The organism is Mesorhizobium qingshengii (assembly GCF_900103325.1).
Classification (GTDB): domain Bacteria; phylum Pseudomonadota; class Alphaproteobacteria; order Rhizobiales; family Rhizobiaceae; genus Mesorhizobium; species Mesorhizobium qingshengii.
Window position 1 is genome coordinate 336,046 of the sequence record NZ_FMXM01000002.1, and the last position, 57,671, is coordinate 393,716.

Below are 57,671 nucleotides of genomic sequence, written 5' to 3' on the forward strand. Positions count from 1 at the left end.
TGGTCGATCTCCTCGCTGGTCAAGGCGCCGATTTCGGCGTCGGCGAACGTGCCGAGGATCAGGTCCATCTCGCGCAGGCCGCGATGCCAGGAGCGAAACAGCAGCTTGCGGCGACGGGCGTCGAGCCCCTCGCTTGCCAACCCGGCACTTGATCTCGTCGTTCCGGTCATTGTGCCGCATCCTCACTTGTTGCGGCGCATATAGCGTGGATAGAAGGTGCTGTCAGCCTTGCGCTGTGGCCGTCGCGACATAAGCTGACATCATGCGTCCTTCCCAGCTCGACCCCTTGTTCGTCCCGATCACCTCGCTTGCCGGCGTGGGGTCGAAGGTTGGCGCGCTGATCGAGAAGGTCGTCGCCGCCGATCTCGGCGATCGCGCGGCGCGTGCCGGCGACCTTCTGTTCGTGCTGCCGCACACCGTCATCGACCGTCGCAACCGTCCGGGCATTGCCGGTTCGGCCGAAGGCGCGATCGTCACGCTCGACGTGCGCATCGACCGTCATCAGCCGCCGCCGCGCGGCAACAGGTCGGTGCCATACCGGGTTTATGCACATGACGACACCGGCGAGATCGCGCTGACCTTCTTCCATGCTCATGCCTCTTATCTTGAAAAGGCGATGCCCGTGGGCGAGCATGTCGTGATCTCCGGCCGCATGGAATGGTTCAACGGCCGCCCGACCATGGTCCATCCCGACCACATCGCGCTCGCCAGCGAGGCGGAAAACCTGCCGCTCGTCGAACCGGTCTATCCGCTCACCGCCGGGCTCTCTGGCAAGGTGCTGCGCCGGGCGATCGGCCAGGCGCTCGCACGCTTGCCCGTGTTGGCCGAATGGCAGGATGGCGCGTTCATGCGCCGACAGAGCTTTCCTGCCTTTGGCGACGCGCTCGCCCGCATCCACAATCCGGCGGACCCGATCGATGTGTCCGTGGACGGTGCCGCCTGGCGGCGCCTCGCCTATGACGAGTTGCTGGCAGGCCAGGTCTCGCTGGCGCTGGTGCGGGCTAAAGTCCGCCGCCTGTCCGGCCGCCCCTTGGTCGGCGACGGCAGTATCGTCGAGAAACTGCGCGCCGCACTCCCCTATTCGTTGACGGCCAGCCAGGAATTCGCGCTTGCCGAAATCAATGCCGACCTCGCCGCTCCCGAACGCATGCTGCGGCTTCTGCAAGGCGATGTCGGCTCCGGCAAGACGGTCGTCGCGTTGCTCGCCATGGCGCGCGCCGTCGAGGCCGGAGGCCAGGCAGCACTGATGGCACCGACCGAAATCCTGGCACGGCAGCATCTGGCAACGATCGCGCCTCTTGCCGCCAAGGTCGGGCTGCGGATCGCCATCCTGACCGGCCGTGAAAAAGGCCGCGAACGCACCGACACGCTGGCCGGTCTGGCGAGCGGCGAGATCGACATCGTCGTCGGCACCCACGCGCTGTTTCAGGAGACGGTGATCTTCCACGACCTGGTCCTCGCCGTCATCGACGAGCAGCATCGCTTCGGCGTTCATCAGCGGCTTGCCATCACCGCCAAGGGCGACGCGCCCGACATGCTGGTGATGACGGCCACACCCATCCCGCGCACGCTGGTGCTGACCGCCTTCGGCGACATGGATGTGTCGAAGCTGACGGAAAAGCCGGCCGGCCGCCAGCCTATCCGCACCGTCACGCTGCCGCTCGAACGGCTCGACGAACTGGTCGGCCGCATGGTTGAGGCCGTCGCCGGTGGCCAGAAGATCTACTGGATCTGCCCGTTGGTCGAAGAATCCGAAGAAATCAAGCTGATGTCGGCCGAGGACCGTTTCGCTTCGCTGAAACCGCTGTTTGGCGACCGCATCGGCCTTGTTCATGGCCGCATGAAGGGTGCCGAGAAGGATGAAGCAATGCGCGCCTTCAAAGAGGGCGAGACGCGCATCCTGATCGCCACCACGGTCATCGAGGTCGGCGTCGACGTGCCTGACGCCACTGTCATGGTCATCGAACATGCCGAGCGCTTTGGCCTTGCGCAATTGCACCAGCTGCGCGGCCGTGTCGGACGCGGCGTCAAGCCGTCTTCCTGTGTGCTGCTCTACAAGGACCCGCTTGGCGAGACGGCCAAGCGACGACTGTCGGTCATGCGCGAGACGGAAGATGGCTTCCTGATCGCCGAGGAAGATCTGAAGCTGCGCGGCGAAGGCGAGTTGCTGGGCACCCGCCAGTCCGGCACGCCGGGTTTCCAGGTGGCGCGCATCGAGGCGCATGCCGACCTTTTGGAGGCCGCCCGCGACGACGCAAGGCTGATCCTGTCCCGCGACCCGGAGCTGCAGTCCGATCGGGGCGCCGCGCTGCGACTGCTGCTTTACTTGTTCGGCCGCGACGAGGCCGTGCGGCTCTTGCGTGCCGGCTGAGCCAAGGCCCCAACCGACGGGTTGGCAAGCACGCCCTCGATCGGTTCGCCATTCACAACAACCACTTTCGACTTGACCTCGGGCGCAACCAGCCCGGCGGATACGATCAGCTTTGCGCCGTCCTCGATCGTCATGTCGAGCAGCACGATGTCCGACTTCGGCACGTACATGAGAAAGCCCGTCGTTGGATTGGGCGTGCAGGGCATGAACACGGCGATCAGCGGATCGCCTTCCTGATCGAGCTTCTCATTGATCTCGTTTTCTTTCTCGCTGGCGACGAAGACCAAGGACCAGACGCCCTTGCGCGGATATTCGACCAACCCGACCTGGCGGAACATGTCGCCCTTGTTGGACAGCACGGTCTCGAAGATCTGCTTCAGCGAACCATAAATGCCGCGCACCAGCGGCATGCGGCCAAGCAGGCGTTCGCCAAAATTGACGATGGCGCGGCCGACGATGTTGGCTGTCAGGAAGCCGATCAGGGTGATCAGGATCAGGGCGACGATCAATCCGAATCCCGGGACAGGAAACGGCAGATAGGAATCGGGGCTATAGCGTGCCGGAATGTACGGTTTTACCCAGGAATCGACCCAGCCTATGAAGGACCAGGCGATATAGGCGGTGATCGCCAGTGGCGCGCACACGACGAAGCCTGTGAGGAAATAGTTCCTCAGCCGGGTCATGCCGGAGGTTTTCGGAGCATCGGACATGGTTCACCGGGGCGTGCTATTGCGACGCAACATTAGTGAACCGGAAGGCGCTTTGGAACTGCGAAGTTTTTAAAGGCGCCTATTCCACCGTCACCGATTTCGCCAGATTGCGCGGCTGGTCGACGTCGGTGCCCATGAACACGGCGGTGAAATAGGCGAGCATCTGGATCGGCAGCGCGTAGATGATCGGCGAGATGATTTCGGGCACGTCCGGAAGCACAATCGTTTCCATCGTCTTCACGCTCGCAAGCGCCGCGCCCTTGCTGTCGGTGATCAGGATGATCTTGCCGCCACGCGCCGCCACTTCCTGCATGTTCGACACGGTCTTTTCGAAAATCCGGTCATGCGGCGCGATGACGATCACCGGCATGTTCTCGTCGATCAGCGCGATCGGGCCATGCTTCAACTCGCCCGCGGCATAGCCTTCGGCGTGGATATAGGAGATTTCCTTGAGCTTCAGCGCCCCTTCCATGGCCAGCGGGAAATTGGTGTCGCGGCCCAGATAGAGCACATCGCTGTAGCGCGACAATTCCCGTGCGATCCGTTCGATCTGCTCTTCAAGCTTGAGCACCTGGTTGGCATAGCGCGGCGCTTCTGAAAGCTCGCGCACCAGGGTTTTCTCCTGTTCCTTCGAAATTGTCCCGCGCGCCACGCCGGCACGCACGGCAAGCGAGGCCAGCACCGAGAGCTGGCAGGTAAACGCCTTGGTCGAAGCGACACCGATCTCCGGGCCGGCCAAAGTCGGCAGCACGACGTCGGATTCACGCGCCATGGTCGATTCGCGCACGTTGACGACCGCGCCGATCTTCATCCCCGCCTTGCGGCAATAGCGCAGCGAGGCCAGTGTGTCGGCGGTTTCGCCCGACTGCGAGATGAAGAAGGCAGCATCGTCCGCCGACAGCGGCATCTCGCGGTAGCGGAATTCCGAGGCGACATCGATATCGACCGGCAGCCGCGCATAGCGCTCGAACCAGTATTTGCCTATCAGGCCGGCGAGATACGCCGTGCCGCAGGCCGAAATCGCCAGCCGGTTGATCCTGGCAAAGTCGAACGGCAGGTCGAGCGGCTTGCAGACGCCACCGACGAAATCCAGATAGTTCGCCAGCGTGTGCGAGATCACCTCGGGCTGTTCATGGATTTCCTTCTCCATGAAATGGCGCCGATTGCCCTTGTCGACCATGAAGCTGGTCGAAAGCGACTGCTGGCGTTTGCGGTCGACCGTTTTGCCGTCGATGTCGAAAATGGTGACACCGTCGCGACGCACCACCGCCCAGTCGCCATCTTCCAGATAGGTGATCGAATTGGTGAACGGGGCGAGCGCGATGGCGTCGGAGCCCAAGAACATCTCGCCATCGCCATGGCCGACCGCCAGTGGCGGGCCATTGCGCGCGCCGACGATAAGATCCTCGTCGCCCTTGAACATGATGGCCAGCGCAAATGCGCCTTGCAGCCGTTTCAGCGCCTGGTGCGCGGCCTCGACCGGCTTCAGCCCCTTGGCCAGCTCGCGCGCTACCAGATGGGCGACGACTTCGGTGTCGGTCTGCGAGGAAAAACTGTAGCCGTCGCGGATCAGCTCGTCGCGCAGCTCGGCGAAATTCTCGATGATGCCGTTATGGACGATGGCGACGCCGTCGGAAAAATGCGGATGCGCATTGGTCTCGTTCGGCACGCCATGCGTCGCCCAGCGCGTATGGCCAATGCCGATCGTGCCGTTGAGTGGCTCGTCCTCCAACCTGCGTTCGAGATTGATCAGCTTGCCCTCGGCGCGGCGGCGGGCAAGCTGGCCATGGTCGATGGTGGCGACACCGGCAGAGTCATAGCCGCGATATTCGAGCCGCTTCAGCGCATCGACGATGCGCGGCGCAACCTGCGAATGGCCGACGATTCCAACGATACCGCACATGCAGACAGCCCCGATTCCTTGCAGAAACCCAGCGCTATTTAGGGATCGCCGGCCTGCCGCGAAAGTCACATTGCATTTCGTCCCGTATCAGCGGAACGGTCATCCTTGTCGATGCACCCTGACAGACCGCTCTTGCAATCCGGTTACTGTAATCGCTCCGTTTTTCCGGGCCGGTTTCACTTCTTCTTGGCGGCCGCGGCCGAAGCAAACCGTTCGCGCAATTCCTTGCCTTTGCCTGGGATCGTCTTCTGGCGGGCGCGGCCGAAGGCCAGCGCATCATCGGGTACGTCTTCGGTGATAACGCTGCCCGAGGCGATGTAGCCGCCCTTGCCGATCGTTATCGGCGCCACGAGCGCGGAATTCGAGCCTACGAAAGCCCCTTCGCCGATGTCGGTGAAGAATTTCGAATAGCCATCGTAGTTGCAGGTGATGGTGCCGGCGCCGATATTGGCGCCAGCGCCGACGCGGGCATCGCCGATATAGGTCAGGTGGTTGACCTTGGCGCCCTCCTCGATGGTCGCCTGCTTGACCTCGCAGAAATTGCCGACCTTGGCCTTTTGCTTGAGATCGGCACCGGGCCTCAGCCGCGCGAACGGTCCGACATCGCAGTTCGAGGCAATGGTGGCGCCTTCGATATGACTGAAGGCATGGATCTTGGCGCCCGTGGCGATTTTCACGCCTGGGCCGAACCAGACATTGGGCTCGACGATCGTGTCGGCGCCGATCTCCGTATCGTGCGAGAAGAACACGGTTTCCGGCGCTATCAGCGTCACCCCCGACAGCATCGCCTCTTGCCGCCGGCGTTGCTGCCAGATGCCTTCGGCTTGCGCCAGTTCGGCGCGGTTGTTGATGCCGAGCGCATTCTCGAAACTGGCTTCGGTGGCGACGACATCAAGGCCTTGCCCGCTGGCGATCCCGACGATGTCGGTGAGGTAATATTCCCCCTTGGCATTCTTGTTGCCGACCGCGTCGAGCAGCTTCAGCGCCCGGCCACCGGCCACCGCCATCAGCCCGCCATTGCAGAAGGTGATCTTCTTCTCTTCGTCGCTGCAGTCCTTCTCCTCGCGGATGGCGACCAGCTTGCCGCCCTTTTCGATCAGCCGGCCATAGCCGGTTGGATTGGGCGTGCGAAAGCCGATGACCGCCACAGCCGCGCCTTCGGCCAGTTTCAGCCGCGCCACGGTGAGCGCGCCCGGGTCGATCAGCGGCGTGTCGCCGAACATCACCAGGACATCGTCGTAACCCCTTGATATCGCTTCGCGAGCGGCAAGCACGGCGTGCGCGGTGCCGAGGCGTTTTTCCTGAACGAAGGTCTCGGCCTCAGGCGCGAATTTTGCCGCGGCCTTGCGCATTTCGTCCGCCCCGTGGCCGATCACCAGCACCTGGTCGCCGGCACCGGCGGTTTCGGCGGCCTTCACGACATGGGCGACCATCGGCAGACCCGCGATCTGGTGCAGGACCTTCGGCAACGCGCTTTTCATTCGCGTGCCTTCGCCGGCGGCAAGGATGACGGACAGGCAGGTTCTCTGGCTCATGGAAGGACAACCATATGAAAAGGGTTGGGAATCAAGACAGGATAGCAGTGGCGCCATGCTGCACCAATGCGGTTAAATTCCGGTGAGATGGTGGTAACGGAAGAGCAGCTGACTCTTAATCAGCGGGTCTGTCGTTCAATACCGGGTGCAAGCATGCGGCTTGTATCTAGCCAAGGCGCTACCCCAGCCGCCCCAGCACCGGGAAGTTCTCGAGCAGCCAGTAGGACACCGTCTGCACGCCGCCGGTGAGGAAAAACACGCCGGCGACGACCAGCAGTGCGCCGATCGCTTTTTCGACGCGACCGAGATGGACGCGGAATTTGCCGAGGAAGCGCATGAAGGCGCCGGAAAACAGCGCCGCGATCAGGAACGGGATGCCGAGGCCAAGCGAATAGGCGGCGAGCAGCAGCGCGCCCTCGCCCACGGTTTCACGGCCGCCGGCCAGCGTCAGGATCGGCCCCAGCACCGGCCCGATGCAGGGCGTCCAGCCGAAGGCGAAGGCCAGTCCCATGACATAGGCGGCAAGGGCATTTGCCGGCTTGCCTTGCGACTGGAAGCGCGCCTCGCGCGACAGCAGCGGAATGCGCAGGATGCCGAGGAAATTCAGGCCCATCAGGATGATGAGCACACCGGCCGCCATCGCCAGCGGCTCCTGCCAGACCCGCAGCCAATGGCCGATGGTCGAAGCGCCGGCGCCGAGCGCCACGAACACGGTCGAGAAGCCGAGCACGAAGGCGACCGATGAATAGAGCAGCGCGCCGCGCGTGCCTTCCCGAGCCGTCACGCCCGCATCGCCGCGAAAATCGTCGACAGAGACGCCAGCCATATAGCAGAGATAGGGCGGCACCAGCGGCAGCACGCACGGTGACAGGAACGAGATGGCCCCCGCCCCGACCGCGCTGACATAGCCAATGTCCAATGCCATTCCAAAACTCCGACTGTCCCGGCGCCGATATAGGCTCGACGCTGCTTCTCCACCAATCACCATTTTGTGGCAAGTCGTCGGCGCATGCTGAGGCCAGGGAAGAAAGGACCTGCGGCTGGCGTTGATACAGTGAGGCCGCGATTTCCCGCGCCTCTTTGGAACATCCAGGGAGATCCCCATGAAAACGATAACAGTCGGGTTAGCCGCGCTTTTGCTCAGCACCGCCGCATCCTTCGCCGCCGACGCGTGGAAGGAAGCCGAGGTCGGTGGCACCAAAATCTACACCGACGCCAACGGCATGACGCTCTATACCTATGACAAGGACGCGAAGGGCAAGTCCAACTGCTACGACAAATGCGCCACCAACTGGCCGCCGCTGAAGGCCGAGGCTGGCGCCAAGGGAGATGACGAGTGGAGCGTCGTCGACCGCACCGACGGCACCAAGATGTGGGCCTATGACGGCAAGCCGGTCTACACCTTCATCAAGGACAAGAAGGCCGGCGACATGAGCGGCGACGGCGTCGCCGATGTCTGGCACGTCGTCAAGGCCAACTAGACCCCTCAATGCGAATTCCCGCCCGCCGGCGGGATATGCTGGTCGCCAGGCATCCCATGCAGCCGGCGGCCAGCTCTTGTTTGTGGACCATGTCGCCCGGCCCCGGCACGGCATTCCGGCGGGTTTTTCCCCGACTCGCCGGAAAATGAACCGGGTCGTTTCGCGGACTGGGGACACCATCTCCACTGGCCAGAATTCTGTGATTTCCATCATACACTCTAAGAGTGTATTGCTACGGGCATCCCCGCAATTTGGAACGCTTCCCCTTGACCGGATGCAAAAGCGCGGCCATGTGAGCGACAAATAGAACGAGATTTCGTCGCGAGCAGCGGAATTCTTCTGCCGCATCACAGCTGATATGAGACCTCATGGACGTCGTCGTCGTCGAATCGCCGGCCAAGGCAAAGACAATCAACAAATACCTCGGCAAGAACTACAAGGTTCTGGCCTCGTTCGGCCATGTCCGCGATTTGCCGGCCAAGGATGGCTCGGTGCGTCCGCACGAGGATTTTGCCATGTCCTGGGCGGTCGACACCGCCTCGGGCAAGCGGCTTGCCGACATTGCCAAGGCGGTCAAGGATGCCGACGGCCTGATCCTCGCCACCGACCCGGATCGAGAAGGCGAAGCGATTTCCTGGCACGTGCTGGAAGTTCTGAAGCAGAAGCGCGCGCTCAAGGACAAGCCGGTGAGCCGCGTCGTTTTCAATGCCATCACCAAGTCGTCGGTGCTGGAAGCGATGGCCAATCCGCGCCAGATCGATGCGCCGCTGGTCGATGCCTATCTCGCTCGTCGGGCGCTTGACTATCTCGTCGGCTTTACGCTCTCCCCTGTGCTGTGGCGCAAATTGCCGGGCGCCCGCTCGGCCGGCCGTGTCCAGTCGGTTGCATTGCGTCTGGTCTGCGATCGCGAATCCGAAATCGAGCGCTTCATCCGCGAGGAATACTGGCAGATATCAGCTCTCCTCGGCACGCCGCGCAACGAGAATTTCGAAGCGCGGCTGACCGCTTTCGATCGCAAGAAGCTGCAGAAGCTCGACATTTCCAACAAGGCACACGCCGACGACATCAAGTCGATGCTCGAAGGCGCGACCTTCAAGGCGGTGTCGGTGGAGGCCAAGCCCACCAAGCGCAATCCCGGTCCGCCCTTCACCACCTCGACGCTGCAGCAGGCCGCCTCGTCAGGCCTCGGTTTTTCGGCCAGCCGCACCATGCAGGTGGCGCAGCGCCTTTATGAAGGCATGGAGATCGGCGGCGAAACCACCGGGCTGATCACCTATATGCGAACCGACGGCGTGCAGATGGCCCCCGAGGCGATCTCGGCCGCCCGCGACGCCATCGCCAAGGAGTTCGGCCCAAAATATCTGCCGGAGAAGCCACGCCAATATACCGCCAAGGCCAAGAACGCCCAGGAAGCGCACGAAGCGATCCGCCCGACGGATTTCATGCGCACCCCGGCATCGGTCAGGCAATATCTCGATTCCGACCAGATGCGGCTCTATGAGTTGATCTGGAAGCGCGCCATCGCCAGCCAGATGCAGCCAGCCGAGATCGAGCGCACCACCGCCGAGATCGAGGCGGTCAATGGCGCCCGCACGGCGGAACTCCGCGCCATCGGCTCCGTCGTTCGCTTCGACGGCTTCATCGCCGCCTACACCGACCAGAAGGACGACGATTCGGAAGACGAGGAGAACCGTCGGCTGCCGGAGATCCGCGCCGGCGAGCAGCTTGCGCGGCAGGCGATCAATGCCACCCAGCACACCACCGAGCCGCCGCCGCGTTATTCGGAAGCCTCGCTGATCAAGAAGCTGGAAGAGCTCGGCATCGGCCGACCTTCCACTTATACGGCGATCCTGAAGACGCTTGAGGACCGCGACTACGTCACCATCGACAAGCGCCGGCTGGTGCCCCAGGCCAAGGGCCGGTTGCTGTCGGCCTTTCTCGAAAGCTTCTTCAAGCGCTATGTCGAATACGACTTCACCGCGTCCCTCGAGGAAAAGCTCGACGAGATCTCGGACGGCAAGCTCGCCTGGAAGGATGTGCTGCGCGACTTCTGGAAGGATTTTTCCGGCGCCGTCGCCGACATCAAGGAACTGCGCGTCACCGACGTTCTCGACGCGCTGAACGAGGAACTGGCGCCGCTGGTGTTCCCCGCGCGGGAAGACGGCTCCAATCCCCGCATCTGCCCGAAATGCGGCACCGGCAATCTGTCGCTGAAGCTCGGCAAGTTCGGCGCCTTTGTCGGCTGCTCGAACTATCCCGAATGCTCCTTCACCCGTCAGCTCGGCGACGCCGCCAATCCCAATGGGGAGAATGGCGGCGGCGAGGACGGCACCAAGGTCATTGGCAAGGATCCGTACACATCAGAGGAAATCACGCTGCGCAGCGGCCGCTTCGGCCCCTATCTGCAGCGCGGCGACGGCAAGGAAGCCAAGCGCTCGAGCCTGCCCAAGGGCTGGACACCCGATTCGATCGATCATGAAAAGGCGCTTGCCCTGCTGTCGCTGCCGCGCGATGTCGGCCAGCATCCGGAAACGGCCAAGATGATCTCGGCCGGGCTCGGCCGTTACGGGCCGTTCGTGCTGCATGACGGCACCTATGCCAATCTCGACAGTATCGAGGATGTGTTCTCGATCGGCCTCAATCGCGCCGTGTCGGTGATCGCCGAGAAGCAGTTGAAGGGCAAGGGCGGCCGCAATGGCGGCACTGCTGCTGCGCTCAAGGAGCTTGGCGACCATCCCGACGGTGGCGGCAAGATCGTCGTGCGCGACGGCAAATACGGGCCTTACGTGAATTTCGGCAAGGTCAATGCCACACTGCCGAAAGGCAAGGACCCGCAATCGGTGACCATCGAGGACGCGCTGGCGCTGATTGCCGAGAAGGAAGCCAAGGGTGGTGGCGGCAAGAAGCCGTTCCGCAAGGCCGCGGCGGCGGCCAAGGCGCCTGCAACCAAGAAGGCGCCTGCAACCAAGAAGGCGCCTGCAACCAAGAAAGCGGCGGCCAAGAAGCCGGCCGCGAAGAAAAAAGGATAGGTCAGCGTGGCGCGCAGGATCACCGGTAGAAGCCACGGCGATCCGCGCACCGCCGACACGAGGGCCGGGGTCAAGGATGACTATCGGCCATCGCGTGACGAAATCCTGCGCTATATCGCCGAAAATCCCGACCGCGCCGGAAAACGCGACATCGCCAAGGCGTTCGCGTTGCGCGGCGACGACCGCATCTGGCTGAAGGACATTTTGCGCGACCTGCAGGACGAAGGCGTCCTGACCAAGGAGCGCAAGCGACTGGCCCGCGTCGGTGCCCTGCCCCATGTAGCGGTGCTCGACATTTTTGGCCGCGATGGCGACGGCATTTTGCTAGCGCATCCGGCGGAGGCCGTGGGCACGGGCGAGCCGCCGGTCGTCTCGATCCGCGTGTCGCGCAGCGGCAACAGTCCGGCGCCCGGCATTGGCGACCGCGTGCTGGCCAAGACCTTCCCGACCGATGAGCCGACCGGCCCCGCCTATACCGGGCGGGTGATGAAGATCTTCGAGAAGCGCACCGATGCCGTTCTGGGCATCTTTCGCGTGCTTCAGGACGGCACCCTGCGCATCGAGCCGGTGGAACGGCGCCAACCGGAATTGATTGTCGACAAGGAATTCCAGAACGGCGCCAAGAACGGCGACCTGGTCGAGGTCGAGCCCGCACGGGCCTCCCGCTATGGGCTGCCGAGAGCCAAGGTGCTCAACGTGTTGGGTTCGCTCACCAGCGAAAAGGCGGTTTCGATGATCGCCATCCACGCCCACGACATCCCGCATATCTTCCCGGCCGACGTCATCGCCGAATCCGAAGCGGTAAAGCCGGCAACGATGGACCACCGCGAGGACTGGCGCGAGCTGCCGTTGGTCACCATCGATCCGGCCGACGCCAAGGACCATGACGATGCCGTCTTCGCCATATCGGATCTCGATGAGAAGAACTCTGGCGGCGTGGTCATCACGGTCGCCATCGCCGACGTCGCCGCCTATGTCCGCTATGGCACGGCACTCGACCGCGAAGCGCTGAAGCGCGGCAATTCGGTCTATTTCCCGGATCGCGTCGTGCCGATGCTGCCCGAGCGCATTTCCAACGATCTCTGTTCGCTGCGCGAAGGTCAGGACCGGCCGGCGCTGGCGGTGCGCATGACCTTCTCCGCCGATGGCCACAAGATCAGGCACTCCTTCCACCGCATCATGATGAAGTCGGCGGCAAAGCTCGCCTATCCGCAGGCGCAGGCAGCGATCGACGGCATGCCGGACGACAAGACGGGACCGATCCTCGACACGGTGCTGAAGCCGCTGTGGGACGCCTATGCGATCCTCAAGCGCGGGCGCGACGGCCGCCAGCCGCTTGAACTCGACCTGCCGGAGCGCAAGATCATGCTCAAGCCGGACGGCACCGTCGATCGCGTCATCGTGCCGGAACGGCTCGATGCCCACAAACTGATCGAAGAATTCATGATCCAGGCCAACGTCGCCGCCGCCGAGACGCTGGAGGCGAGGAAACAGGAGCTGGTCTACCGCGTCCATGATGCACCTTCGCTGGCCAAGCAGGAATCGCTGCGCGAATTCCTGCAGACGCTGGGCCTGTCGCTGGCGCGCGGCGCCCAGATGCGGCCAAGCCAGTTCAACGGCATCCTGGAGCGCGTGCGCGGGGCCGACAATGAAGGACTGGTCAACGAAGTGGTGCTGCGCTCGCAGAGCCAGGCCGAATACTCGCCGAAGAACATTGGCCATTTCGGCCTCAATCTCAGGCGCTACGCACATTTCACATCGCCGATCCGCCGCTACGCCGACCTCATCGTGCATCGCGGACTTATTGCCGCACTCGGGCTCGGTCCGGGCGGGCTGACGCAGGACGAAGCGGCACGGCTCGAAGATGTCGCGGTGCTGATCTCCGGCACGGAACGCCGCGCAATGGCGGCCGAGCGGGATACGGTCGACCGGCTGATTGCCGCCTATCTCGCCGAGCGCGTGGACGACCGGTTCGACGCCCGCATCTCCGGCGTCACCAAATCGGGACTATTTGTCCAATTGCCGCAGTATGGCGCGGATGGTTTCATCCCGGTGTCAACTTTGAGCGGCGATTACTATATATATGACGAAACGGCCCGCTCCCTGTTCGGAGAACGCTCGGGGAAAGGCTATCAGCTCGCGGATCGCGTCGAGGTCCGACTGATCGAGGTGGCGCCGATGGCCGGCGCGATGCGCTTCGAGATGTTGACTGATCCGAAGCCTTTGCCCGGCTCCAAGCGGTCGTTTCACAAGGCCAAAGGCCGCGCCCGTGCGTCGCAATCGCGACCGGGCTCGCGCGGCAGGAGAAGATGATGGAACAACAGGTTTTTGGCGGCGAACATCACTCGGGCCGGGTTGCCCGCCCGCTGTGGACTGCAATGAAGCGCGGCCTGCTCGGCCGCTGCCCGCGTTGCGGCGAAGGCAAGCTGTTTCGCGCCTTCACCAAGACCGTCGACACATGCAGTGTCTGCGGCGAGGAGCTTCATCACCATCGCGCCGATGATCTGCCCGCCTATCTCGTCATCGTCATCGTCGGTCATATCGTCCTCGGCGCCTTCATGGGCGTGGAGGCGGCATCGACATTGTCCACATGGCAGCACATCGCCATCTGGGTGCCGTTGACCATCCTTTTGTCGGTCGCGCTTTTGCAACCCGTGAAAGGTGCCGTCATCGGATTGCAATGGGCCTTCTATATGCACGGCTTTGGCGGCGAGCAGGACGTGATCGAGCCCCATCCCGGGGTTTAGACCAATCTCGACTACGCGCGCTGGCGCAACATACCGACCATGAAAGGCCACTTTCGCTTGCCAGAAGTTTCCGCTAGGTCCTGCGCATGGACGGTATGACCAAGGCGGAAGTCGACAGGATCGAGCGGAGCATGATTGCTCATAGCGACCAGCCAATTCGCCCGCGCGACGCGGCTACCCTGATCCTTCTCGACCGCAAGGGTGATGAGGTGCTGGTCCTGATGGGCCGCCGCCACGCCGGCCATGCCTTCATGCCGGGCAAGTTCGTCTTTCCCGGCGGCCGTACCGACCCAGCCGACAGCCGCATCCCGATCGCCACCGCATTGCACCCGGAGCAGGAAGCAAAGCTCCTCGCCGGTCCCGGCCGCACCAGCATGGCGCGGGCTCGCGCCATCGCCTTGTCGGCGATCCGCGAGACCTATGAAGAAGCCGGGCTGCTGATCGGCCGGAAAGGCGCCTTCGCCACGGCCAGGGCCGATTGGCAAGGCTTTGCCGAACACGGCGTGCGGCCCTCTCTGGACATGCTGCGCTTCGTTGCGCGCGCCATCACGCCGCCCAACAGGGTGCGCCGTTTCGACACGCGGTTCTTCAGCGCCTGGCGCGACGATGTAGCGGTCGAACTGCCTGGTGGCGGTCCGACCAACGAACTCGAAGAGCTGGTCTGGCTGCCGCTTGCCAAGGCCAGGGAAGCTGACATCCCCGACATCACCCGGATGATCCTGGACGAGCTGGAAAAGCGGCTCGCCCTTGATCCGCTGCTGCGTCCGGGCGGCCCGGTGCCCTTTTACCGGCTTGTCCGCAACCGCTTCACCCGCGAACTTCTGTAGAGTGTTCAGCATCCCATGACGGTCGATACCCAACCACAGGGCGACGAGCGCGTACACTGGCTGCCGATGGTGGCGGCGATCTCGTCGATCAGCGTCGTCGGCATCGCCATCGGCCTCGGCATGCCACTGCTCAGCGTGATCCTGGAAACGCGTGGTCATTCGGCCTCGATGATCGGCCTCAACACGGCCGTCGCCGGCCTGGCATCGATCGCCGGTGCGCCGCTGGCCACACCGCTCGCCATGCGGTTCGGCGTCGCCTGGACCATGATTGCCATGATTGCCGCCGGCGCCCTGGCCTTTGTCGGCTTCCATTTCGCGCCGGATTTCTGGATGTGGTTCCCACTGCGCATCGTGCTGCATATCGCGCTGACGGTACTGTTCATCCTGTCGGAATTCTGGATCAGCACCTCGGCGCCGCCGCACCGGCGTGGCCTTGTCCTGGGCATCTACGCCACTGTCTTGTCGCTCGGCTTTGCCGCCGGACCGTGGCTGTTCGCCCATCTCGGCAGCTCCGGCTTCAGACCTTTCGGCGTCATCATCGGATTGGTGGCGTTGGCCGCGATACCCGTGCTCGCGGCGCGCAACGAGAGCCCGACGATCGTCTCCGACGGTGAGACGAGCAACTTCCTCCGCTACATCTGGCTGGTACCGACGGCGACCGCCGCGGTGCTGGTGTTTGGCGCGGTCGAAACCGGCGGCTTTGCGCTGTTCCCGGTCTATGGCAGCCGCATCGGCTACTCCGAAGCCGACGCGGCCCTTCTCTTGACCATGATCGGTCTAGGCAATGTGCTCTTGCAGATCCCCATCGGCATGATCAGCGACCGCGTCAGCGATCGCCGCTATCTGCTGCTGGCCTGCGCCACTGTCGGCCTTGCCGGCACGATCTTCATGCCCTTCTTCGCTCAGAACTGGCACTTGATGGCCGCACTTCTGTTCGTCTGGGGCGGCGTCGTCGCTGCCATGTACACGATCGGCCTTGCCCATCTCGGCTCGCAACTTTCCGGCCACGAACTGGCATCCGCCAACGCCGCCTTCGTGCTTTGCTATGGCGTCGGCATGGTGCTCGGCCCGCAGGCGATCGGCATCGGCATGGATGCGTTCGGTCCGTCCGGCTTCGGCTGGTCGCTTGGCCTGTTCTTCGCCGCCTATGTAGCCTTGGTCTGCGTCAGGCTGATCCGCAAGATCCTCCTGTAGCGCGACCGAGCCGCCGCATTCCACACTGGCGCGATGGCAGGCTGCTGACAGAACCATGTCAGCAGCCCCCGGCTATAAAGTTGCCTCAAAACACCTGAAGTTGAGGACACTCCCATGATCGACAGCGGCTTTGAAACCACTTCGTTGCGAATGACACTGCTCCTGCTTGTGAGCTTCCAGGCGCCCGCCGCCGATGTCGACCGCATCATGGATGCTGTTGTAGCGATAGCGCCGCTGGTCATGGGCAAATATGATCGCAATGCCTATCAGTCGGCGCACGGTATCGAGCGCTACAGGCCACTCGACGGTGCCGCCGCCGGCGCCGAAACCGAATTGCGGCGACGCCCTGGCACGGTGGAGGTTTCTTTCGAACTGCCCGATGACCAGGCACTGGCCGCCCGCGTGGTCGAGGCGATTTTCCAGGCGCACTCCTACCAGGAACCGGTGATCCGCCTCCAGCCGATCCTTGCCAGCCGTTCCAAGGGACTGGACGACCGCGCCAATCCGAATCGCTGGTGGAACACGACCGGAGACTGGAAGAAGGTTGCCGCGCCCGAGGCGGAAACCGCATGATTTGAAGCCGTTTGCCGGCCGCGGCGGGCCACATGGGCTCCGCCGGGCTTGACTTTCCGGGCGCGTTCTTTATGTGTCGCGCCAAGTTTCCCGCGTCCGGGTGTTTCCCCGTGCTCCAGCGGCCAAAACTCCACGAACATTAATGGACTGATATCATGGCCAAAGCCGCAAACATCAAGATCAAGCTTCTGTCGACCGCCGACACCGGTTTCTTCTACGTGACCAGCAAGAACAGCCGCACCAAGACGGACAAGCTGTCGTTCCGCAAGTACGACCCGGTCGCCAAGAAGCACGTCGAATTCAAGGAAACCAAGATCAAGTAATCTGGGTTTTCCTCTGCAATGCCGAAACGCCGCCGATTGGGCGGCGTTTTTGTTTGCGCCGTGGGCTGAAGTGTCCTCAACCCGGGCTGAGTTCCCTCAGCCGATGCGATCGCCGCTTTTCGGATCGAACAGGTGCAGCGACGCCGGATCGGCCGACAATCGCACGATGTCGCCGGGCTTCACGCCGGCACGGCCCATGGCGAAGACGCAAAGCAGCTGGCCGGCCAGCTTGACATAGAACTGCGTCGACAGGCCGAGCGGCTCCACCACCACCACCTCGCCTTGCGCACCGTCATGCGCCAGCCGGATATGCTCGGGCCTCAGGCCGACCGTTATCGCGTCGCCATCCTTCAGCGGCAGGCCGTCCGGCAGCCGCAGTGTCTGGCCGTCGGCCAGCACAGCGTCTGACTTCCCGCCGTTGCGAACCGTCGCCGGCAGGAAATTCATGCCCGGTGAGCCGATGAAGCCGGCGACGAACATGTTGGCCGGCCGGTCATAGAGATCGAGCGGCGCACCGACCTGCTGGATCATCCCGTCATGCATGACAACGATCCGGTCGGCCATGGTCATCGCCTCGATCTGATCGTGGGTGACATAGACCGATGTCGTCTTCAACTGCTGGTGCAGCGCCTTGATTTCGGCGCGCATGTGGACGCGCAGCTTGGCGTCGAGGTTCGACAAGGGCTCGTCGAACAGAAAGACCTTGGGATCGCGCACGATGGCGCGCCCCATGGCGACACGCTGGCGCTGGCCGCCGGACAATTGCCGCGGCAGGCGTTGCAGGAAACTGTCCAGCCCGAGCCGCTTGGCGGCGCCATCCACCCGGGCGTCGATCGTGGTTTTCTGCGCCTTCTTCAAGAGCAGGCTGAAACCCATGTTCTTCGACACATCCATATGCGGATAGAGCGCGTAGGACTGGAACACCATGGCGATGTCGCGGTCCTTCGGCGCGACGTCGTTGACTACTCGCTCGCCGATGCGGATCTCGCCACCGGAAGCCTCTTCCAGCCCCGCGATCATCCGCAGCAAGGTCGACTTGCCGCAGCCGGAAGGGCCGACCAGCACGACAAACTCGCCGTCGGCGATCTCGAGGTCGACCGCGTGCAGGACGCGGACGGCGCCATAGTCCTTGCGGACTTTTTCGAGCGTAACAGAGGCCATCGATCTATCCTTTGACGGCGCCGGCGGTCAGGCCGGTGACGAGATAGCGTTGCAGGAAAGCGAAGAAGATGCAGACCGGGATCAGCGCCAGGATGGACGCCGCCATCATCTGCCCCCAGTCGACGGCGAACTTGCCTATGAAGGTGAGCAGGCCGACGGCAAAGGTCTTCTGGTCGTCGCTGGAAATCAGCATCAGCGCGAACAAAAGCTCGCTCCACGCGGCGGTGAAGACAAACCCCAGCGTCGCACCCATGCCCGGCAGCGTCAGCGGCACGATCACCTTGCGCATCGCTTGTGCGCGCGTGCACCCGTCGATCATCGCCGCCTCTTCCAGGTCCTTCGGGATGCCGTCGAAGAAGGATTGCATCAGGAAGGTGGCGAAGGCGGTGTTGAAGGCGGTGTAGATGATGATCAGCCCGGTCAGGCTGTTGATCAGGCCGATCTGCCCCATCACGCGGTAGATCGGCGGAATGACCATCACCAGCGGAAAGGTCTGGGTCAAAAGCAGCATCAGCGCCAGCGCCGCCTTGCCGCGAAAGGTGAAACGCGACATGGCGTAGCCGGCCAGGGTCGCAATGACCGTTACCAGCGCCGCGGTCGATACCGAGACGATGACGCTGTTGAGGAAATAGCGCGGGAAATCGGTGGCCTCGAGAACCGTGACGAAGTTCTGCAACGTCATCTGCGACGGCCAGAAGGTGATGCCCTCGGAATAGAGGAGCCGCTCCGGCGTCACCGAGATCTTCAGCGTCCAGTAGATCGGGAACAGGGCGAAGATCACATAGGCGGCGATGGCGGCGTAGAGGCCGATGCCGCCGAAGAAGCGCTGCGAGGCTGAACGTCCTGCGATCATCAGACGTGCCTCACCAGCGTGCGACGGATGCCGATCAGCGCAATCGCATAGGCAATCAGCAGGACGAGCAGCAGCACGGCCACCGCCGAGGCGTAGCCCTTGTCCAGCGACTTGAAGGCGCTGACATAGATGTAGACCGGCACCGTGTTGGTCGAGCCGGCCGGCCCTCCCTCCGTCATGACGAAGATCAGGTCGGCGAAGGTGGCGATCCAGATGGTGCGCAGCATGACGGTGATGGCAATGGTCGGCGCCAGGAACGGCAGCGTGACCTTGGTGAAGCGCTGCCAAGGCGAAGCGCCGTCGATCGCCGCCGCCTCATGCAGCTCGGATGGAATGGATTTCAGCGCCGCCAAAAGCGTGATGGCGAAGAAAGGAATGCCGAACCAGACATTGGCGATGATCGGCCCCCACATGGCGGTTGAAGGATCGGACAGAATGTTGGTCGGCTCGGCCTTCAGCCCCAACGCGAAAAGCCAATGCGGCAGCGGCCCGATGATCGGATTGAACAGCCAGGCCCAGGTCAGGCCCGAAAGGAAGGAAGGCACCGCCCAGGGCAGGAACACCAGCGCCTGCACCACCTTGCGGCCCGGGAACGGCTTGTCGAGCAGCAGCGCCAGGCCGAGACCGAGCAAGAACTGGAAAAACAGGCTGGCCGCCGTCCACCACAAGGTGTTGACCAGCGCCTGCCCCAGCACCTGATCCGACAGCATCGCCTGATACTGTCCGAGCCCGACATATTCGGACTTGAAGGCCGAGAACTTGCGGAACGAATAACTGATGCCGATGACCAGTGGCACCAGAAGCACCACGATCAGCAGGATGATCGCCGGGCTGAGATAGAGCCATGGCTCGATAGCGGCGTGGGATAGCCGCTTGCGACGCGGCTTGCCGGCGGATCGTATGTCGGACACGGCATAAGTCATTGGCTGCGGATCGGCTCCAGGAAGCATCGGGATAGGCAACGAGCGTCCTTCTCCCCGTTCACGGGGAGAAGATGCCGGCAGGCAGATGAGGGGCGGCGTGAGCCTTGAAATGCTTGGCCTGCCCCTCATCCGGCCCTATCGGGCCGCCTTCTCCCCGTGAAACGGGGAGAAGGCAGAAGGCGTTATTTCTTGTTCTTCGCCAGCCAGTCCTGCTGTTCCTTGGTCAGGAACGCAGCCCACTGGTCGGCGACGTCCTTGGCCGTCTTCTGGCCAAGCAGCACTTCCTGGAAATTCTTGATCGCCACCTGGTCGACGAAATTGCCGAGGTTCTCCAGATGCGTCGGCGGGGTCACCATTTCATATTTGGAGGTGTCGCTCAGCTCGGTGAACCATCCCTTGAACTGCTCGGTCTTGAAATGGGCGTCCTGGTCGGCGCCCTTGTGGATCGGGACGACGCCGACTTCCTTGGCCCATTCCAGATTGTCCTTCGGCGACAGCAGCGTCGCCATGAGCTTCCAGGCGTCGTCCTTGTGCTGCGAGTTGGCAAACATCGCCCAGCCGGCATAGCCCAGCGTCGGATAGGACTTGCCGCTCGGCCCGACCGGCATCGGCGCCACGGCAAAGTCGTCGGCACTCATCTTGTCGGCTATGCCGAGCAGAGCGTCGGGATCCTGGTTGAGCATGGCGCAGGTGCCGGAATAGAAGCCGGTGACGGTCTCGTTGAAGCCCCAACTCACCGCATCCTTCGGCGCCAGTCCGTCCTTGTACATGTCGGCCAGCATCTGAAGGCCCTTGACCGAGCCTTCATCGTTGATGGTCGAGGTGCCGTCCTCGTTGAAGTAGCCGCCCTTGCCGGCGGCGATGTTCATGAACATGTGCATGCCGTTGAAGGCGCCCGGCCCACCGCGCAGGCAGTAGCCATATTTGCCCGGCAAGGCCGAGATCTTCTTGGAGTCGGCGATGAAATCGTCGAGCGTCGCAGGCGGGCCGTCGAGGCCGGCCTCCTTGAACAGCTTCTTGTTCCAGAACAGCGCGTTCACATAGTAGCCGTAGGGGATCATGTACTGCGTGTTGTTGACCGTCGAGCCGAACTGCTTGGCACGGTCGCCGAGCGTCTTGGCATCGTCCCATTTTGCCATGTAGGGCCCAAGATCCTCGAGCTGGGCATTGTTGGCATAGAGGCCCATCCAGCGTTCCGGCATCTCGACCACGTCGGGCGTATCACCGGCCTGCACCATGGTCAGGAATTTCTCGAAGGCCTGCCCCCAGGGCAGCGAGATCAGCTCGACCTTGACGCCAGGATTGGCCGCCTCGAACTCGGCGATCTGCTTTTTCAGGAATTCGGTGCGCGGCGGGCTGGTGATGACTTCGACCATCTTGAGGGTCGAATCGGCCCGTGCGCTCCCGGCGGAAATCGCCAGCCCCGCAACGGTGGCAAGCATGACGGTCAGTTTTTTCATGTTCAAGACTCCCATTTTGAACCCGCTTGTTATTTTCTGGCTTTTTCGAAGGCCTGGGCGACATCCGCCCAGAGGTCTTCGACACTCTCCAATCCGACATTGAAGCGGATGGTTCGGGGGCTGACGCCGAAGCGCGCCATCGAATTCAGTCCCGGCGTCTGCTCCAGCGACGCCTTGGCCGGCACGACCAGGCTTTCATGCCCGCCCCAGCTGACGCCGATGCGGAAATATTTCAGCGCGTCGACGAAGACGGGAATGTCGATGTCGTCCGTCACCTCGAAGGAGAACAGTCCGGCATAGCCGGCCAGCGTCGCCTTGCCCGGGTGGTTCGAATAGACGGGATGATTGACCCGCTCGACATTGGCATGCGCCTTCAGCCGCTCGGCGATGGTCAGGCCGCTCTTCATGTGGTGTGGCAGGCGCAGCGGCAGCGTGCGCAGACCACGCAAGAGCAGCCAGGCTTCGAACGGCGACAGCTTGCCGCCGAGATAGGAATAGGTCTGCTCGTTGATCTGCTTGATATGCGCGGCCGAACCCGCCACCACACCGGCGACGGTGTCGCTGTGGCCGCCGAGATATTTCGAGGCCGAGTGCAGCACCAGGTCGACGCCATGCATGATCGGCTTCTGGAACACCGGCGTCGCCCACGAATTGTCGATCGTGGTGACGATGCCCTGCTCCTTGGCCAGCCGGGTCAGATGCGGCAGGTCCTGCAGCTCGAACATCATCGAGGTCGGACTTTCCAGATAGAGCAGCTTGGCGCCGGGAAGTGCCGCCGCGACCGCATCCGGATCGGAACCGTCGACATAGTCGACCTTGATGTTGAGCCTCGGCAGGAGCCGCTCGAACAGCCGGTAGGCATCGCCGTAGCAGTTGCGCACCGCCACGATGCGCTCGCCCGCCCCGACAAAGGCGAGCACAGTGGCGCTGATCGCCGCCATGCCGCTGGAAAAGCCGCGCGCGGCTTCAGCGCCCTCGAGTGCCGCAACCCGCGCCTCGAACTCCATCACCGTCGGATTGTCGCCACGCGAGTAGATCGGCTGCCTGCGCTTGCCGGCAAAAGTATCGGCCATCTCGGCATAGTTGGCGAAGGTGAACAGCGAGGTCTGGTAGATCGGTGGCACCACGGCGCCGCCCGGAAACGGCTCGTCATGCGCCAATAGCGTCGCCGCCTCGGCGAGATAGTCGTGATCGAAACCCGATGGATGCTCGTTCATGTCTGGCTCGAAAGTTTGAGTTTGGCGGCACCGCGCTTGAGATCGTCCTCGACGGTGGCGATCAGCTTGAGCGCCTCGGCGCGGGCGCCTTGCGGGTCGCGCGCGGCGATGCATTCGTAGATGGTGCGATGATAGGGAAAGCTGGCATGGCCGAAGTCGCGCACCCCGAGCGGATGCTCCCAGAAGCGATGGAACAGCTCGTGCATGGCGGCGATGATCTGTTCGAACAGCGGATTGCCGGAGACCCGATAGATCGCCTGGTGGAATTCCCAGTCTTCTTCCGCCGACATACCGTCGCGCGTGCGGAACGCCTGCTCCATGATGTCGAGCTTGCGCTCGATCTCGGCAATGTCGGCCGGGCTCGCCCGCTCGGCGCACAGTGCCGCTGCCTCTGCTTCCAGGGCGCGGCGGATTTCAAGCGTCTGCATCAGGCTGGTGAAGTCGTTGCCGCCCGACAGCGTCAGCGGCATGTGCAGCATGTCTGGTGACACGGCCGCCTTGAGATAGGTGCCGCTGCCTTGCCGGCGCTCGACGAGACCGAGCCCTTCCCAGCGCGTCAGCGCCTCGCGCACCGTGTTGCGGCTGACCTTCAGCCGCTCGGCAAGGATACGCTCGGTCGGAAGCTTTTCACCGGGCCGCAAGGCCTCGGCGCCGACAAAGCCCACCAACGCCTTCAGCACGGCGTCATCACGCGCCGTCGTCTGAATGGGTGGCAGGCTGTTCTGGTCCACAAATCCTCCAAGTGGTCCAATGGTCCAACCAATTTCTGCATAGATGGAAACTCCTGTCAACCGGTTGTCAGGAGACCGTCCGCCTTCAGTCTATTTGAAGATTGCGAAGCAATGCGTTTCGGCGGTCGTGCCAACCGGCTTCGATCGTGTCGCTAATTCGCGGCCGGCGGCCCGAACCAAGTCGTCAGCGCGTCAGCCAGCCCCTGTTGGGTTCCAACCCCAACCCAGGCAACATATCCATCGGGCCGGATCAAAACGGCGTCGGGCGCGGCGACCGTTCCGAGGACCGGAAGCTCCCAGGCACCGGCATATCCCGCGTCGATCCGCCGGACCCGGTCCGCCCAAGGCGCAATGTCCAGCTTGCCCGGTTCACCGAGGTTGAGGAGCACCGGTCGGGCATTGTGCAGCAGGCCGAACAGCCGCAACGGGCCGTTTGTGGTGACCAGATCGAGGTCGGGCATTCGCCGCCCAAGGAGTGGGTGCCCCTCCCCGAGGTTGTAGTGGACCCCCAGGCCGGACATCTCCGCGGCGATTCGCTTGCGGGGCTCGTCCATGCCGAGCAACTCGGTAACGGTATCGCCCAAGGCCTTGGAGCGGTCATCCACACGACGAAGCGCAACCTGCGCCATCGTGTTGCGCAATGCGCGGGCGGCGACCGGATGGCGCTCGGCGTGGTAGCTGTCGAGCAGGCCTCCCGGTGCTGTCCGGCAGACCACCTGGGCCAGTTTCCATCCCAGGTTCACCGCGTCCTGCACGCCGATGTTGAGGCCCTGTCCACCCATGGGAGGATGGACGTGCGCGGCGTCGCCGGCCAGCAGGACGCGTCCGTCGCGGTAGGCGGCGGCCTGGCGCGTCATATCGGTAAACCGGGAGATCCATGTGGGATTGTGCACCCCGTAATCGGTGCCATAGACGGCTGTGAGCGCCTCGCTGAGATCGCGCAGGGTCGGTTCGCCGCCAGTGCTCAGTTGCCGTTCTGTCAGCACGACACGGACGGGTCCGCCCTCCTCCGTCTTGCCCATGGCATGGATGCCGTAGGCGTCGCTGCGAAAGCCCGATGCCGGCTCCTCCGACATCTCAACCTCCGCGATCATCCAGCTCATCGTCGGATCCCACCCGGCGAAATCGATGCCAGCTGCCTTGCGGATGACGCTGCGTCCTCCGTCGCAACCGACGAGATACTCCGCCGTCAAACGTTGGCCATTCGATAGCTCGACCTCGACGCCGTCATCGTCCTGCACGAAACCCGTGACCTCCTGTCCGCGATAGATCGGCACCCCCAGTTCGCCGACCCAGTCGGCCAATATGCGCTCGATGTGGTTCTGCCACAGCCCGAGCACATAGTTGTGCCGGGTGGGAAAGTCGCTGATGTCCAACCGAATCATGTGGAAGCCCACGGACTGCGACCGCCGTCCCTGCGAGAGAAACCGGTGGGCGATTCCGCGCTGATCCAGAATCTCGATCGTGCGTGCGTGCAGCCCACCCGCGCGCGAGCCGACGAGCTCTTGGTTCGGGCGCCGTTCGACAATGACAACGTCGACACCCGCCAATGCAAGTTCGCCCGCCAGCATCAACCCCGTCGGACCGCCCCCGGCGATTACCACCGCATGACGCACTCCGTTTGTCGGCAACATCACACGCATTCTCATCACTCCCGTTTCCTTGGCATGGGCCGCGGTTTTACGGGAGGAACCAGGCCTTGAAGCAAGTCCCTTGCGCGCCATATCTATGAAGTGGAGAGGGGAGCCTGCTCTAATGAGCGGCAGCGAAAAACCGCCTCTTGCGAAAGCAGCGGCGCGCCATTTGCGGCTGAAGCCGCGACAATCCGGTGAAACGCTATTTAGATTTTGCGCATGTGAAAAGCCCCGCGTCTTCCGGGGCTTGGCACGGAATCCTTACGTCTTGGTTTGGAGAAAAGGGGGCCGGTCGGCGTTTGGCAGCGGTACGAGGAGGCCACTATGTGCCAGCGCCGGCCGGCCGACCCCACGGACCCAGGAGATGCGGCGGACCTGAGCATCATGGGGTATTCTTGGGATCGAGCCGGCTGTCTACCCTCGTGCCGGCTTCGCCTTCTTCTATGGCCAGCACACTTGCGCAAGAGCTTATGAAAATCAACAGTTTCTTAACCAAGGCTCGCGAATCGCTTGGATTAAGGTAAATAGGTAACCCTGTCGGGTTGACTGGATAATCGGGGCTGGCCGTCACGCCGCCTTGGCGACGACGCGGTTGCGGCCACCGCTCTTGGCTTCGTAGAGCGCCAGGTCGGCGCGCTTCATCAGCGCCGCCACCGTATCCACCCCCTTCAGCACGGACGACACGCCGACGCTGACTGTAACTTCGATGGTCTTGCCATCCGAACCGATCGCAAAAGGCGCCTGGGCGATTTCGGCGCGTATGCGCTCGGCGACCTTCTCGGCCACCACGCCCTCAGTGTCCGGCATCACCACGACGAACTCCTCGCCGCCAAAACGGCAGGCAAGGTCGATGCCGCGGACATTCTTGCGCAGCCGTCGCGCGAATTCCCGCAGCACCTCGTCGCCACCATCATGGCCGTACGTGTCGTTGATCGCCTTGAAGCGGTCGAGGTCGGTGATCATGACCGACAGCGGCCGGCGTCGCGCCACGGCGCGGTCGAACAGCGTCTGCAGATGGCTGTCGAGGTAACGACGGTTGTGCAACCCGGTCAGGCCGTCGGTCACCGCCATTTCGATGGTCTGGGTGACGCTGGCGCGCAACTGGTCATTGTAGCGTTTGCGGCGCACCTGGGTGCGCAGCCGCGCCGTCAGTTCCTGCTGGTCGATCGGCCGCATCAGATAGTCGTTGATGCCGAGTTCGAGGCCACGGATGATGCGCTCCTCCTCGCCCTCCTCCGCCAGCAGGATGATCGGCATGAAGCGGGTCCGGTCGAGCGAGCGCAACTGCGAGCAAAGCCTGAGCGGGTCAAAATCGGCAAAGGCGGTCGAGATCATCACGCATTCATAGGGCGTCTCGGCGGCCTGGAAGAAGCCGGCATGCGGATCGCTGGCGATGTCGAGATCCGCGCGGTCGCGCAGCATCTTCTGGATGCGCTCGACGGATGATTTGCGCTCGTCGATCAAAAGCACTTTCGGCGTGGTGTCTTCCGACGCGAAATTGCGGCTCAGCAGCTCTTCGATGCCGATGTTGCGCGTGGTCGAGGCGCGCAGCCGCAACTCGTCGGTCAGCGACTTCAGCCGAACCAGGCTCTTGACGCGCGTCATCAGTTGCAGGTCATTGACCGGCTTGGTCAGGAAGTCGTCGGCGCCGGCCTCGAGCCCGCGCACGCGGTCAGAGACCTGGTCGAGCGCGGTGATCATCACCACCGGAATGTGCGACGTCGCCGGATCGCTCTTCAGCCGCCGGCAAACCTCGAACCCGTCCATGTCGGGCATCATCACGTCAAGCAGCACGACATCGACCTTGCCGTTCTCGCAGGTCTCGATCGCATCCGGCCCGTTGGTGGCGGTCAGCACTTCGAAATATTCGGCCAGCAGCCGGACTTCCAGCAGCCTCACATTGGCAGGGATATCGTCGACGACGAGGATCCGCGCAGTCATTTCACAAGGCTCCGGCTCGGCTGAAAGGGCACATCAGGCATCGCCCAGATAGGATTTTATGGTCTCGATGAAACGCGGCACCGAGATCGGCTTGGAAATATAAGCCTCGCAGCCACCCTGGCGGATACGTTCCTCGTCGCCCTTCATCGCGAAGGCTGTCACCGCGATGACCGGGATGACGTGCAGTTCGTCGTCCTCCTTCAGCCATTTGGTCACCTCCAGTCCCGACACTTCGGGCAGCTGAATATCCATCAGGATGAGATCCGGCCGGTGCTGACGTGCCAGATTGAGCGCTTCCAGACCGTTGCGGGTGCGCACGGTCTCGTAACCGCTTGCTTCGATGAGGTCCCGAAAGAGCTTCATGTTGAGCTCATTGTCCTCGACGATCATGACCTTCTTAGGCATCGATATCCCGTCCCGGCCGTCCTTCCGCTCGAAAGTGGCCGTCATGCGCTCTGTCTCGGAACGCACCAAACCCTGCTTCACTTTACGGCAATATGATTGACGAAACGGAAATCCGCGACTGAGAAACAGCGCGAATTCCACCTCGACCCCCCGCGCGTCCAAAGGGTGCGCCACGCCGTAATGGCTTGCCGCAAGCCACTCTTGCCATTACTGCGGGAGAGACTCATTCCACACACCGAAGGTAGTGATGGCAAACGCAGCGTCAATGCGCGAAGAAGCGGAAAACATTGCCGTAAAGGCCCTGAGCTTTGTCGCCTCCGATCCGGAGCTGTTGCCGCGTTTTCTGGCGATCACCGGCATAGAGGCGCATTCGATCCGCAAGGCCGCCAGCGAGCCGGGATTCATGGCCGGTGTCCTGCAGTTCATTCTCGCCCACGAGCCGACGCTGATGCGCTTTGCCGAGGAAACCGGTACGCCGCCCGCTGCCGTCGGCAAGGCTTTGCGCGCTTTGCCGCTGGGCGACGACAACCACGAGCATTCCATATGAGCGATGATCCCGAAACCGCGCGACAGATCGAGGAACTGGCTGCCGACGACCGGCCGCTGCTGGTGCTCGACGTCGATGACGTCGTGCTCGAATTCATCCGCCCGTTCCCGCATTTCCTCAAATCGCGCGGCTTTGGCCTGACTCTGGCCTCGTTCCGGCTGACCGGCAATATCGCCGAAACGGAAAGTGGCCGGCTGATCGAACAGGCGGAGGTAACCGCGCTTCTCGGCGAATTCTTCGATGCACAGGCCGACTGGCAAAGCATAACCGACGGCGCCGCGGACGCGCTGGCGGGTCTAGGCGAGCGGGCCGAGATCGTCCTGCTGACCGCCATGCCACACAGGCATCGCTCCACCCGCCGCGCCCACCTGGATGCGCTCGGCCTGAACTACCCGCTCCTGACCACCGAAATGGCCAAGGGCCCGGCGCTGGCCAAGCTGCGCGGTGCCAAGGGCCGGCGCATAGCCTTCGTCGACGACCAGCCGCACAATCTCCTGTCGGCGCGCGGCTCGGTTGCGGACGCGCATCTGTTCCATCTGATGGCCGACAATTCGCTGCGCGCGTTCCTGCCGCCGGTGCCGGACGACATCATCGTCGTCCAGGACTGGCGCGAAGCCGCGCCGAAGATCGCCAGCGCGCTGGGGCTCTAAATTCCAGCCATCAAGGGTTCAGTTTCGCCCCTGCCCCGCCATCGTCGTTACCGCTATCGTCTCCGCTGTCACCATCATCGACGCTGTCATCCACGGCCGGATCGGCAGGCTTCAGCATGACGCCGTTGACGGTGACCGAACCGTCGGCCTTGGTGTTGACGACCCATTCCAGACGGCCGTCCGGCAGCGTCTTGGCAAAACCCTTCACCATCAAGGCGACAGGCACGTACTGCCCCACCTCCGGTTCTGACTTCGCCGCCTCCTGCAGATTGGCGACGACCTTGTCGAAACCGGCCACATCGACGGTCAGATTTGCATCAGGCTTCATCTCGGGCGCCTGACCAGGGAACGTCATCTCGCCTTCCAGCGCGATTTCCATGTCCTTGTTCTTCACCGTGCTGTGACCGATGACGACCTTCGGCGTCTTGGCCATGAAGTCGGCGACAAGTTTGTCTCCGAACTCGGTCGACAAAGGTGGTTCTTTATCGAGATCAAAAGCCTCGATCGACTTCCTGGCCATCGTATCCAGATCGATATTGGCCCCACCGAAGTTCAGGTCGATATCGGTGGGCAGCAATGCCACGCCCCAGCTAGGCAAGAGCTGCTGCGGCACAGTCAAGTCTGATACTTTGATCCCATAGCTCAACGTTCCGCTCTGGGCGATGCCATCCATGCCGAAGGTCGTGCTGAGCTTGGTGGCGCCGAACGTGCCTATGGGACTCTCGACCGCGAAATCCTTGAACCCATAGGTGCCTTCGATGCGCTCCCATACTGGGAGCGCGGCGAGCAAGAGCGACTTGAGTTGAGCCTGATTTGTCTTGAGCACTTGCTCGTCACCATGCGCGACGGCAAAGGCCAGCAGATCGAGCAACGGCTTTGTCCGCACCCCTTTGCCGCTGGCCTCGACCGACAATTCCGGTGACCTGACGGTAACCGGGAATTTCAGCCCGCTCTCCGGGTCGTCGAAATTGATCGCCTCGACGAAGCTCGACACCTTCTGCAACGTGGTGAAATCGACGCCGCCGGTCGCGGATTTGGTCGCGGCGATCGTCGCAGTGCCGGCGCCGGTGCTGGCTTCCATGTGCTGCTTGGCATCCTTCGATGCCATCGTCATGCCGGCCATCGAACTGGTGCCGCTGGTGAAGGCCGCCAGACCGGGATCATAGACACCGGAGCCCTTGCCGTCCTTGATCGAAAACGCGGTACTTTGCAGACCCTCCGGCCCGCTGAACTCGAACGACGCGCTTTGCGAAAAATCCATCGACACATCCCAGGATCCATCGCTGCGCGGCCTAACCATCAGGGCATAGGGCGCAAAGTCGAACTTCAGCAGCTTCTGGTCCGGCAGCGCTCCGGCGAGCGCCTTGAAATCAAACACGATCTTGTAGGCATCGCCCTCGAGCGAAACCTTCAGAATGCCCTTGTCGATGGCTTGCTTGCCGACATAGCGGGACAGGTCATCGGACAATTGCTTGGCACCCTGGCTGTCGACGGTCTGGCCGAAAGCAGGCGCGCTCAACGCAAGCAGGAAAACGAACGACAGGGCACGGTTCACGCAAAATCTCCGTTTGACCAAAAAGGAATGCCTCGTCCGTCTGGTATGAAATTACCGCTACAACCGCAAGGTGAGATCAACAATGCACCGCGATGGCATGGCCTACAGCACCAGCCGCATCAACGGCCGGCCTGCCTTGCGTTCCACAAGTCTCTCGAACCCGGCCTTCTCGAAAACCCGTGACGAGCCGACGAACAGCCCTATCGAACGCGAATCCCGGGACAGGTCTATCGGGCAAGCCTCGACCAGCCGCGCGCCATTCTCGCGGGCGAAGTCGATGCCGCCTTCGACGAGGCGGTGCGTGATGCCCCTGCCTCGAGCCCTGGTGCGGATGAAGAAGCAGGAGATCGCCCAGACGGCCGGATCCGTGGCGTCGGCAGGATCGACCGGCGCCGACCCCCTGCCCTGATTGTTCCATTCGGGCACGTCGGCGCGTGGTCCGATCTGCATCCAGCCGACCGCCTTGCCATCCTCGAATGCCAGCAGGCCAGGCGGTGGGCCGGCTTCGATGCGCGCCTTGATGTGGTCCTTGTTGCGCTCGCGGCTGCTTTCGCGGCGCACCGCCGGCGCCAGCCGGAAATGCGTGCACCAGCAGCCATAGCAGGCACCCTGCTTGCCAAAGAGGTCCTCGAAATCCGCCCAAAGTTCGGGCGCCAGCGGCGCTATGGTCGTGCTCATGCGTTCTCCCCAGGCCAGCCTTGTCGCTGGCCTTGCACTGTCGTACCATTGCTTCTGTTCTCTTTATGTTCGCAGCGATGGCGGCCCCTGTCAACAATCCCGATCACGGTTTTTGCCGCGACTGCCTGACGTTTCAGCGCGGCGACGTCAGGCGCTGCGAGCGCTGCGGCAGCCCCAGGCTGGCGCGCCATCCGGAGCTTTACCGGCTGCATCTCGCCCACATCGACTGCGATGCTTTCTACGCGGCGATCGAAAAGCGCGACAACCCAGCGCTGAAGGACAAGCCTCTGATCATCGGCGGCGGCAAGCGTGGCGTCGTCTCCACCGCTTGCTACATCGCCCGCATCCAGGGCGTGCGCTCGGCAATGCCGATGTTCAAGGCGCTCGAAGCCTGTCCCGAGGCCGTCGTGATCAGCCCGAACATGGAAAAATACGTGCGCGTCGGCCGCGAAGTGCGCGCCATGATGCAAGCGCTGACGCCGCTGGTCGAGCCGCTGTCGATCGATGAGGCGTTTCTCGACCTTGCCGGCACCGAACGGCTGCACGGACTGCCGCCGGCGGTGGTGCTGGCGCGGTTCGCGCTGGCTGTCGAGCAGGAGATCGGCATCACCGTTTCGGCCGGCCTGTCCTATTGCAAGTTCCTCGCCAAGATCGCGTCGGACTTCCGCAAGCCGCGCGGCTTCTCGGTCATCGGCGAGGCAGAGGCGGTCGGCTTCCTGGCGACACGGCCGGTGACCATGATCTGGGGGGTCGGCAAGGCGTTCAACGCCACGCTGGAGCGTGACGGCATCCGCACCATCGGCCAGTTGCAGCAGATGGATCGTGGCGACCTGATGCGCCGCTACGGCACGATGGGCGACCGGCTCTATCGCCTTTCGCGCGGCGAGGACGTCCGCCGCGTCGATCCCGACCAGGATGCCAAGAGCGTATCGGCCGAGACCACCTTCGACACCGACATCGGTTCGTTGGATGAGCTTGTCGCGGTGCTGAGGGGGCTTTCGGAGAAAGTCTCGGCGCGGCTGAAGAAATCCGGCATCGCCGGGCGCACCGTGGTGCTGAAGCTGAAGACACAGGATTTCAAGCTGCGTACACGCAACCGCCAGCTTGGCGACCCGACCCGGCTTGCCGACCGCATCTTTCAGACCGGGGTGGAGCTTCTGCGCAAGGAAACGGATGGCACGAAATTTCGGCTGCTCGGCATCGGCGTCAGCGACCTCTCTGACGACGACAAGGCCGACCCGCCCGACCTGGTCGACGTCCAGGCGCGCAAGCGCGCCATGGCCGAAGGCGCCATCGATGCCTTGCGCGACAAGTTCGGCCGCAAGGCGGTGGAAACCGGCTATACGTTCGGCAAAGGCCGCGACGCCCACCCGCCGGAGCCGCTCGAGGAGTGAATCTCGTCAGGTGCGCTGCAGGTCTATCCGGCTCGTCACCACGCTCTTGCCGGTTTTCGGGTCGGTGTCGGTGACCGTCAGCCGGATGCCGTTCTCGCCTCTCTTCTCGACCGTCATCCGCGCCTTGCGATCGCCATTGATCTCCTTGGCCCAGCGGATGCCGAGAGTGATCGCATTGCCCGAGCGGCTGCCGTTCAGCTGTGCCGGCCCCGTACGAGACCCGACATAGACGCCGCTGTATTTCGCATCTGTGACCTTCAAGTTGGCGCTGATGTCCCGCGTCAGCACGACGAGACCCCGGCAACTGCCATCCAGCGAGAGCGAGGTTGAGGTCGCGTTCGACTTGAAGTTGCAGGATACACCAACGTTCGGTACGTCGGTGGTTACCTGGACTGTGCCCTTGCCGGCGAAATTGCCCTGGAATGACTGGAGAAATTTGGTCTCGTCGGCATGAGCCGCGCCCGCGGCACCCAGCAGGCAGCTCGCAAGCGCGAATGGTCTCATGGAAAGCTCTCCTTGTCGGCGTTGTTCCGCAAAGCACGGGCGAATATCGGGACTCAACGCCCCTTGCCGTATCGGGTTCCGTCAGCGACATGACTGTTTCGCAACGCTGGCTGGCCCAGAAGAATGCAACGGCTAGCGATTGCGGCAGGAGCTCCGGCCTGCGACATAGCGGGCATGGTACCCACCCCCTCCATCCCCAAGGCCGCGTTCTGGATGGCGCTGTCGATCGCCTCGTTCCTGGCGATGTCGGTCGCCGGCCGCGCCACGACAGCCGAGCTCAACGTCTTCCAGGTGCTGGAACTGCGCTCGGTGATCGGCTTCTTCATCCTTCTGCCGCTGGTGATGATGAGCGGCGGCTTTGCGGCAATGCGCACGCAGCGCCCCGTTGCCCATATTGCCCGCAACGTCATCCACTATAGCGGCCAGGCGGCCTGGCTTTACGCGCTGACGTTGATCCCGTTGGCCGTGCTAATCTCGATCGAATTCACGACGCCGATCTGGACGGCCCTCCTGGCGGTCAGCTTCCTCGGTGAAAGGCTCTCTCGCCCAAAGCTTGCGGCGATCGCACTGGGGCTGATCGGCGTGGTGATCATCGTTCGCCCCGGTGTCGGTTCGGTCGATCCGGGACATCTCGTCGTGCTCGGTGCCGCGGTCTGCTTCGGCATCTCGGTGGTCATGGTCAAATCGCTGACGCGGACGGACAGCGTCGTGCGCATCATCTTCTGGATGCTGATCATCCAGTCGGTGGTCGGCCTCGTGCCGGCGCTCTATACGTGGCGCAACCCGCCGCTGGAGCTCTGGCCATGGATCCTGCTGATCGCCTTCAGCGGAATGTCGTCGCATTTCTGCATGGCCCGCGCGCTTGGCTACGCCGACGCCACCGTCATTTCACCGATGGATTTCCTGCGCGTGCCATTGTCGGCGTTGATCGGCTGGCTGCTCTATCAGGAGCGGATCGACGCCTTCACCGCCGCCGGCGCATTGCTGATCCTGATGGGCAACCTGCTCAATCTGCAGCGGAAATCGGCAAAACCAGCGGAAATAGCAGCGTCTTAGCCTTCCTGCTGGTCAGATGCCTTCGTCGGGTATGTTGAGAACCTGCCCGCAGCCCTTGCAGGGTACCTCGTCCGGCTCATGCCGTTGCAGCTCGCACTGCATGGCGAGTGCGGTAAGAGCCGCCAGGTGAATTTCCGTTTGCCGGAAAGACTGGTGATCACACCAGCTCCACTTCGACCACGCCAGGCACCGCGCGCATCGCCGAGGCGATCTGCGGCGAAATCCGGTAGCGGTTCGGCAGTTCGATCTCGATTTCCCCCTCGCCTTCTTCCTTGATCAGCACGAAGCTCACCTGGCCTTCGCCCCTGACGGCGAGCTGGCCAGCCAGCGTGTTGATCGGGGCCGCGCTGCGCACAAAAATGCGCAGCGCCTTCTGGATACGGCTTGCCTCGTCCTCCAGCGACTGCACGGTTTGGATGCGCAGGTTGACGCCTTCCGGCCTGTCTTCGGCGGCAACGGTGATGACGACGGAACGGCCGGGCTCGAGCAGATCGCGATATTGCGCCAACCCTTCCGAAAACAGCACGGCTTCATACTGGCCGGACGTATCGGAAAAGGCCACGACGCCCATCTTGTTGCCGGTGCGCGTCTTGCGCTCCTGCTTGGTGGTGACGGTGCCGGCCAGACGCCCGGCGGCGGCGCCCCGCTTGACGGCGGCCGAGAATTCCGCCCAGTTCTGCACCCGCATCTTCTGCAGCGCCGCCTTGTACTCGTCGAGCGGGTGGGCGGACAGGTAGAAGCCGACCACCTGGAATTCGCGGTGCAGCCGGTCGGCGGCGAGCCACGGGTCCGTCGCCGGCAGATTGAGCGCCTGCGACTGGGCGCCGAGCGAGGCGCCAAAGATGTCATGCTGACCGGACACCGCGTTCTGCTGCGCCAGCGATGCCAGCCCCATCATGCGCTCGACGCCTGCCATCATGGAAGCGCGGTCGTGGCCGAAGCAGTCGAGCGCGCCGGCCATGATCAGGCTCTCGAAGACACGCTTGCCGACGATCTTGGGATCGACCCGCTCGCAGAAATCGGCAAGGTTCTTGAACGGTTTTTCGCCACGCTGGGCAACGATGTGCTCGACCGCCGCGTCGCCGACGCCCTTCAGTGCTGCCAGCGAATAGTAGATGCGGTTCTCGCCCACCTCGAAAGCGCGGAAGCTCGTCATCACCGACGGCGCCAGAACCTCTATGCCAAGGCGCAGCGCGTCCTGGCGAAAATCGGCGAGCTTGTCGGTGTTGCCCATGTCGAGCGTCATCGACGCCGCCAGGAACTCGACCGGATAGTGCGCCTTGAGGTAGGCGGTCTGGTACGAGACCACCGCGTAGGCGGCGGCGTGCGATTTGTTGAAACCATAGTCGGCGAACTTGGCCAGCAGGTCGAAAATGAAGTCGGCTTGCGGCTTGCCGACGCCACGCTCGACCGCGCCCGAGACGAAGCGCTCGCGCTGCTTGTCCATCTCGGCGCGGATTTTCTTGCCCATGGCGCGGCGCAGAAGATCGGCTTCGCCGAGCGAATAGCCGGAAAGCTCCTGCGCGATCTGCATCACCTGTTCCTGGTAGACGATGACGCCTTGCGTCTCCTTCACCAGATGGTCGATCTTGGGATGGATCGACGCCATCTCCTCCTCGCCATGCTTTCTGGCGTTGTAGGTCGGGATGTTCTCCATCGGCCCCGGACGGTACAGTGCCACCAGCGCGATGATGTCCTCGATGCAGTCGGGCCGCATGCCGATCAGCGCCTTGCGCATTCCGGCACTTTCCACCTGGAACACACCGACCACCTCGCCGCGCGACAGCATGGCGTAGGTTTCGGGGTCGTCGAGCGGTATCGTCGCCAGATCGATCTCGATGCCGCGGCGGCGGATCAATTTGACCGCTGTCTCCAGAACGGTCAGCGTCTTCAGGCCGAGGAAGTCGAACTTCACCAGCCCTGCCTGCTCGACATATTTCATGTTGAACTGGGTGACCGGCATGTCCGAGCGCGGATCGCGGTACATCGGCACCAGTTCCGACAGCGGCCTGTCGCCAATGACGATGCCGGCGGCGTGTGTCGAAGCGTGGCGATAGAGCCCTTCGAGCTTCTGCGCCATGTCGAGCAGCGTCTGGACGATCGGCTCCTTCTCGGCCTCTTCGGCAAAGCGCGGTTCGTTGGCGATGGCGTCGGCGAGCTTGACCGGATTGGCCGGGTTCTGCGGCACCATCTTGGAGAGCTTGTCGACCTGGCCATAGGGCATCTGCAGCACACGGCCGACGTCGCGCAGCACCGCGCGGGCCTGCAGCGTACCAAAGGTGATGATCTGGCCGACCTGGTCGCGACCATACTTCTGCTGGACGTAGCGGATCACCTCTTCGCGGCGATCCTGGCAGAAGTCGATGTCGAAGTCGGGCATCGACACGCGGTCCGGATTGAGAAAACGTTCGAACAGCAAAGAGAAGCGCAGCGGATCGATATCGGTGATGGTCGTCGAATAGGCGACCAGCGACCCCGCACCCGAGCCGCGGCCGGGCCCGACCGGGATCCCTTGCGCCTTGGCCCATTTGATGAAGTCGGCGACGATCAGGAAGTAGCCGGGGAATTTCATCTTCTCGATGATGCCGAGCTCGAAATTCAGCCTCTGGCGATACTGTTCGATCGTATACCCCGGGGTGGGACCATGCGCGGCGAGCCGGGCTTCCAGCCCTTCATGCGCCTGGCGGGCCAGTTCGTCGGCTTCCGCTTTCACCGCGGCATCGGCATCGGCGACATCACCGCCGGTAAAGCGCGGCAGGATCGGATTGCGGTTCTTAGGATAGTAGGAACAGCGCAGCGCGATCTCGACCGTGTTGTCGATCGCTTCCGGCAGGTCGGCGAACAGCCTGGCCATATCGGCCTGGCTGCGCAGGAAATTGTCCGGCGACAGCCGGCGGCGGTTGTCGGCGGCGACGACCGATCCTTCGGCGATGGCGATCAGCGCGTCATGCGCCTCGTAGTCGTCGCGCGCCGAGAAAAACGCCTCGTTGGTGGCGACAAGCGGCAATTCGTGGGCATAAGCCAGATCGATCGAGGATTTCTCGATCATTCGATCGTAACCCGAAACCCGATCCAATTCGACATAGAGCCGATCGCCGAACATCGCCTTGAGGGTCAAAAGCCGTGCCTCGGCAAGATCGCGGCGATCTTCCTTGAGCGCGATTCCGATGGGGCCGCGCGGCCCCCCGCTGAGGCAGATCAGCCCGTCACAATAGCCTTCCATCATTTCAGTGGTCAGGTGCACCGCCTCGCCCGGTGGTGTTTCGAGGTAAACCCGGCTGACCAGCCTGACCAGATTGGAGTAGCCGGTCTCGGTCGCGGCGATCAGGACCACCGGCCGCATCTCCGGACCCTGCCGTCTGCGGTCGCGCTGTCCGTCGATGTTCTCGCCGGAAAAGGCGAGCGCAACCTGGCAGCCGATGATCGGCTGGATACCGTCCTTCACCGCCTTCTGCGCGAACTCCAGCGCGCCGAACAGATTGTTGGTGTCGGTGACGGCAATCGCCGGGGCCTCGTCCTTGACCGCGTGAGCCACCACCTTGCCAATCTGCAAGGCACCTTCCAGCAGCGAATAGGCCGAATGCACGCGTAGATGGATGAAGGGCCGCGCCGGCGCCTCTGGCCGCGCGGCCGCTATTGCGGCTTCGCGTTTCAGGGGATCGCGTGGAAGTCTGTCATCCGCCATGGTTTTCGTACTGCCTGAAGGACTTGAGTCGATGGAGATGTATTGTCCGGGACGGGGCGATACCAGTCCAGCACAAGCGACCTCTGACCACAGGCTTGCCGCGCCCTGCCCGGTTCAATCTCAGGCGAATTCCATGATCACCGCGTCGACGGCCAGGCTGTCGCCCGGCTTGGCGTTGAGTTTCGAGACGACAAGGTCGCGTTCGGCGCGCAACACGTTTTCCATCTTCATCGCCTCGACCACGGCCAGCGTCTCGCCGGCCTTGACCTCCTGGCCCTCGGCAACGGCAATCGAAACGACGAGGCCGGGCATCGGGCACAGCAGCAGGTTCGACGTGTCCGGCGCCACTTTTTCCGGCATCAGCCTTTCAAGTTCGGCGATGCGCGGCAGCATGGCGCGCGCGGTCACCGACATGCCCTTCCAGGCGATGCGAAAGCCATTGGCAACCGGCCTGATCTGAGCGGCGACCTTGCGCTGGCCGACCGTGCCGCGCCAGATCAGATCGCCCGGCCGCCAGTCGGATGAAACGGTCAGCACCTTGCCACCCTCGATCGACAGATCGATCTCCATCGGAATGGAAATCATGCCTTCGAGGATGGACGCCGACAAATAGCCCTCACCGATCTTCACCACCCAGTCGCGTTTGAGCACGCCCGAATGCGGCGCAAGGCGCCCGCCCAGCCGGTCGAGCCGATCACGGCGCAGCAGTTCCACCGCGGTGGCGATCGACGCCAGAACAGCCTTTTCCTCGCTGTTGGGTACAATCGGCGCGAAGCCGTCGGGGTATTCCTCGGCGATGAAGGCCGTCGATATCCGCCCGTCCCGCCAACGCGGATGCTGCATCAGCGCCGCCAGGAACGGGATGTTGTGCTCGATGCCATCGACAATGAAGCTGTCGAGCGCCTCCGACATGGCGTCGATGGCCTCGATGCGCGTCGGCGCCCAGGTGCACAGCTTGGCGAGCATCGGATCATAGAACATCGAGATCTCCGAGCCTTCGGTGACGCCGGTGTCGTTGCGGATGACGATGTCGCCGAATTGTCCTTCCTCCGGCGGGCGGTAGCGCGTCAGCCGGCCGATCGATGGCAGGAAATTGCGGTAAGGGTCCTCGGCGTAGAGTCGGCTTTCCACCGCCCAGCCATTCAGCTTCACATCACTCTGCTTCAAGGCGAGCTTTTCACCGGCGGCCACGCGGATCATCTGCTCGACCAGATCGATGCCGGTGACGAGCTCCGTCACCGGGTGCTCGACCTGCAATCGTGTATTCATTTCAAGGAAATAGAAGTTCTTGTCCTTGTCGACGATGAACTCGACCGTGCCGGCGCTCTGATAGTCGACCGCTTTGGCCAGCGCCACCGACTGCTCGCCCATGGCCTTGCGTGTCTTGGCGTCGAGGAAAGGCGACGGCGCCTCTTCGACCACCTTCTGGTTGCGGCGCTGGATCGAGCATTCGCGCTCGCCGAGGTAGAGCGCATTACCATGCGCGTCGGCCAGCACCTGGATCTCGATATGGCGCGGATCGACGACAAACTTCTCGATGAAGACGCGATCGTCGCCGAACGAGCTCTTGGCTTCCGAGCGCGCCCGGTCAAAGCCGTCGCGCACTTCCGACTGGCTCCAGGCGATGCGCATGCCCTTGCCACCACCGCCGGCCGAGGCCTTGATCATCACGGGATAGCCGATCTCGCCGGCGATCTTCTCGGCATGGTCGGCATCTTCGATGACACCGAGCCAGCCCGGCACTGTCGAAACCTTCGCTGCATTGGCGAACTTCTTTGATTCGATCTTGTCGCCCATCGCCTTGATGGCCTTCGGTTTCGGGCCAATGAACACGATGCCTTCCGCTTCGAGCGCCTCGCAGAAGGCAGCCCGTTCCGACAGGAAGCCATAGCCGGGATGCACGGCCTGCGCGCCCGTCGCCTTGCAGGCGGCAATGATGTTTTCAGGCAGCAAATAGCTCTGAGCGGCGGGCGAAGGTCCGATATGAACCGCCTCGTCGGCCATCTCGACATGCACGGCGTCGCGATCGGCATCGGAATAGACGGCGACGGTGGCGATGCCCATCTTGCGCGCCGTCTTGATGACGCGGCAGGCAATCTCGCCACGATTGGCAATCAGGATCTTGGTGAACATGCGGATAGCATCCCTCGGTCGGCCGTTCCTTTTATGGCCTGTGCTTGCAGGGTCAAGCCGACCATGCAAATCACTGCCTTTCAATCGATTTGCGATTCCAATTCGCCGCTGTGGCCCAGTTTCGGCACCAGCTGCCAGTTGATCGCATCGCCAAAACCTGAAAGCTTGAGCGTAAAATCGCCTTGGGAGGAATTGTCTTATGAAAACCCGCGCCGCTGTCGCTGTCGCCGCCGGAAAGCCGCTGGAGATCATGGAGGTCGACCTCGACGGTCCGCGCGAGGGCGAAGTGCTGGTCGAGATCAAGGCGACCGGCATCTGCCACACCGACGAGTTCACGCTGTCCGGTGCCGACCCGGAAGGCCTGTTTCCGGCTATCCTTGGCCATGAAGGTGCCGGCGTGGTGGTCGATGTCGGCAAGGGTGTCACCTCGGTCAAGAAGGGCGACCACGTCATCCCGCTCTATACGCCCGAATGCCGGCAGTGCCCGTCCTGCCTGTCGCGCAAGACCAATCTGTGCACGGCCATCCGCGCCACGCAGGGCCAGGGCCTCATGCCCGACGGCTCATCGCGTTTCTCGATCGGCAAGGACAAGATTTTCCACTATATGGGCTGCTCGACCTTCTCCAACTTTACGGTGCTGCCGGAGATCGCGCTGGCCAAGGTCAATCCCGACGCGCCCTTCGACAAGATCTGCTACATCGGCTGCGGCGTCACCACCGGCATCGGTGCGGTGATCAACACGGCCAAGGTCGAGATCGGCGCGACGGCCGTCGTCTTCGGCCTCGGCGGCATCGGCCTCAACGTCATCCAGGGACTTCGACTTGCCGGCGCCGACATGATCATCGGCGTCGACCTGAACAACGACAAGAAGGCCTGGGGCGAAAAATTCGGCATGACGCATTTCGTCAATCCGAAGGAGATCGACGGCGATGTCGTCCCACACCTCGTCAACATGACCAAGCGCGGCGCTGACCAGATCGGCGGCGCCGACTACACCTTCGACTGCACCGGCAACACCAAGGTGATGCGCCAGGCGCTGGAATCATCACACCGCGGCTGGGGCAAGTCGGTCGTCATCGGGGTCGCCGGTGCTGGCCAGGAAATTTCGACGCGTCCGTTCCAGTTGGTCACCGGCCGCACCTGGATGGGCACCGCCTTTGGCGGCGCGCGCGGCCGCACCGACGTGCCGAAGATCGTCGACTGGTACATGGACGGCAAGATCCAGATCGACCCGATGATCACTCACACGCTGAAGCTCGAGGACATCAACAAGGGCTTCGACCTGATGCATGAGGGCAAATCGATCCGAAGCGTCGTGATTTACTGAGGAAGACCACAAGCCGCCGACCAACCGGCCTGCGACCTCTGTGGTTCATAAACTGGGAGGAGAAAAGAATGGCGGAGAAACTGCATCCGAAAATCGACAATGGCCTGCCCAAGGAAAGCGCCAGCTTTGCCGGCGGCACGCTGGTCTGCGCTTGCACCAGCAAGCCGGTAAAGGTGAAGGTCAAGGGTCAGATCGCCCACAATCATGCCTGCGGCTGCACCAAGTGCTGGAAGCCCGAAGGCGCGATCTTCTCGGTTGTTGCCGTGGCGGGCACGGGCGACGTCACGGTCACCGAGAACGGCGACAAGCTGAAAGTGGTCGACGCGAGCGCGCTGATCCAGCGTCATGCCTGCACCGGCTGCGGCGTCCACATGCATGGACCGGTCGAGCGCGATCATGCGTTCAAGGGCCTGTCCTTCATCCACCCCGAACGCTTCGTCGAGGACGGCTGGTCGCCGCCGGGCTTTGCCGCTTTCGTGTCCTCGATCATCGAATCCGGTGTCGACCCGAAGCGGATGGACGGCATTCGTGCACAGCTGAGGTCAATCGGGCTCGAACCCTACGACTGCCTCAACCCCGCTCTCATGGACTACATCGCCACCTGGACGGCCAAGAAGTCCGGCGTCTTGCCGGCGTGAACTGACGGGCGGGTGGTTGCACCCGCCCGCCTCGATTTTTTCCAACTTCGCCGAAGGGTCCAGAGCCGAACAGACCGACAAGACAAGATGTGATATGAATTCCCCGGATATGCTTTAAAGCAGTTGGGGAGACGATGCTGCCGATCCTCTTTGCCGCCGGCGTTTTGATCATAGGAACAGGCCTCGCGTACAGCATCAAACGATTTTCGTTTGGCGACAGCACGACGCTGATCGCGCTGATGATCATTCCGCTGCTTGCGTATGGGATCGGCTCGGGAAAAATCAGCGAATTGGCGGGACCCGGCGGCTGGGGCGCGAAATTCAAGCAAGAAGCGGAAAAGACAATCGTCCCGGTGGGACACATTAAAGTCTCCGGCGATCTTTACGGCAAAGGCGGGCTGGACGACCTCAGGCGCATCGTTGGCAACCTTGGTCTCGGTCAACCGATAGCCGTGTCGCTGCAGTTGGGCAGAGGCGACTACTACAGGGCAGATATCATAGCGAAATACATCTCGGTCCTCGTTCACTACGACCCCAACCTGTTGATTATAATAGCTGATTCCGGAGGGGCCTACATCGCGTCGGCCAGAGCGGATGTGATCCTCTCGCAACTGACAGACAAAGATGACTATGAACAGTCGCCTGTGCCACTGTTCAATGCAAAACCATTCATCGATGCCATACACGGGACCGACCCGGCGCCTGTTCGCTCGCTCTACGGCTTTTCTGATCAGTCAATTCCCGAAACGGCTAACAACGTGGCCGCCTTGCAAAGGATGCAAGAACTGAACACGCCAAGGTTGGTTGCGGTGACTTCCGATCGCAAGCCAAAAGGGCTAGTGGATCGTGACCCGATTGTAACGCAGCTGCTTCTTGGACTTGTGCCCGCCCAGTGACTTCCAGCCCTCAGATCCTCGTCGATGCCGATGCCTGCCCGGTCAAGGCCGAGGTCGAGAAGGTCGCCGAGCGCCATGGCGTTGTGGTCACCTACGTCTCCAATGGCGGCTTGCGGCCATCACGCGATCCGATGATCCGCAATGTCGTCGTCTCCAAGGGCGCCGACGCCGCCGACGACTGGATCGTCGACAATGCGCGCGCCAACGACATCGTGGTGACGGCCGACATTCCGCTTGCGGCGCGCGCGGTGGCGCTCGGCGCGCATGTGCTCGGACCCACTGGGCGCCCCTTCACCCCGGAAACGATTGGGATGGCGGTGGCGATGCGCGACCTCAAGCAGCATCTGCGCGAGACCGGCGAAAGCAAGGGCTACAATGCCAGCTTCGCGCCGCAGGACCGCTCGCGGTTCCTTGGCGAACTCGACCGCATCTTGCGGCGGGCGCTCAAATCCCCCACACCGGGCTGAGCCATGACGATCGACACGCCGATCAAGACGCCAGTGCACCGGCACATGCAGTTCGCGATATCTGCCTGCGTCGGCATACCGGCATTCGTGATCGCGCTCATCTCGGGCGTGCCGCTTGCCTATTCGATTTTGATCGGCGCCAATGTGTTCTTCGCCGCCTTTGTCGTGTTGGTCATTGCCCAGATGCCGCTGCTCACCGGCCGCTATCTGAGCAAGAATGCGCGTGAGATCGACCTGCCGGTTCTCGGCATCTTTGCCGTCACGCTTGGTGTTGTCGCCGTTGCCACCGTCCTGCTGTTCCAGTTGATCAATCACAAGGACCGCGACCCCATCGAACTCAGCTTTGCGCTGTTGTCGATCCCGCTCGGCTGGTTCACCATCCATGCCATGGCAGCGCTCCACTATGCCCATGTCTACTGGATGGACGGCGATGCGATCGATGCCGAAACCAAGAAGAAGATCCCGGTCGGCGGCCTCGATTTTCCTGGCGGCAAACGGCCTGAGGGTTGGGATTTCCTTTATTTCGCGACGGTCATCGGCATGACCGCGCAGACCGCCGACACCGCCATAACGACCTCACATATGCGCCGCGTCGTCCTTGTCCATTCGATCCTGTCGTTCTTCTTCAACACGGTTATCGTCGCCGCCGTCGTCAACCTCGCCGTCAGCCTCGGCAACTCGTAATAAATCCGTGATCGGATGAAACATCGGTTTGGATCGCTACGTATCAGGAGGACAATGAACGCGCAGGCCACGCCGCGAGGCCGGGAGACGAGACAAAGATGGAATCCGTTGCCAGAAGCCAATCCACCGCCGGACCGGGCGTTCCCGCTTCGAGCGACAAAACGCTGATCTACCGGCAATCGCGCTGGACGCGGCTGACGCATTGGCTTTGGGCCATCTCGCTGTTCTTCATGCTGCTTTCCGGCCTGCAGATCTTCAACGCCCGCCCGCAGCTCTATATCGGCAAGCAGTCGGGCTTCCAGTACAACAATACCGTCTTCGCCATCGGCGCCGAGAATACCGACGCCGGGCCGCGCGGCTACACCGAGGCCTTCGGCAAGCGCTTCGACACCACCGGGGTGCTCGGCTGGTCGGGTCCGTCAGGCAACGAGACGGCGCGGGGCTTTCCGTCCTGGGCGACAATCCCGTCCTACTACGATCTCGGCACCGCGCGTGTCGTGCATTTCTTCTTTGCCTGGATACTGACCACGACCTTGCTCGTCTGGCTGGTCGCCAGCCTGATCAACGGCCATCTGCGCCGCGACCTCGCCCCGCGCATCGACGATCTCAAGCGGTTGCCGCGGGACATCGTCGACCATGCGAAGCTCAGATTCCACCACACACGCGAATACAACACGCTGCAGAAGACGGCCTATGGCGGCGTGCTGTTCGTGCTGTTGCCGCTGATGATCATCACCGGTCTGGCCATGTCGCCAAGCATGAATTCGGTGCTGCCGTTCCTCAACGATCTGCTCGGTGGCAGACAAACCGCACGCACCATCCATTTCACCGTCATGGTGCTGCTGGTCGCCTTCTTCGTCATTCACATCCTGATGATCCTCGCCGCCGGCCCGATCAACGAACTGCGCTCCATCATCACCGGCTGGTACCGCACCGACCCTCCGGTACATGAGGACGAAACCGCTCAGAGGAGTGCGTGACATGGCGAAATTTCAGATCAGCCGTCGGAAATTCCTGACCGCGGCCAGCCTCGGCGCTTCAGGCATGATGCTGTCGGGCTGCGACGCCTTCGACAGCCAGCTGAGCATCGGCAGCGGCCTGCGCAGTTTCCTCGAAAACGCCAATGGCCTGACATACCGCGCGCAACGCCTGCTCGCCGGCCGCGACGCGCTGGCGCCCGAATTCACCGAGGCCGACATCCGTCAGCCGCAGCGGCCGAACGGCGTCACGGCGCCGGACGACGATGTCTACAAGGGCCTGCTCGCCAACAATTTCGCCGACTGGCGATTGGAGGTTTCAGGCCTTGTCGAAAAGCCGCTGTCGCTGAGCCGCGAGCAGCTCATGAACATGCCGAGCCGCACCCAGATCACCCGCCACGACTGCGTCGAAGGCTGGAGCTGCATCGCCAAATGGACCGGCACGCCGCTGTCGCTGGTGCTGGACCAGGCGGTGGTCAAGCCGCAGGCGCGCTACGTCATGTTCCATTGCCTCGACACGATCGATCGCAGCCTGTCCGGCGACATCAAATATTACGGCACCATCGACCTGATCGATGCTCGCCACCCGCAGACGATCCTCGCCTATGGCCTGAATGGCAAGCCGCTGCCGGTCGAGAACGGCGCGCCGCTGCGCGTCCGTGTCGAGCGCCAGCTCGGCTACAAGATGCCGAAATATCTCTACAAGATCGAACTTGTCGATGGCTTCGCCAATGTCGGCGGTGGTCGCGGTGGCTATTGGGAAGACAATGGCTACGACTGGTATGGCGGGATCTGATCCCCCAAACGTCGGCTCCAAAGACGGTCATCGCCAATACGGCCTGTTGATCGGTCGTGGTGGCCGGCTTTTCGCCATGAACCGTGACGGCAGCGAAAGGTTCGCCGGACCAGAGAATGATTTCCGCTCAGGTGGTGCCAGCGCCTAGCCCTTGCCCTTGGGCACCAACGCCAGCGCCCCTACAGCGGGCGGCGAAACAGTTCGCCCTTTCCGGCGATCTGCTCGGCAATGCCGCCGAGTCGCAGCATGTGCCAGGCAAGTGCATGGTTGCTCGAGGTGACCGGTTTTCCCAACTCCTTCTCGACCTCCTCGACGATCCGGGCAACACGCATGCTGGTGCAGGAAACGAACACCGCCTCGCATTCGCTGGATGCGCCGATCTCGAGAATGGCCTGCTTGACCGATGCCGGCGTGATGCGTGCCACGACATTGTCGTCCGCTTCGTTGAAAGAGCCCATGACCGGGATGTCCATGCCCCGCGCCATCAGCGATGCGCGCAGCGAATGATTGATTTTCGCAAGGTAGGGCGTCAGCAGCGCGATCCGCGAGACGCCCAGGGCCTCCAGCGCGGCGCGCGCCGCCGTCACCGGGTTGGTCACCTGTACGCCGGGCAGCACCTCGTGGACCCGCGCGGCGACCTTGTCCTCGCCGATGACAAGCGCTCCCGACGTGCAGGCAAAGCCGATCACATCGAATTTGACGTCGGGCAAAAGGCCGACCGTGCCGGGGATCACCGCCGCCATCTTCATCAGGTTCTCCGGCGTGATCTCCACATCGCTGTAAAGCCGGGCCTCATAGAGTGCGACGTCGCGCGCGGGCAGCGCGTAGCGGAATTCGTCCTCGATGGTCTGATCGGTCCGCAGGACCAGCAAACCGAGATTGGCGCGGGTGCCGATACCGTCGTCGGTCTTGAATGGAATGTGTTCCTTGTCGAGGACGAGAGTGTCGTCGGCGCGTGTAACCGGGGTGTCCAAATCCAGTCCCCTTCCAAAAGCCAATCCGAATTGTCGACAATAGAAAACGGCGACAATATCGGAGGTGTCAAGAGGCCCCTGAGGCTTGAAGGGTCAAAAACCGCGTGAATTTTGGTCTGAATGGATCACTTCGCGGTCGCCAATGCATGCGCCGTTGACAACGATCGACGTCTTCCTATTGAATTGTCGACAATGAAACGACAGCCATTCGGGGCGGCGATGCGCGTAGTGATCTTGGGCGGGGGTGTTGTCGGGATAACCACTGCCTATCAGTTGCAAAAGGATGGCCACGCGGTCACCGTTCTCGAGCAGGCGCCGCAGGTGGCCGAGGGCGCGAGTTGGGCCAATGCAGGCATGATCGCGCCTGGCCATTCCTTCGTCTGGTCATCGCCAGCCGCGCCAAAAATCCTGCTGAAGTCGCTGTTCCTCGAAGACCAGGCGCTTCGCTTCAGGCTCTCCGCCGACCCCCATCTCTACACCTGGTCGCTGCGCTTCCTCATGCAATGCACGGCCGCCAAGGCGCGCCGCAACACCCTTCTCAAGCATCGCCTGGCGGTTCATTCCCAATCGGTCCTTCGGGCGGTCGTCAAGGAGGAAGGCCTGGAATACGACAGGACGTCGGCCGGCATCCTTTACTTCCATCGCAGCCGTGAGGCGCTCGACAAGGGTGTCGCCAACATGCGCCTGCTGGAAGCCGACGGCCAGGAGATCCGCATTGTCGACGCGCAGCAAATCGTTGACCGCGAGCCGGCACTTGCCTCGTCGCGCGACAGCATTGCCGGTGGTATTTTGTGCCCGACCGACGAAACCGGCAACGCCGCCAAGTTCACGCGCGCCCTGGCGGCCATCGTCGAGTCGAGGGGTGGCAAGATCCTGACGGGCACTAGGATCCTCGGTATCGAACGCAGCAACGATGCGATCACCCGGGTGACCACCGACACGGGTGAGGTCGTGGCCGACAGCTACGTCCTGTGTCTGGGCGCGGAGAGCCCGATCCTCGCCCGCAAGATCGGCCTTGGTCTGCCGATCTATCCGATCAAGGGATATTCGCTGACCATTCCCATCGTCGACCAGGCCCTGGCTCCAAAACTTCCCGTTATCGACGAGCACAACCTCGTTGCCATCACGCCGATGGGCGAACGCATCCGCGTTACCGCCACCGCGGAATTCGCCGGCTATGATCGCAGCCACAAGCCTTCGGATTTCGCCTTCATGAAACGCGTCACGCAGGAGCTGTTCCCGCGCGGCATCGACTATGATCGCGCCGAGATGCGGGCATGCCTCAGACCGATGACGCCCGACAATCTGCCGGTGCTGGGCCAGCGGGGCATCCGGAACCTTTGGCTGAACACCGGCCATGGCCATATCGGGTGGACCATGGCGCATGGATCGGCCCGCATCGTCGCCGATCTGATCGCCGGGCGCGCCGCGCCAATCGCCCTCGACGGAATACTCCCCGCACAAGTGCGGTTCGCCGCGCCGAGCGCCGCAAAGGCTTGACCGACGCCATGCTCCGATCCACCAGGCAAAGCAGCCAGGACAACAACGCGGCGCTGGCATCCAAGCCGATCAAGACCGGCCCGCGGGTCTATGCGGAGATCCGTCGGATGGCGATGGACTATCGCTTCAAGCCGAACGAACGCATCAACGAAGTGGAGCTTGCCGCCAGGCTGAATGTCAGCCGCAGCCCGATCCGCGAGGCCCTGCAGCGGCTGGTCACGGAGGGGCTCATCACCTTCCAGACCAACCGCGGCTTCTTTTGCCGCGGCTTCGATGTCGAGGAGGTCGTCAATCTTTCCGACGTGCGCATCGTGCTCGAGGAGCGTTCCGTCAGGCTGGCAATCCAGCGTGCCACGGATGAGGACCTCGCCGCGCTCGCCAACTGGTGGGCAAACACCATGGCGCGCGCGGACGCGTTTTCCAGCGCCGAACTGACAGCCAGGGACGAAGAATTCCACATCCGCATCGCCAGACTGTCAGGCAATTCCGAACTGGCACGCATGCTCGAAGGCATCAACACGCGCATCCATTTCGTGCGCAAGATCGAAGTGGAAAAGCACCGGCGGCTGTCGACGACCTACACCGAACACCGCGACATCGCCCGCGCCATGATCGCCCGCGATGCCGACAGGGCCGCCAGGCTCATGCATGACCACATCAGCATCAGTGTCGCCGATGCCATGTCGACCGTCAGGGAAGGCCTGGCCCGGATCTACATCGACGTCGACCAGATCTGATCAGGTAGCCCAGGACTGGCCAGGCAACCCAATACTGGTCAGGCAACCCAATATTTGTCAGGCGACCTTGTCGAGCAGCGGCTTCAGCGCCGGATGAATCTCCGGCGTGGCGTGCTTGATCAGCGTCAGCAGTGCGCGTTCATTCTCGTACAAGGGCCTGTCGACGCCGATATGCTCGATCAGCCACCCGGCTTCGCCGGCATCGATCGTCTCGGCACGACGGGCCAATGCTTCGGCCGCCCTGTTCTTGGCCTCCCATTCGGCTTCGATGTCGTCCGGGGACCGATAGGCCTCCATGAGGCCGGCAAATCCACCCGACATCATGCGGCTGAAGAAGTCGCCGATTTGCGGATCAGCCTGATCCAGGAAGGATTCTTGGCGCAGCGCCACATCGCGCGTCGGTGCTTCATAGCCGGCCGAGCACATGACGAAATTGGCGATCGCCTTGACGAACAGATCGTTCCAGGACGGATCGTTGTTGGCCTGGGCCGTCCGCTCGTTGATCCTGAACAGCACCTCGGCCTCGGCGCGAGTGATGGCAATGTTGCCGTCGCCGCCATGGGCATGGAGGATGCGGCGCAGCAGCTCGACCTCCGCCTTCGCGATCAGTCCGGGAACCAACGTACCACCGAGCATCAGCGGTCCCTTGCCATCGATGACCGCATGGGCGACCTGCTCCAGCGCATAGACGCAAAGCCGGCTCGGCGACGACCGTGCTCTTTCCAGCACATGCACCAGCAATTCGAGTTCGGTGCGGCTGTCGACCATGCCGTCTCGAGAGATCGTGCGGATCAGCCAGTCGGCATTGCCCTGCGAGATGTAGCCGGAGGGCTTTTCCTGGTGAACGATGTAGTCGGTAACCGCCTCGACGAAGAACGGCGGCCATTCCGGGCATTTCTCCCGCGCCGTGGCGTCGAGAGCGAACAGCGCCTCGGCCTCGCCGCGCGTCACCACGCCGTCGCCGAACACTTCGTGGCGCAACATGGCCACGTCTTCAGCGGCGATGCGGCTTTTCGACGTCAGCCCCGCCGCCGGCGCGCTCATGATCAATTCGCCCATTTGTCGTCCCCAGCCACCAGCAGAAACCGGTCCAAAGCGTCATTTCTGCCGGTATATCAGGAGTGTCTTGAAAAACCGGCAAACGGCGTGGTTAGCGAAGACTTGTCGGCCAATGCATGTCACCCAAAAGTGTGCGGCGGTTTTGGGAGAACGACATGCGCCAAAATCAAAGAGCTGAAGCGCATCGCCTGAATCCGTTTCAGCGCGATGCGCTTTAGATGTCGCTGGGAGGTGACAAGGTGTCGCCGACGGGCTATGGATGGCGCGTCGAGGGCTCAGGTTTGAGTCCTACCTGTTTGCGGGAGAGAGCAGCGAGAGCTGTCGCCGAAGGGGAAATCGCCCGAAATCTCTCAGGCAAAAGAACCGTAGACGGGAAAGACACTCTGGAAAGTCGGGGCTTGCCCCCGCGCCGAAGGTGTAAGCGCCGCTGACAGAGTTCCGGCTGCGCGAGTCTCTCAGGCTTCAGACAGAGGGGCACGGACTGGTCGCCATCAGCGGCCGATTGCGTGCGACTCTGGAGACGACATGACGGGCGACGACACCAAACACCTTCCCCTCGAAGATATCCATGTGGCCGCCGGTGCGCGCTTTGGCGCCTTTGCCGGCTGGTCGATGCCGCTGACCTATCCGGCCGGCGTCATGAAGGAGCATCTTCACACCCGCGAACATGCCGGCCTGTTCGACATCTCGCATATGAAGCTGTTCGAGGTCAGCGGACCGGAGGCGGTTTCGCTGCTGAACCGCGCCTGCCCGCTGGATGCCGGCGTGCTGGAAATCTCACAGTCCAAACTGACATTTTTCCTGAATGAAGCAGGCGGCATTCTCGACGATCTGATCGTGACCAGGCTCGGCGACGAGCGCTTCATGGTGGTCGCCAACGCCGGCAACGCCGTCGCGGACGAAAGGCATCTGCGTGAGCTTGCCAAGGGTTTCGATGCCAGGGTCGAGCCGCTCGACCGCGTCTTCCTGGCCATCCAGGGACCGGAAGCCTGGGCAGCCCTTTCCCGTGCCGGCATCGAGACCGGGTCGCTGCTGTTCATGCACGGTGTCGAGCCGCGAAAGAACTGGTTCATGAGCCGGTCGGGCTATACCGGCGAGGACGGTTTCGAGATCGGCCTGCCGAAGGCCGATGCGCGCGGCCTTGTCGCGAAACTCCTTGAAGATGAGCGGGTGTTGTGGATCGGCCTCGCCGCTCGCGACAGCCTGCGGCTGGAAGCCGGGCTCTGCCTGCATGGCCAGGACATCACACCGGAGACCGACCCGGCCGCTGCCGCGCTGATGTGGGCTATCCCGAAGGAGGTCCGCGCTTCCGGCGCTTTCATCGGCGCCGATGCCCTGCGTGCCAGCGTGGAACGAGGACCCGCGCAAAAGCGCGTCGGGCTGAAGCCGGACGGTCGCCAGCCGGTGCGCGCCGGTGCTGCGCTCTTCGACGGCGACGGCAAGCCCGCCGGCCATGTCACCTCAGGCGGCTTCGGCCCGTCGGCCGGCCATCCGGTCGCCATGGGTTATGTCGCGACACCACTGGCAAAGCCCGGGACAAGGCTTTTCGCCGACGTGCGCGGCACGAAAATCCCTGTCGATATCAGCTCCCTGCCCTTCACACCGCATCGCTACCGCAAAGGATAATCTTCATGGCAACGACCTATTTCACCGAAGATCATGAATGGCTCCGCGTCGAGGGCGGCGTCGCCACCGTCGGCATCACCGACTACGCCCAGGAGCAGCTCGGCGACCTCGTCTTCGTCGAACTGCCGGAAACGGGAAGGAAGCTGTCCAAGGGCGACACCGCCGTCGTGGTCGAATCCGTCAAGGCGGCCTCCGATGTCTACGCGCCGGTCGATGGCGAAATCATCGAGGCCAACGGCAAGCTGTCCTCGGATCCGTCACTGGTCAACTCGGCGGCGACTGGCGCCGGCTGGCTGTGGAAGATGAAGCTTGCCGACGAAAGCCAGCTCGCGGGCCTCATGGATGAGGCCGCCTACAAAGCCCATATCGGCTGATATCAGGACTTGGACAAGATGACCGCAGCACCCTACCCCTTCTCGGCCCGCCACATCGGCCCGGGCCTCAATGACACCAGAGCGATGCTCGCCGCCATCGGCGTTCCCTCGGTCGAGACGCTGATCAGCCAGTCCGTGCCGAAGTCGATCCGGCTCGACCGGCCGCTTGCCTTGCCCGCACCGGCGAGCGAGGCGGAAGCGCTGGCCGAGCTTTCGGCGACGATGGCCAGGAATACGGTGCTGAAGAGCTTCATCGGCGCCGGCTATCACGGCGTCTATGTCCCGCCGGTCATCCAGCGCAACCTGTTCGAGAACCCGGCCTGGTACACTGCCTACACGCCCTACCAGGCCGAGATCAGCCAGGGCCGGCTCGAAATGCTGTTCAACTTCCAGACGCTGGTGGCCGAACTGACCGGCCTGCCGGTGGCGTCGGCCTCGCTGCTTGATGAAGCCACAGCGGTCGCGGAAGCCGTCGGCATCGCGTTGCGCCACCACCGCGACAAGCGCACCAAGATAGCGCTTGCCGGCACGCCGCATCCGCAGACGCTGGACGTGGTGCGCACCCGTGCCGAGCCACTCGGCATCGAGATCGACGGCGAGACGATCGACGACAACACGGCCGCCCTGCTCGTCTCCTGGCCGGACACGTTTGGCGTCTATGGCGACCACAAGGCCGTGATCGAAAAGGCCCGTGCGACCGGCGCGCTGGTCGTGTTCATCGCCGACCCACTCGGCCTGACGCTGACCGACGCCCCGGCAAAACTCGGCGCTGACATTGCCGTCGGCCCAATGCAGCGCTTTGGCGTGCCGATGGGCTTTGGCGGCCCGCACGCCGCCTACTGCGCCGTTTCCGACAAGCTGACGCGACTGATGCCCGGCCGCCTGGTCGGCCAATCCACCGACAGCAAGGGCCGTCCCGGCTACCGGCTTGCCCTGCAGACGCGCGAGCAGCATATCCGCCGCGACAAGGCGACCTCCAACATCTGCACCGCGCAGGCGCTGCTCGCCAACATGGCGACTGCTTACGCCATCTGGCACGGCCCCGCCGGCCTGCAGGCGATTGCCGGGCGCATCCACGCACTCGCCAACCGTCTGGCAAGCGGCCTCGAGGCGGCAGGCGTGTCGGTGATCGGCACCAGCCGTTTCGACACGGTGACGGTCGAAACAAAGGGCAAGGCCGCGCAGATCGCGACGGCCGCAGAAAAGACCGGCCGGCTGCTGCGCATCATCGATGCCGGCCATCTCGGCATCAGCTTCGACGAAACCTCGACCGATACCGATCTCGACGCGATCGCGGCGTTGTTCGGCGCCAAGGCTGGTCCCTCGGCCGGCAGCACGGTGCCTGGCAAACCGCGTGGCAAGGAGTTCCTGACCCAGCCTGTCTTCCATGAAAACAAGTCGGAAACCGACATGATGCGCTTCCTGCGCCGGCTCGCCGACAAGGACCTGGCGCTCGACCGCGCCATGATCCCGCTGGGATCCTGCACCATGAAACTCAACGCCGCCGCCGAGATGATGCCGGTGAGTTGGCCGAGCATCGCCAACCTGCATCCCTTCGCGCCGGCCGCGCATTCGGCCGGCTATCGCGCCATGATCGGCGAGTTGGAGGGCTGGTTGTCGGAGATCACCGGCTTCGATGCCGTCACCTTGCAGCCCAATGCCGGCAGCCAGGGCGAATATGCCGGCCTGCTCGCCATTCGCGGCTACCACCGCTCGCGCGGCGACAATCACCGCACCGTCTGCCTGATCCCGTCCTCGGCGCATGGCACCAACCCGGCAAGTGCCGCCATGGCCGGCATGAGCGTCGTCGTCGTGCGCTGCACCGACGACGGCAACATCGACATGGACGACATGAAGGCCAAGGCGGCCGAACATGCGCACAATCTCGCCGCGCTGATGTTCACCTATCCTTCGACCCATGGCGTGTTCGAGGAAGGCGCGCGCGACCTCTGCGCGCTGATCCATGAGCATGGCGGGCAGGTCTATTTCGACGGCGCCAACCTCAACGCTCTGGTCGGCCTGGCGCGGCCCGGCGACATCGGCGCCGATGTCTGCCACATGAACCTGCACAAGACCTTCTGCATCCCGCATGGCGGCGGCGGTCCCGGCATCGGCCCGATCGGCGTCCAGGCGCATCTGAAGCCCTATCTGCCCGGCCATGTCACCGAAGGCTCCGCGCATGCCGTGTCGGCGGCTCCGTTCGGCAGCGCCTCGATCCTGCCGATCACCTGGATGTACATCCGCATGATGGGCGCGTCTGGCCTCAAGCAAGCGACTGAAACGGCGATCCTTTCCGCCAACTATGTGGCAACGCGGCTCGGCGCGCATTTCCCCGTGCTCTACAAGGGCAGGCAGGGACGCGTCGCGCATGAGTGCATTCTCGACACCCGCGTGCTCAAGGACAGTGCCGGCATCAGCGTCGACGATGTGGCCAAGCGCCTGATCGACTATGGTTTCCATGCGCCGACCATGTCTTTCCCCGTCGCCGGCACGCTGATGGTGGAGCCGACCGAGTCCGAGCCGAAGCGGGAGCTCGATCGCTTCTGCGAGGCAATGATCGCCATATCAGGCGAAGCGGCGAAGGTGGCCAGGGGCGAATGGCCTTTGGCTGACAACCCGCTGGTCAACGCACCGCACACCGCCGCCGAGGCGCTGGCCGGTCAGTGGACCCACCCCTATTCGCGCCTGGAAGCGGCCTATCCCGCCGGCGACGCCGACACCGCCGCAAAGTATTGGCCGCCGGTGTCGCGCATCGACAATGTCGCCGGTGACCGCAACCTGGTCTGCTCCTGTCCGCCGCTGTCGGACTATCTGGGAGCCGCGGAATAAGTCACGCGGAGCGCAAGGCCGGCTTGACTGGTTCGGCCTTGCCCATCCTTTTTTGGCTGATGACACAATTCCGCCCGGCGCGCTTGGCGGCATAGAGCGCCGCGTCGGCCTCGGCCAGCACCTCATCGAGGCTGCTGCCGCTTGCCTCGCCAAAGCCGATGCCGCCGCTGACAGTGCTGCGCAAAGGACCGTTCTGGGTGGCAACGACTTCGGTGCCGAAGGCAACGCCGATCTTGCTGGCGAGGTCATACGCCCTCTCTTCGGTCATCCGCGACATGACGATGGCGAATTCCTCGCCGCCGAGGCGAAAGGCGTCGACGCCGGTCCTGGCATATTTCTTGATGACCGCGGCGAAGCGGCACAGGACCTGGTCCCCCACCGGGTGGCCATGGACATCGTTCGTCCTCTTGAAATGGTCGAGGTCAAACATGACGATGGACATGAACGGACCGAAAGTCCGCTCGCCATAGAGTGACTTCAACCCGCGACGGTTCATCAGCCCCGTCAACGGATCGGTCATGGTCTCGGCCTTCAGCTCGATCTGCGCCTGCAGATGGTGGAGGGACAGCGTCAATGCGCCGAGACCGGTCATGCAGGCCACCGCCACGACGGTGTTCAGCCGTTCGGCCCAGTTGTCGGGCGCGGCCGCGAGCGTCCACTGCCCGCTGGTCAGCAAAACAACACCGCAAAGCGCAAACGATGCCGCACAGGTGCCGCTCAGAAACGAAACCACCAGCAGGATCCGGCGATCATGGCTGCCGTTGATCCAGAACATGGCCCCGATCGTCGCCAGCAGCGCGGTCACCGTCGTGTAGGTAATGATGAAGCCGACACCATCAAGGCCGAGGAAGGTCGCCACCGCACAAACGACCATGGCGGCAAGCGTCGGTGCAACGGCACGCCGGTAGCCGGGCACGCCGAGATACTGCATGGCCGACAGGCACAGGATCAGGAACCCCAGGCTAAGCAGCGCAAGCGCGATCTGGCAAAGCAGCGGATCAGGTTCCCTGGCGTACCGCCAGAACAGGATCACATGCGCGACGAGCACCAGGATGCCGCACGCCACCGTCAGGACGAAGCCTGCCTTGGGCGCGGCGAACCATATCGCAAACATGGTGATGCTGAGGCAGGTGCCCGACAGCGCGGCTGCGAGCAGGAGCGAACTGAAGTCCAGCATGTTTGGAGAGGGCCCCTTGAGCGTCGGCGGTTGCGCTGCATTCTAGGTCAGCGACGGCCCTCAGATATGGTTTTCAGCTGATCTTTCGACCCGACCTGCGGGGAGGGTTTACAAAGTGTCGATGCCATGTGTCCCGAAACCGGACCGGCTGCCGCGGCGTACCAGATCAACCCTTGTTCAGCAGAGCAAGGTTGGCGTCGACGACGGTGGGATCAGCCATGCCGGCCTTCGCTTCGAGCAGCAGCACCTTGGCCTTCTTCTTGTTGCCGCGCAGCAGTTGCGAGTAGCCCATGTTGTTGACGATCTGCGGCTTGCGGCCGGCGACTTTCAAAAGCTGGCTGTAGGCGCGGTCGGCGAAGTCGAAACGGCCGAGCTCGTCATAAGACGCGGCTAGCCCCATCCAGGCCTCTGCGTTGTCGGCCTTCAACTCGACGGCCTTGCGGAAGTGCTGTTCGGCAAGACCGTAATTGGCGTCGCGAAACTGCGCCTTGCCTTGCGCCAGGTCGGAGGTGTCGATGTCCTTGGCCGCCGGCTGAATGGCCGTGGTCTTGGTTTTGTCGACGGCACTGGTCGAGCAGCCGGTTACCATAAGAATGGCCGCCATCGCGGCCGCCGCCGTGAAACTTGTATGACGCATGCCCCTGCCCCGTCGCCCGATTTGCCGGGTCGTTTCTTCAGGGATTACGGTACACAAGAGCGATTAAACTTCGGTGCCGAAATGCACCTAATGTTTGGTTTCCGGCACACCAGCCATTAACCACCAGGCACAGGCCGCAAGGCTTCCTATTCCCAGAAGAACCATTGCGGCAAGGGCGTGAACGGCGTGCTCACGTTCCAGGACCTTGAGCGCCGCCGGAACCGGATGGCGGCTGCCATATATCCTAATGCGCGGTCATCCTGACGATGATCGGGATGATCGCGATCATCAGCACCACCGGCAGGATGCACAACGTCACCGGTACCGACATCTTGGCTGGCAAGGCATGCGCCTTTTCCTCGGCCAGCGACATGCGTTTGTGGCGCATTTCGTCGGAAAAGACGCGCAGCGCCCCCGACAGGCTGGTGCCGAGCTCCTTCGACTGTTGCAACAACGTGGCGAAGGAGCGAACCTCGTCCAGGCTGAGACGGTCGCCGAGCGCCTTCAGCGCATCATCGAGACTGCGCCCTGCCCTCAGTTCCAGCGACACCAGCTGCAGGTTCTGGCTGAGCGCCGGATAGGTCTTGGCGAGTTCCTTCGAGACGCGCTCGATGCCGGCCTCCATGCTCATGCCCGCATCCGAGCAGACGATCATCAGGTCCATGAAATCGGGAAAGCCGTTGCGGTATTCGCGCCTCTTTTCACGCACCTTCTGGCCCAGCACCATGCCCGGCAGGAAATAGCCGGCCGCGCCCGACAGGATGACGAATGTCCAACGGCTGGCCATTGTCGCGTCTGGACTGGCCATCCACTGGTTGAGCCCAAAGACACCGATCGCCGCGCCGATCATCGCCGTGAACCGGACAAGGAAAAACATGCCGACAGCGCGCGGTTCCATGTAGCCCGCCTGGATGAGCTTCATGCGCAGCCGGGCGACATTTTCCGGGTCGCTCCTGGCATAGAATTCCTGTGCCTTCTTGACTGCCTTCTCGCGCACCACGCCGGCATTCTTCTTCTGCACCGGCTCGGGCTTCGCGGCCACGGGACCGTCGTCGACCTTGAGCCGGCGCTTGACTTCGTTACGGTCGCCCTTCGCCGCCACCATCGGCCAGGCAACAGCGATAGCGCCCGCGGCCAGCAGCATGATGGCCACCGGCATCAGCGAGGTCGGTGCAAACGAGGCGAGGAATTCGACGAAGCCCTGCATGTCAGAACCGGAAATTCGACATCTTGAACATCATCAGATTGCCCAGCATCAGCCAGGTGATCGACCCGCCAATCAGGTACCAGGTTTTCGGCACACCCCAGACGTCGCGATAAAACTCGGGCATCAGCGCCATGATGGCGGCAAACAGCAGTGCCGGTATCGCCGTCAGAATATAAGCCGACATGCGACCTTCGGTCGAAATGGCCCGCACCTTACGGCGCAGCTTGCCGCGCTCGCGGATCGTCGCCGACAGGCCATCGAGGATCTCGCGCAGATTGCCGCCCGAACTGGTCTGGATCGAGACGGCGGTGACGAACAGCGGCAGGTCCTCATGGCCAACCCGGTCGAACAGCGAGTTCAACGCCGAAACCAGATCGGATCCATAGGTCACTTCGTCGGCGATGACGCCGAACTCGGTGCCGATCGGGTCGGGCATCTCACGCGACACCATGGCAATCGCCACCGGCACCGGATGGCCGGCCTTCAGGCCGCGCGTGATCAGTTCCAGTGCCTCCGGCAGCTGCACGCCGAACCGCTTAAGCCGGC

General features: G+C 63.0%; 50 protein-coding genes and 1 riboswitch (2 of these 51 only partly in view). Of the genes, 25 read left to right on the top strand and 25 right to left on the bottom strand.

The genetic code is table 11. The features are described 5' to 3' along the window. Positions 1-170 carry the 5' portion of a succinate dehydrogenase assembly factor 2 gene (locus tag BLS48_RS01735; RefSeq protein WP_091575128.1) on the bottom strand. The gene continues 133 nt to the left of window position 1, outside the view, so 170 of the gene's 303 nt are visible here — the first part of the coding sequence; its start codon is at positions 168-170; its stop codon lies off the left edge, out of view. Positions 171-262: 92 nt separating this feature from the next. On the opposite strand from BLS48_RS01735, the gene recG reads away from it, so the two are divergent. Further along, entirely contained in the window at positions 263-2,371 is a 2,109-nt protein-coding gene (gene recG / locus BLS48_RS01740; RefSeq protein WP_091575130.1) for an ATP-dependent DNA helicase RecG, read from the top strand. On the opposite strand, the gene BLS48_RS01745 is transcribed toward recG, so the two are convergent. The 4 genes from BLS48_RS01745 to BLS48_RS01760 form a co-directional block, all read right to left on the bottom strand. Next, on the bottom strand, positions 2,323-3,081 hold the full coding sequence (locus BLS48_RS01745) for a DUF502 domain-containing protein (RefSeq protein ID WP_091575131.1): 759 nt from the start codon (positions 3,079-3,081) through the stop codon (positions 2,323-2,325). The genes recG and BLS48_RS01745 overlap by 49 nt on opposite strands. Positions 3,082-3,160: 79 nt before the next feature. Next, positions 3,161-4,984, bottom strand: a complete 1,824-nt coding sequence (gene glmS, locus BLS48_RS01750; protein WP_091575133.1) for a glutamine--fructose-6-phosphate transaminase (isomerizing) — start codon at positions 4,982-4,984, stop codon at positions 3,161-3,163. 176 nt (positions 4,985-5,160) lie between these two features. Beyond that, positions 5,161-6,519, bottom strand: a complete 1,359-nt coding sequence (glmU, locus tag BLS48_RS01755; protein WP_091575135.1) for a bifunctional UDP-N-acetylglucosamine diphosphorylase/glucosamine-1-phosphate N-acetyltransferase GlmU — start codon at positions 6,517-6,519, stop codon at positions 5,161-5,163. A gap of 178 nt (positions 6,520-6,697) precedes the next feature. Next, positions 6,698-7,444, bottom strand: coding sequence for a cytochrome c biogenesis CcdA family protein (locus BLS48_RS01760; protein WP_091575136.1), 747 nt, complete (start codon positions 7,442-7,444; stop codon positions 6,698-6,700). A 178-nt stretch (positions 7,445-7,622) separates the two neighbouring features. On the opposite strand from BLS48_RS01760, the gene BLS48_RS01765 reads away from it, so the two are divergent. From BLS48_RS01765 to rpmG, 8 genes are all read left to right on the top strand, one after another. Then, complete coding sequence (locus tag BLS48_RS01765) at positions 7,623-8,000, top strand: COG4315 family predicted lipoprotein (protein WP_091575138.1); 378 nt, start codon at positions 7,623-7,625, stop codon at positions 7,998-8,000. Positions 8,001-8,368: 368 nt separating this feature from the next. Further along, on the top strand, positions 8,369-11,029 hold the full coding sequence (topA, locus tag BLS48_RS01770; protein WP_091575139.1) for a type I DNA topoisomerase: 2,661 nt from the start codon (positions 8,369-8,371) through the stop codon (positions 11,027-11,029). A gap of 6 nt (positions 11,030-11,035) precedes the next feature. Continuing rightward, positions 11,036-13,342, top strand: coding sequence for a ribonuclease R (gene rnr, locus BLS48_RS01775; RefSeq protein ID WP_091575141.1), 2,307 nt, complete (start codon positions 11,036-11,038; stop codon positions 13,340-13,342). Continuing rightward, entirely contained in the window at positions 13,342-13,776 is a 435-nt protein-coding gene (locus BLS48_RS01780; RefSeq protein ID WP_167364906.1) for a DUF983 domain-containing protein, read from the top strand. The genes rnr and BLS48_RS01780 overlap by 1 nt, the downstream gene beginning before the upstream one ends. Before the next feature lie 86 nt (positions 13,777-13,862). Further along, on the top strand, positions 13,863-14,603 hold the full coding sequence (locus BLS48_RS01785; protein WP_091575145.1) for an NUDIX hydrolase: 741 nt from the start codon (positions 13,863-13,865) through the stop codon (positions 14,601-14,603). 15 nt (positions 14,604-14,618) lie between these two features. Continuing rightward, entirely contained in the window at positions 14,619-15,797 is a 1,179-nt protein-coding gene (locus tag BLS48_RS01790) for an MFS transporter (RefSeq protein WP_091575146.1), read from the top strand. A 114-nt stretch (positions 15,798-15,911) separates the two neighbouring features. After that, positions 15,912-16,370 carry a YqfO family protein gene (locus BLS48_RS01795; protein ID WP_091575148.1) on the top strand — a complete coding sequence of 153 codons (459 nt, stop codon included), beginning with the start codon at positions 15,912-15,914 and terminating at the stop codon, positions 16,368-16,370. 155 nt (positions 16,371-16,525) lie between these two features. After that, positions 16,526-16,693 carry a 50S ribosomal protein L33 gene (gene rpmG / locus BLS48_RS01800; protein WP_006201775.1) on the top strand — a complete coding sequence of 56 codons (168 nt, stop codon included), beginning with the start codon at positions 16,526-16,528 and terminating at the stop codon, positions 16,691-16,693. A 96-nt stretch (positions 16,694-16,789) separates the two neighbouring features. Here rpmG and BLS48_RS01805 read toward each other — a convergent pair whose 3' ends face one another. The 9 genes from BLS48_RS01805 to BLS48_RS01850 form a co-directional block, all read right to left on the bottom strand. Next, on the bottom strand, positions 16,790-17,854 hold the full coding sequence (locus tag BLS48_RS01805) for an ABC transporter ATP-binding protein (protein WP_091575149.1): 1,065 nt from the start codon (positions 17,852-17,854) through the stop codon (positions 16,790-16,792). A 4-nt stretch (positions 17,855-17,858) separates the two neighbouring features. Next, complete coding sequence (locus BLS48_RS01810) at positions 17,859-18,707, bottom strand: carbohydrate ABC transporter permease (protein WP_013895215.1); 849 nt, start codon at positions 18,705-18,707, stop codon at positions 17,859-17,861. Continuing rightward, a complete protein-coding gene (locus BLS48_RS01815; RefSeq protein ID WP_091575151.1) occupies positions 18,707-19,630 on the bottom strand; it encodes a carbohydrate ABC transporter permease in 924 nt (307 codons plus the stop codon). The genes BLS48_RS01810 and BLS48_RS01815 overlap by 1 nt, the downstream gene beginning before the upstream one ends. Before the next feature lie 182 nt (positions 19,631-19,812). Continuing rightward, positions 19,813-21,090 carry an ABC transporter substrate-binding protein gene (locus tag BLS48_RS01820; RefSeq protein WP_091575620.1) on the bottom strand — a complete coding sequence of 426 codons (1,278 nt, stop codon included), beginning with the start codon at positions 21,088-21,090 and terminating at the stop codon, positions 19,813-19,815. 29 nt (positions 21,091-21,119) lie between these two features. After that, positions 21,120-22,307, bottom strand: coding sequence for a PLP-dependent transferase (locus tag BLS48_RS01825; RefSeq protein ID WP_091575153.1), 1,188 nt, complete (start codon positions 22,305-22,307; stop codon positions 21,120-21,122). Further along, on the bottom strand, positions 22,304-23,038 hold the full coding sequence (locus BLS48_RS01830; protein ID WP_091575154.1) for a FadR/GntR family transcriptional regulator: 735 nt from the start codon (positions 23,036-23,038) through the stop codon (positions 22,304-22,306). The genes BLS48_RS01825 and BLS48_RS01830 overlap by 4 nt, the downstream gene beginning before the upstream one ends. A gap of 152 nt (positions 23,039-23,190) precedes the next feature. Beyond that, positions 23,191-24,681 (bottom strand): FAD-dependent monooxygenase, encoded by a 1,491-nt coding sequence (locus BLS48_RS01835; RefSeq protein ID WP_244529488.1) that lies wholly within the window; start codon positions 24,679-24,681, stop codon positions 23,191-23,193. Positions 24,682-25,239: 558 nt separating this feature from the next. Continuing rightward, complete coding sequence (locus tag BLS48_RS01845) at positions 25,240-26,613, bottom strand: PleD family two-component system response regulator (RefSeq protein ID WP_091575156.1); 1,374 nt, start codon at positions 26,611-26,613, stop codon at positions 25,240-25,242. A gap of 33 nt (positions 26,614-26,646) precedes the next feature. Beyond that, on the bottom strand, positions 26,647-27,018 hold the full coding sequence (locus BLS48_RS01850; protein ID WP_091575622.1) for a response regulator: 372 nt from the start codon (positions 27,016-27,018) through the stop codon (positions 26,647-26,649). 247 nt (positions 27,019-27,265) lie between these two features. On the opposite strand from BLS48_RS01850, the gene BLS48_RS01855 reads away from it, so the two are divergent. Continuing rightward, on the top strand, positions 27,266-27,565 hold the full coding sequence (locus BLS48_RS01855) for a DUF3572 domain-containing protein (protein WP_091575157.1): 300 nt from the start codon (positions 27,266-27,268) through the stop codon (positions 27,563-27,565). Then, on the top strand, positions 27,562-28,215 hold the full coding sequence (locus BLS48_RS01860) for a hypothetical protein (protein WP_091575159.1): 654 nt from the start codon (positions 27,562-27,564) through the stop codon (positions 28,213-28,215). The genes BLS48_RS01855 and BLS48_RS01860 overlap by 4 nt, the downstream gene beginning before the upstream one ends. 10 nt (positions 28,216-28,225) lie before the next feature. Here the strand turns inward: BLS48_RS01860 and BLS48_RS01865 are convergent, their stop codons facing one another. Together BLS48_RS01865 and BLS48_RS01870 are read right to left on the bottom strand one after the other, a co-directional pair. Further along, a complete protein-coding gene (locus BLS48_RS01865) occupies positions 28,226-29,770 on the bottom strand; it encodes a hypothetical protein (RefSeq protein WP_091575161.1) in 1,545 nt (514 codons plus the stop codon). 102 nt (positions 29,771-29,872) lie between these two features. Further along, positions 29,873-30,448, bottom strand: coding sequence for a GNAT family N-acetyltransferase (locus tag BLS48_RS01870; protein ID WP_091575163.1), 576 nt, complete (start codon positions 30,446-30,448; stop codon positions 29,873-29,875). A 65-nt stretch (positions 30,449-30,513) separates the two neighbouring features. Here BLS48_RS01870 and BLS48_RS01875 point away from each other — a divergent pair, with 65 nt between their 5' ends. Next, positions 30,514-31,842 (top strand): DNA polymerase IV, encoded by a 1,329-nt coding sequence (locus tag BLS48_RS01875; protein ID WP_091575164.1) that lies wholly within the window; start codon positions 30,514-30,516, stop codon positions 31,840-31,842. Between the two features lie 6 nt (positions 31,843-31,848). Here BLS48_RS01875 and BLS48_RS01880 read toward each other — a convergent pair whose 3' ends face one another. Further along, positions 31,849-32,346: a hypothetical protein gene (locus BLS48_RS01880; RefSeq protein WP_091575166.1), complete on the bottom strand. Its 498-nt coding sequence runs from the start codon at positions 32,344-32,346 to the stop codon at positions 31,849-31,851. Between the two features lie 174 nt (positions 32,347-32,520). Here BLS48_RS01880 and BLS48_RS01885 point away from each other — a divergent pair, with 174 nt between their 5' ends. Next, a complete protein-coding gene (locus tag BLS48_RS01885; RefSeq protein ID WP_091575168.1) occupies positions 32,521-33,402 on the top strand; it encodes a DMT family transporter in 882 nt (293 codons plus the stop codon). 157 nt (positions 33,403-33,559) lie between these two features. Here BLS48_RS01885 and dnaE read toward each other — a convergent pair whose 3' ends face one another. Further along, positions 33,560-37,087, bottom strand: a complete 3,528-nt coding sequence (dnaE, locus tag BLS48_RS01890) for a DNA polymerase III subunit alpha (RefSeq protein ID WP_091575170.1) — start codon at positions 37,085-37,087, stop codon at positions 33,560-33,562. 120 nt (positions 37,088-37,207) lie between these two features. Then, the gene (locus BLS48_RS01895; RefSeq protein ID WP_091575172.1) at positions 37,208-39,220 is read right to left on the bottom strand and encodes an acetyl-CoA carboxylase biotin carboxylase subunit; all 2,013 of its coding nucleotides are present in this window, start codon (positions 39,218-39,220) and stop codon (positions 37,208-37,210) included. Between the two features lie 199 nt (positions 39,221-39,419). On the opposite strand from BLS48_RS01895, the gene BLS48_RS01900 reads away from it, so the two are divergent. The 7 genes from BLS48_RS01900 to BLS48_RS01930 all read left to right on the top strand — a co-directional run bounded on the left by BLS48_RS01900 (position 39,420) and on the right by BLS48_RS01930 (position 45,005). Further along, positions 39,420-40,547, top strand: a complete 1,128-nt coding sequence (locus BLS48_RS01900; protein WP_091575174.1) for an S-(hydroxymethyl)glutathione dehydrogenase/class III alcohol dehydrogenase — start codon at positions 39,420-39,422, stop codon at positions 40,545-40,547. 68 nt (positions 40,548-40,615) lie between these two features. Next, entirely contained in the window at positions 40,616-41,185 is a 570-nt protein-coding gene (gene gfa / locus BLS48_RS01905; protein WP_091575176.1) for an S-(hydroxymethyl)glutathione synthase, read from the top strand. Between the two features lie 134 nt (positions 41,186-41,319). Further along, entirely contained in the window at positions 41,320-42,081 is a 762-nt protein-coding gene (locus BLS48_RS01910) for a hypothetical protein (RefSeq protein ID WP_091575178.1), read from the top strand. After that, a complete protein-coding gene (locus BLS48_RS01915) occupies positions 42,078-42,548 on the top strand; it encodes a YaiI/YqxD family protein (RefSeq protein ID WP_091575180.1) in 471 nt (156 codons plus the stop codon). The genes BLS48_RS01910 and BLS48_RS01915 overlap by 4 nt, the downstream gene beginning before the upstream one ends. Positions 42,549-42,551: 3 nt before the next feature. Then, complete coding sequence (locus tag BLS48_RS01920; protein ID WP_091575182.1) at positions 42,552-43,232, top strand: DUF1345 domain-containing protein; 681 nt, start codon at positions 42,552-42,554, stop codon at positions 43,230-43,232. A gap of 98 nt (positions 43,233-43,330) precedes the next feature. Next, positions 43,331-44,212, top strand: coding sequence for a cytochrome b/b6 domain-containing protein (locus BLS48_RS01925; protein ID WP_091575183.1), 882 nt, complete (start codon positions 43,331-43,333; stop codon positions 44,210-44,212). A gap of 1 nt (position 44,213) precedes the next feature. Beyond that, positions 44,214-45,005, top strand: a complete 792-nt coding sequence (locus tag BLS48_RS01930) for a molybdopterin-binding protein (protein WP_091575185.1) — start codon at positions 44,214-44,216, stop codon at positions 45,003-45,005. A 179-nt stretch (positions 45,006-45,184) separates the two neighbouring features. Here BLS48_RS01930 and BLS48_RS01935 read toward each other — a convergent pair whose 3' ends face one another. Next, positions 45,185-45,979: a maleate cis-trans isomerase family protein gene (locus tag BLS48_RS01935; protein ID WP_091575187.1), complete on the bottom strand. Its 795-nt coding sequence runs from the start codon at positions 45,977-45,979 to the stop codon at positions 45,185-45,187. 219 nt (positions 45,980-46,198) lie between these two features. On the opposite strand from BLS48_RS01935, the gene BLS48_RS01940 reads away from it, so the two are divergent. Both BLS48_RS01940 and BLS48_RS01945 read left to right on the top strand, forming a co-directional pair. After that, positions 46,199-47,479: a D-amino acid dehydrogenase gene (locus tag BLS48_RS01940; RefSeq protein ID WP_091575623.1), complete on the top strand. Its 1,281-nt coding sequence runs from the start codon at positions 46,199-46,201 to the stop codon at positions 47,477-47,479. A gap of 8 nt (positions 47,480-47,487) precedes the next feature. After that, positions 47,488-48,216, top strand: coding sequence for a GntR family transcriptional regulator (locus BLS48_RS01945; RefSeq protein WP_091575624.1), 729 nt, complete (start codon positions 47,488-47,490; stop codon positions 48,214-48,216). Positions 48,217-48,273: 57 nt separating this feature from the next. Here BLS48_RS01945 and BLS48_RS01950 read toward each other — a convergent pair whose 3' ends face one another. Further along, positions 48,274-49,275, bottom strand: coding sequence for a hypothetical protein (locus tag BLS48_RS01950; protein WP_091575188.1), 1,002 nt, complete (start codon positions 49,273-49,275; stop codon positions 48,274-48,276). Between the two features lie 289 nt (positions 49,276-49,564). Next, a riboswitch (glycine riboswitch) is annotated at positions 49,565-49,651 on the top strand. A gap of 149 nt (positions 49,652-49,800) precedes the next feature. On the opposite strand from BLS48_RS01950, the gene gcvT reads away from it, so the two are divergent. The 3 genes from gcvT to gcvP are packed head-to-tail and all read left to right on the top strand — an operon-like array spanning position 49,801 to position 54,104. Then, a complete protein-coding gene (gene gcvT, locus BLS48_RS01955; RefSeq protein ID WP_091575190.1) occupies positions 49,801-50,901 on the top strand; it encodes a glycine cleavage system aminomethyltransferase GcvT in 1,101 nt (366 codons plus the stop codon). Positions 50,902-50,906: 5 nt separating this feature from the next. Further along, positions 50,907-51,275 carry a glycine cleavage system protein GcvH gene (gene gcvH, locus BLS48_RS01960; RefSeq protein WP_091575192.1) on the top strand — a complete coding sequence of 123 codons (369 nt, stop codon included), beginning with the start codon at positions 50,907-50,909 and terminating at the stop codon, positions 51,273-51,275. Between the two features lie 18 nt (positions 51,276-51,293). Continuing rightward, positions 51,294-54,104: an aminomethyl-transferring glycine dehydrogenase gene (gcvP, locus tag BLS48_RS01965; RefSeq protein WP_091575625.1), complete on the top strand. Its 2,811-nt coding sequence runs from the start codon at positions 51,294-51,296 to the stop codon at positions 54,102-54,104. 1 nt (position 54,105) lies between these two features. On the opposite strand, the gene BLS48_RS01970 is transcribed toward gcvP, so the two are convergent. The 4 genes from BLS48_RS01970 to BLS48_RS01985 all read right to left on the bottom strand — a co-directional run. Next, positions 54,106-55,281, bottom strand: a complete 1,176-nt coding sequence (locus BLS48_RS01970) for a GGDEF domain-containing protein (protein ID WP_091575194.1) — start codon at positions 55,279-55,281, stop codon at positions 54,106-54,108. Between the two features lie 166 nt (positions 55,282-55,447). Further along, positions 55,448-55,918: a tetratricopeptide repeat protein gene (locus BLS48_RS01975; protein WP_091575195.1), complete on the bottom strand. Its 471-nt coding sequence runs from the start codon at positions 55,916-55,918 to the stop codon at positions 55,448-55,450. Between the two features lie 244 nt (positions 55,919-56,162). Further along, positions 56,163-57,125 (bottom strand): type II secretion system F family protein, encoded by a 963-nt coding sequence (locus BLS48_RS01980; RefSeq protein ID WP_091575197.1) that lies wholly within the window; start codon positions 57,123-57,125, stop codon positions 56,163-56,165. A gap of 1 nt (position 57,126) precedes the next feature. Next, positions 57,127-57,671, bottom strand: the 3' portion of a protein-coding gene (locus BLS48_RS01985; protein ID WP_091575199.1) for a type II secretion system F family protein. It continues 421 nt past the right edge of the window; the window shows 545 of its 966 coding nt (coding positions 422-966); its start codon lies off the right edge, out of view — the gene reads right to left on this strand; its stop codon occupies positions 57,127-57,129.

Excerpts from the sequence above, each read along its gene's own strand:
- gcvP (WP_091575625.1), top strand. The coding sequence starts at position 51,294 with ATGACCGCAGCACCCTACCCCTTCTCGGCCCGCCACATCGGCCCGGGC.
- glmU (WP_091575135.1), bottom strand. The coding sequence starts at position 6,519 with ATGAGCCAGAGAACCTGCCTGTCCGTCATCCTTGCCGCCGGCGAAGGC.
- BLS48_RS01785 (WP_091575145.1), top strand. The coding sequence starts at position 13,863 with ATGGACGGTATGACCAAGGCGGAAGTCGACAGGATCGAGCGGAGCATG.
- BLS48_RS01760 (WP_091575136.1), bottom strand. The coding sequence starts at position 7,444 with ATGGCATTGGACATTGGCTATGTCAGCGCGGTCGGGGCGGGGGCCATC.
- BLS48_RS01825 (WP_091575153.1), bottom strand. The coding sequence starts at position 22,307 with ATGAACGAGCATCCATCGGGTTTCGATCACGACTATCTCGCCGAGGCG.
- BLS48_RS01880 (WP_091575166.1), bottom strand. The coding sequence starts at position 32,346 with ATGAGACCATTCGCGCTTGCGAGCTGCCTGCTGGGTGCCGCGGGCGCG.
- BLS48_RS01910 (WP_091575178.1), top strand. The coding sequence starts at position 41,320 with ATGCTGCCGATCCTCTTTGCCGCCGGCGTTTTGATCATAGGAACAGGC.
- BLS48_RS01820 (WP_091575620.1), bottom strand. The coding sequence starts at position 21,090 with ATGAAAAAACTGACCGTCATGCTTGCCACCGTTGCGGGGCTGGCGATT.
- gcvH (WP_091575192.1), top strand. The coding sequence starts at position 50,907 with ATGGCAACGACCTATTTCACCGAAGATCATGAATGGCTCCGCGTCGAG.
- BLS48_RS01875 (WP_091575164.1), top strand. The coding sequence starts at position 30,514 with ATGTTCGCAGCGATGGCGGCCCCTGTCAACAATCCCGATCACGGTTTT.
- BLS48_RS01860 (WP_091575159.1), top strand. The coding sequence starts at position 27,562 with ATGAGCGATGATCCCGAAACCGCGCGACAGATCGAGGAACTGGCTGCC.
- rpmG (WP_006201775.1), top strand. The coding sequence starts at position 16,526 with ATGGCCAAAGCCGCAAACATCAAGATCAAGCTTCTGTCGACCGCCGAC.
- BLS48_RS01975 (WP_091575195.1), bottom strand. The coding sequence starts at position 55,918 with ATGCGTCATACAAGTTTCACGGCGGCGGCCGCGATGGCGGCCATTCTT.
- BLS48_RS01835 (WP_244529488.1), bottom strand. The coding sequence starts at position 24,681 with ATGCGTGTGATGTTGCCGACAAACGGAGTGCGTCATGCGGTGGTAATC.
- BLS48_RS01945 (WP_091575624.1), top strand. The coding sequence starts at position 47,488 with ATGCTCCGATCCACCAGGCAAAGCAGCCAGGACAACAACGCGGCGCTG.
- BLS48_RS01780 (WP_167364906.1), top strand. The coding sequence starts at position 13,342 with ATGGAACAACAGGTTTTTGGCGGCGAACATCACTCGGGCCGGGTTGCC.
- BLS48_RS01940 (WP_091575623.1), top strand. The coding sequence starts at position 46,199 with ATGCGCGTAGTGATCTTGGGCGGGGGTGTTGTCGGGATAACCACTGCC.
- BLS48_RS01870 (WP_091575163.1), bottom strand. The coding sequence starts at position 30,448 with ATGAGCACGACCATAGCGCCGCTGGCGCCCGAACTTTGGGCGGATTTC.
- BLS48_RS01850 (WP_091575622.1), bottom strand. The coding sequence starts at position 27,018 with ATGCCTAAGAAGGTCATGATCGTCGAGGACAATGAGCTCAACATGAAG.
- BLS48_RS01795 (WP_091575148.1), top strand. The coding sequence starts at position 15,912 with ATGATCGACAGCGGCTTTGAAACCACTTCGTTGCGAATGACACTGCTC.
- BLS48_RS01845 (WP_091575156.1), bottom strand. The coding sequence starts at position 26,613 with ATGACTGCGCGGATCCTCGTCGTCGACGATATCCCTGCCAATGTGAGG.
- BLS48_RS01930 (WP_091575185.1), top strand. The coding sequence starts at position 44,214 with ATGGCGAAATTTCAGATCAGCCGTCGGAAATTCCTGACCGCGGCCAGC.
- BLS48_RS01805 (WP_091575149.1), bottom strand. The coding sequence starts at position 17,854 with ATGGCCTCTGTTACGCTCGAAAAAGTCCGCAAGGACTATGGCGCCGTC.
- BLS48_RS01970 (WP_091575194.1), bottom strand. The coding sequence starts at position 55,281 with ATGCTGGACTTCAGTTCGCTCCTGCTCGCAGCCGCGCTGTCGGGCACC.
- BLS48_RS01895 (WP_091575172.1), bottom strand. The coding sequence starts at position 39,220 with ATGTTCACCAAGATCCTGATTGCCAATCGTGGCGAGATTGCCTGCCGC.
- topA (WP_091575139.1), top strand. The coding sequence starts at position 8,369 with ATGGACGTCGTCGTCGTCGAATCGCCGGCCAAGGCAAAGACAATCAAC.
- BLS48_RS01925 (WP_091575183.1), top strand. The coding sequence starts at position 43,331 with ATGGAATCCGTTGCCAGAAGCCAATCCACCGCCGGACCGGGCGTTCCC.
- recG (WP_091575130.1), top strand. The coding sequence starts at position 263 with ATGCGTCCTTCCCAGCTCGACCCCTTGTTCGTCCCGATCACCTCGCTT.
- gcvT (WP_091575190.1), top strand. The coding sequence starts at position 49,801 with ATGACGGGCGACGACACCAAACACCTTCCCCTCGAAGATATCCATGTG.
- BLS48_RS01765 (WP_091575138.1), top strand. The coding sequence starts at position 7,623 with ATGAAAACGATAACAGTCGGGTTAGCCGCGCTTTTGCTCAGCACCGCC.
- BLS48_RS01920 (WP_091575182.1), top strand. The coding sequence starts at position 42,552 with ATGACGATCGACACGCCGATCAAGACGCCAGTGCACCGGCACATGCAG.
- BLS48_RS01745 (WP_091575131.1), bottom strand. The coding sequence starts at position 3,081 with ATGTCCGATGCTCCGAAAACCTCCGGCATGACCCGGCTGAGGAACTAT.
- gfa (WP_091575176.1), top strand. The coding sequence starts at position 40,616 with ATGGCGGAGAAACTGCATCCGAAAATCGACAATGGCCTGCCCAAGGAA.
- BLS48_RS01810 (WP_013895215.1), bottom strand. The coding sequence starts at position 18,707 with ATGATCGCAGGACGTTCAGCCTCGCAGCGCTTCTTCGGCGGCATCGGC.
- glmS (WP_091575133.1), bottom strand. The coding sequence starts at position 4,984 with ATGTGCGGTATCGTTGGAATCGTCGGCCATTCGCAGGTTGCGCCGCGC.
- BLS48_RS01885 (WP_091575168.1), top strand. The coding sequence starts at position 32,521 with ATGGTACCCACCCCCTCCATCCCCAAGGCCGCGTTCTGGATGGCGCTG.
- BLS48_RS01980 (WP_091575197.1), bottom strand. The coding sequence starts at position 57,125 with ATGCAGGGCTTCGTCGAATTCCTCGCCTCGTTTGCACCGACCTCGCTG.
- BLS48_RS01950 (WP_091575188.1), bottom strand. The coding sequence starts at position 49,275 with ATGGGCGAATTGATCATGAGCGCGCCGGCGGCGGGGCTGACGTCGAAA.
- BLS48_RS01855 (WP_091575157.1), top strand. The coding sequence starts at position 27,266 with ATGGCAAACGCAGCGTCAATGCGCGAAGAAGCGGAAAACATTGCCGTA.
- BLS48_RS01900 (WP_091575174.1), top strand. The coding sequence starts at position 39,420 with ATGAAAACCCGCGCCGCTGTCGCTGTCGCCGCCGGAAAGCCGCTGGAG.
- BLS48_RS01790 (WP_091575146.1), top strand. The coding sequence starts at position 14,619 with ATGACGGTCGATACCCAACCACAGGGCGACGAGCGCGTACACTGGCTG.
- dnaE (WP_091575170.1), bottom strand. The coding sequence starts at position 37,087 with ATGGCGGATGACAGACTTCCACGCGATCCCCTGAAACGCGAAGCCGCA.
- BLS48_RS01815 (WP_091575151.1), bottom strand. The coding sequence starts at position 19,630 with ATGACTTATGCCGTGTCCGACATACGATCCGCCGGCAAGCCGCGTCGC.